The 57,671-nt window shown below is 57.7% G+C and carries 51 protein-coding genes and 2 pseudogenes (1 of these 53 running past the window's edge); 39 read left to right on the top strand and 14 right to left on the bottom strand.

Annotated elements, in window-relative coordinates; translation table 11 throughout:
• Positions 1 to 285: 285 nt before the first annotated feature.
• On the top strand, positions 286 to 642 hold the full coding sequence (locus U5A67_RS29380; protein ID WP_321817057.1) for a hypothetical protein: 357 nt from the start codon (positions 286 to 288) through the stop codon (positions 640 to 642).
• 91 nt (positions 643 to 733) lie between these two features.
• Here U5A67_RS29380 and U5A67_RS29385 read toward each other — a convergent pair whose 3' ends face one another.
• The 3 genes from U5A67_RS29385 to U5A67_RS29395 all read right to left on the bottom strand — a co-directional run bounded on the left by U5A67_RS29385 (position 734) and on the right by U5A67_RS29395 (position 3,008).
• The gene (locus U5A67_RS29385; protein WP_321817058.1) at positions 734 to 1,171 is read right to left on the bottom strand and encodes an SET domain-containing protein; all 438 of its coding nucleotides are present in this window, start codon (positions 1,169 to 1,171) and stop codon (positions 734 to 736) included.
• Positions 1,172 to 1,407: 236 nt separating this feature from the next.
• On the bottom strand, positions 1,408 to 1,560 hold the full coding sequence (locus U5A67_RS29390) for a hypothetical protein (RefSeq protein ID WP_321817059.1): 153 nt from the start codon (positions 1,558 to 1,560) through the stop codon (positions 1,408 to 1,410).
• Positions 1,561 to 1,982: 422 nt separating this feature from the next.
• Positions 1,983 to 3,008: an NAD(P)-dependent alcohol dehydrogenase gene (locus tag U5A67_RS29395; protein ID WP_321817060.1), complete on the bottom strand. Its 1,026-nt coding sequence runs from the start codon at positions 3,006 to 3,008 to the stop codon at positions 1,983 to 1,985.
• Between the two features lie 121 nt (positions 3,009 to 3,129).
• Between U5A67_RS29395 and U5A67_RS29400 the strand changes: the two genes are divergently transcribed.
• The 3 genes from U5A67_RS29400 (at position 3,130) to U5A67_RS29410 (ending at position 6,561) form a co-directional block, all read left to right on the top strand.
• Positions 3,130 to 4,047: a LysR substrate-binding domain-containing protein gene (locus tag U5A67_RS29400; RefSeq protein ID WP_321817061.1), complete on the top strand. Its 918-nt coding sequence runs from the start codon at positions 3,130 to 3,132 to the stop codon at positions 4,045 to 4,047.
• 674 nt (positions 4,048 to 4,721) lie between these two features.
• Positions 4,722 to 5,921: a DUF6136 family protein gene (locus U5A67_RS29405; RefSeq protein WP_321959770.1), complete on the top strand. Its 1,200-nt coding sequence runs from the start codon at positions 4,722 to 4,724 to the stop codon at positions 5,919 to 5,921.
• Positions 5,922 to 5,931: 10 nt separating this feature from the next.
• Positions 5,932 to 6,561, top strand: a complete 630-nt coding sequence (locus U5A67_RS29410) for an ABC transporter ATP-binding protein (RefSeq protein WP_321817063.1) — start codon at positions 5,932 to 5,934, stop codon at positions 6,559 to 6,561.
• Between the two features lie 404 nt (positions 6,562 to 6,965).
• Here the strand turns inward: U5A67_RS29410 and U5A67_RS29415 are convergent, their stop codons facing one another.
• Both U5A67_RS29415 and U5A67_RS29420 read right to left on the bottom strand, forming a co-directional pair.
• A complete protein-coding gene (locus tag U5A67_RS29415) occupies positions 6,966 to 7,454 on the bottom strand; it encodes a hypothetical protein (protein WP_321817064.1) in 489 nt (162 codons plus the stop codon).
• Positions 7,455 to 8,108: 654 nt separating this feature from the next.
• Positions 8,109 to 9,014 carry a LysR substrate-binding domain-containing protein gene (locus U5A67_RS29420; protein WP_321817065.1) on the bottom strand — a complete coding sequence of 302 codons (906 nt, stop codon included), beginning with the start codon at positions 9,012 to 9,014 and terminating at the stop codon, positions 8,109 to 8,111.
• A gap of 162 nt (positions 9,015 to 9,176) precedes the next feature.
• Between U5A67_RS29420 and U5A67_RS29425 the strand changes: the two genes are divergently transcribed.
• From U5A67_RS29425 to U5A67_RS29435, 3 genes are read left to right on the top strand one after another with little or no spacing between them, the layout of a single operon-like run.
• Positions 9,177 to 9,719: a sugar ABC transporter gene (locus U5A67_RS29425; RefSeq protein ID WP_321817066.1), complete on the top strand. Its 543-nt coding sequence runs from the start codon at positions 9,177 to 9,179 to the stop codon at positions 9,717 to 9,719.
• A 6-nt stretch (positions 9,720 to 9,725) separates the two neighbouring features.
• On the top strand, positions 9,726 to 10,052 hold the full coding sequence (locus U5A67_RS29430; protein ID WP_321817067.1) for a hypothetical protein: 327 nt from the start codon (positions 9,726 to 9,728) through the stop codon (positions 10,050 to 10,052).
• An 18-nt stretch (positions 10,053 to 10,070) separates the two neighbouring features.
• The gene (locus tag U5A67_RS29435; RefSeq protein WP_321817116.1) at positions 10,071 to 10,916 is read left to right on the top strand and encodes an MBL fold metallo-hydrolase; all 846 of its coding nucleotides are present in this window, start codon (positions 10,071 to 10,073) and stop codon (positions 10,914 to 10,916) included.
• Positions 10,917 to 11,327: 411 nt separating this feature from the next.
• On the opposite strand, the gene U5A67_RS29440 is transcribed toward U5A67_RS29435, so the two are convergent.
• Entirely contained in the window at positions 11,328 to 11,705 is a 378-nt protein-coding gene (locus tag U5A67_RS29440; protein WP_321817068.1) for a heavy metal-responsive transcriptional regulator, read from the bottom strand.
• Positions 11,706 to 11,804: 99 nt separating this feature from the next.
• On the opposite strand from U5A67_RS29440, the gene U5A67_RS29445 reads away from it, so the two are divergent.
• From U5A67_RS29445 to U5A67_RS29480, 8 genes are all read left to right on the top strand, one after another.
• Positions 11,805 to 12,647 (top strand): SDR family oxidoreductase, encoded by an 843-nt coding sequence (locus U5A67_RS29445; RefSeq protein WP_321817069.1) that lies wholly within the window; start codon positions 11,805 to 11,807, stop codon positions 12,645 to 12,647.
• 432 nt (positions 12,648 to 13,079) lie between these two features.
• Positions 13,080 to 13,526 (top strand): GNAT family N-acetyltransferase, encoded by a 447-nt coding sequence (locus U5A67_RS29450; RefSeq protein ID WP_321817117.1) that lies wholly within the window; start codon positions 13,080 to 13,082, stop codon positions 13,524 to 13,526.
• A gap of 649 nt (positions 13,527 to 14,175) precedes the next feature.
• The gene (locus U5A67_RS29455) at positions 14,176 to 14,508 is read left to right on the top strand and encodes an antibiotic biosynthesis monooxygenase family protein (RefSeq protein ID WP_321817070.1); all 333 of its coding nucleotides are present in this window, start codon (positions 14,176 to 14,178) and stop codon (positions 14,506 to 14,508) included.
• 1,384 nt (positions 14,509 to 15,892) lie between these two features.
• Positions 15,893 to 16,699 (top strand): CsgG/HfaB family protein, encoded by an 807-nt coding sequence (locus U5A67_RS29460; protein ID WP_321817071.1) that lies wholly within the window; start codon positions 15,893 to 15,895, stop codon positions 16,697 to 16,699.
• A 127-nt stretch (positions 16,700 to 16,826) separates the two neighbouring features.
• Positions 16,827 to 17,453 (top strand): hypothetical protein, encoded by a 627-nt coding sequence (locus U5A67_RS29465; protein ID WP_321817072.1) that lies wholly within the window; start codon positions 16,827 to 16,829, stop codon positions 17,451 to 17,453.
• 533 nt (positions 17,454 to 17,986) lie between these two features.
• Entirely contained in the window at positions 17,987 to 18,430 is a 444-nt protein-coding gene (locus U5A67_RS29470) for a hypothetical protein (protein ID WP_321817073.1), read from the top strand.
• Positions 18,431 to 18,981: 551 nt separating this feature from the next.
• Complete coding sequence (locus U5A67_RS29475) at positions 18,982 to 19,377, top strand: hypothetical protein (protein ID WP_321817074.1); 396 nt, start codon at positions 18,982 to 18,984, stop codon at positions 19,375 to 19,377.
• An 800-nt stretch (positions 19,378 to 20,177) separates the two neighbouring features.
• A complete protein-coding gene (locus U5A67_RS29480) occupies positions 20,178 to 21,380 on the top strand; it encodes a restriction endonuclease (protein WP_321817075.1) in 1,203 nt (400 codons plus the stop codon).
• Between the two features lie 85 nt (positions 21,381 to 21,465).
• Here the strand turns inward: U5A67_RS29480 and U5A67_RS29485 are convergent.
• The 3 genes and pseudogenes from U5A67_RS29485 to U5A67_RS29495 all read right to left on the bottom strand — a co-directional run.
• Positions 21,466 to 22,054: pseudogene (locus U5A67_RS29485) on the bottom strand (GSU2403 family nucleotidyltransferase fold protein); the annotation flags it as partial.
• Entirely contained in the window at positions 22,051 to 23,181 is a 1,131-nt protein-coding gene (locus U5A67_RS29490) for an RpiR family transcriptional regulator (protein ID WP_321817076.1), read from the bottom strand. The pseudogene U5A67_RS29485 and the gene U5A67_RS29490, both read right to left, overlap by 4 nt.
• Before the next feature lie 188 nt (positions 23,182 to 23,369).
• Positions 23,370 to 23,855 (bottom strand): annotated as a pseudogene (locus U5A67_RS29495) (SOS response-associated peptidase); the annotation flags it as partial.
• 144 nt (positions 23,856 to 23,999) lie between these two features.
• Here U5A67_RS29495 and U5A67_RS29500 point away from each other — a divergent pair.
• The 3 genes from U5A67_RS29500 to U5A67_RS29510 all read left to right on the top strand — a co-directional run bounded on the left by U5A67_RS29500 (position 24,000) and on the right by U5A67_RS29510 (position 25,881).
• Positions 24,000 to 24,770, top strand: a complete 771-nt coding sequence (locus tag U5A67_RS29500) for a hypothetical protein (protein ID WP_321817077.1) — start codon at positions 24,000 to 24,002, stop codon at positions 24,768 to 24,770.
• Positions 24,771 to 24,848: 78 nt separating this feature from the next.
• Positions 24,849 to 25,556 carry a hypothetical protein gene (locus U5A67_RS29505; RefSeq protein ID WP_321817078.1) on the top strand — a complete coding sequence of 236 codons (708 nt, stop codon included), beginning with the start codon at positions 24,849 to 24,851 and terminating at the stop codon, positions 25,554 to 25,556.
• A gap of 82 nt (positions 25,557 to 25,638) precedes the next feature.
• Positions 25,639 to 25,881: a hypothetical protein gene (locus U5A67_RS29510; RefSeq protein ID WP_321817079.1), complete on the top strand. Its 243-nt coding sequence runs from the start codon at positions 25,639 to 25,641 to the stop codon at positions 25,879 to 25,881.
• A gap of 500 nt (positions 25,882 to 26,381) precedes the next feature.
• On the opposite strand, the gene U5A67_RS40785 is transcribed toward U5A67_RS29510, so the two are convergent.
• Positions 26,382 to 26,522, bottom strand: coding sequence for a Tar ligand binding domain-containing protein (locus U5A67_RS40785; protein WP_415767961.1), 141 nt, complete (start codon positions 26,520 to 26,522; stop codon positions 26,382 to 26,384).
• A gap of 587 nt (positions 26,523 to 27,109) precedes the next feature.
• Here U5A67_RS40785 and U5A67_RS29515 point away from each other — a divergent pair.
• The 5 genes from U5A67_RS29515 (at position 27,110) to U5A67_RS29535 (ending at position 32,372) form a co-directional block, all read left to right on the top strand.
• Complete coding sequence (locus tag U5A67_RS29515; RefSeq protein WP_321817080.1) at positions 27,110 to 27,529, top strand: cupin domain-containing protein; 420 nt, start codon at positions 27,110 to 27,112, stop codon at positions 27,527 to 27,529.
• A gap of 134 nt (positions 27,530 to 27,663) precedes the next feature.
• Positions 27,664 to 28,719, top strand: coding sequence for an Ldh family oxidoreductase (locus U5A67_RS29520; protein WP_321817081.1), 1,056 nt, complete (start codon positions 27,664 to 27,666; stop codon positions 28,717 to 28,719).
• A gap of 16 nt (positions 28,720 to 28,735) precedes the next feature.
• Positions 28,736 to 29,038: a putative quinol monooxygenase gene (locus U5A67_RS29525; RefSeq protein ID WP_321817082.1), complete on the top strand. Its 303-nt coding sequence runs from the start codon at positions 28,736 to 28,738 to the stop codon at positions 29,036 to 29,038.
• Between the two features lie 59 nt (positions 29,039 to 29,097).
• A complete protein-coding gene (locus U5A67_RS29530) occupies positions 29,098 to 30,489 on the top strand; it encodes an NAD-dependent succinate-semialdehyde dehydrogenase (protein ID WP_321817083.1) in 1,392 nt (463 codons plus the stop codon).
• Between the two features lie 452 nt (positions 30,490 to 30,941).
• Positions 30,942 to 32,372, top strand: coding sequence for a hypothetical protein (locus tag U5A67_RS29535; protein WP_321817084.1), 1,431 nt, complete (start codon positions 30,942 to 30,944; stop codon positions 32,370 to 32,372).
• Between the two features lie 384 nt (positions 32,373 to 32,756).
• Here the strand turns inward: U5A67_RS29535 and U5A67_RS29540 are convergent, their stop codons facing one another.
• Together U5A67_RS29540 and U5A67_RS29545 are read right to left on the bottom strand one after the other, a co-directional pair.
• The gene (locus U5A67_RS29540; protein ID WP_321817085.1) at positions 32,757 to 34,055 is read right to left on the bottom strand and encodes an MFS transporter; all 1,299 of its coding nucleotides are present in this window, start codon (positions 34,053 to 34,055) and stop codon (positions 32,757 to 32,759) included.
• 128 nt (positions 34,056 to 34,183) lie between these two features.
• Positions 34,184 to 35,182, bottom strand: coding sequence for a GntR family transcriptional regulator (locus tag U5A67_RS29545; RefSeq protein ID WP_321817086.1), 999 nt, complete (start codon positions 35,180 to 35,182; stop codon positions 34,184 to 34,186).
• A gap of 233 nt (positions 35,183 to 35,415) precedes the next feature.
• Between U5A67_RS29545 and U5A67_RS29550 the strand changes: the two genes are divergently transcribed.
• Complete coding sequence (locus U5A67_RS29550; RefSeq protein ID WP_321817087.1) at positions 35,416 to 36,489, top strand: lactonase family protein; 1,074 nt, start codon at positions 35,416 to 35,418, stop codon at positions 36,487 to 36,489.
• 267 nt (positions 36,490 to 36,756) lie between these two features.
• Here the strand turns inward: U5A67_RS29550 and U5A67_RS29555 are convergent, their stop codons facing one another.
• Positions 36,757 to 38,121, bottom strand: coding sequence for a HAMP domain-containing sensor histidine kinase (locus tag U5A67_RS29555; RefSeq protein WP_321817118.1), 1,365 nt, complete (start codon positions 38,119 to 38,121; stop codon positions 36,757 to 36,759).
• Between the two features lie 628 nt (positions 38,122 to 38,749).
• On the opposite strand from U5A67_RS29555, the gene U5A67_RS29560 reads away from it, so the two are divergent.
• From U5A67_RS29560 to U5A67_RS29610, 11 genes are all read left to right on the top strand, one after another.
• A complete protein-coding gene (locus U5A67_RS29560; RefSeq protein WP_321817088.1) occupies positions 38,750 to 39,130 on the top strand; it encodes a hypothetical protein in 381 nt (126 codons plus the stop codon).
• A gap of 27 nt (positions 39,131 to 39,157) precedes the next feature.
• On the top strand, positions 39,158 to 40,087 hold the full coding sequence (locus U5A67_RS29565; RefSeq protein WP_321817089.1) for a LysR family transcriptional regulator: 930 nt from the start codon (positions 39,158 to 39,160) through the stop codon (positions 40,085 to 40,087).
• 38 nt (positions 40,088 to 40,125) lie between these two features.
• A complete protein-coding gene (locus U5A67_RS29570; protein WP_321817090.1) occupies positions 40,126 to 40,803 on the top strand; it encodes a response regulator transcription factor in 678 nt (225 codons plus the stop codon).
• A 213-nt stretch (positions 40,804 to 41,016) separates the two neighbouring features.
• Positions 41,017 to 44,175, top strand: coding sequence for an efflux RND transporter permease subunit (locus U5A67_RS29575; RefSeq protein WP_321817091.1), 3,159 nt, complete (start codon positions 41,017 to 41,019; stop codon positions 44,173 to 44,175).
• Positions 44,175 to 45,443, top strand: a complete 1,269-nt coding sequence (locus U5A67_RS29580; protein ID WP_321817092.1) for an efflux RND transporter periplasmic adaptor subunit — start codon at positions 44,175 to 44,177, stop codon at positions 45,441 to 45,443. The genes U5A67_RS29575 and U5A67_RS29580 overlap by 1 nt, the downstream gene beginning before the upstream one ends.
• Positions 45,440 to 46,948, top strand: a complete 1,509-nt coding sequence (locus tag U5A67_RS29585) for an efflux transporter outer membrane subunit (RefSeq protein WP_321817093.1) — start codon at positions 45,440 to 45,442, stop codon at positions 46,946 to 46,948. Before U5A67_RS29580 ends, U5A67_RS29585 begins: the two co-directional genes overlap by 4 nt.
• 713 nt (positions 46,949 to 47,661) lie before the next feature.
• Positions 47,662 to 48,438: a transporter substrate-binding domain-containing protein gene (locus tag U5A67_RS29590; protein ID WP_321817094.1), complete on the top strand. Its 777-nt coding sequence runs from the start codon at positions 47,662 to 47,664 to the stop codon at positions 48,436 to 48,438.
• A 214-nt stretch (positions 48,439 to 48,652) separates the two neighbouring features.
• Positions 48,653 to 48,934 carry a DUF4148 domain-containing protein gene (locus tag U5A67_RS29595; RefSeq protein ID WP_321817095.1) on the top strand — a complete coding sequence of 94 codons (282 nt, stop codon included), beginning with the start codon at positions 48,653 to 48,655 and terminating at the stop codon, positions 48,932 to 48,934.
• Between the two features lie 183 nt (positions 48,935 to 49,117).
• Positions 49,118 to 49,405, top strand: a complete 288-nt coding sequence (locus U5A67_RS29600) for a DUF4148 domain-containing protein (protein WP_321817096.1) — start codon at positions 49,118 to 49,120, stop codon at positions 49,403 to 49,405.
• Between the two features lie 1,094 nt (positions 49,406 to 50,499).
• Positions 50,500 to 51,855, top strand: coding sequence for a 2-hydroxycarboxylate transporter family protein (locus U5A67_RS29605; RefSeq protein WP_321817097.1), 1,356 nt, complete (start codon positions 50,500 to 50,502; stop codon positions 51,853 to 51,855).
• A gap of 125 nt (positions 51,856 to 51,980) precedes the next feature.
• Positions 51,981 to 53,201 carry a porin gene (locus tag U5A67_RS29610; protein ID WP_321817098.1) on the top strand — a complete coding sequence of 407 codons (1,221 nt, stop codon included), beginning with the start codon at positions 51,981 to 51,983 and terminating at the stop codon, positions 53,199 to 53,201.
• Positions 53,202 to 53,373: 172 nt separating this feature from the next.
• Here the strand turns inward: U5A67_RS29610 and U5A67_RS29615 are convergent, their stop codons facing one another.
• Positions 53,374 to 54,252 (bottom strand): GntR family transcriptional regulator, encoded by an 879-nt coding sequence (locus U5A67_RS29615; RefSeq protein WP_321817099.1) that lies wholly within the window; start codon positions 54,250 to 54,252, stop codon positions 53,374 to 53,376.
• Between the two features lie 292 nt (positions 54,253 to 54,544).
• Here U5A67_RS29615 and U5A67_RS29620 point away from each other — a divergent pair, with 292 nt between their 5' ends.
• The 4 genes in view from U5A67_RS29620 to U5A67_RS29635 are tightly spaced (at most 35 nt apart) and all read left to right on the top strand, a layout consistent with a single transcriptional unit that may run on beyond the window.
• Entirely contained in the window at positions 54,545 to 55,591 is a 1,047-nt protein-coding gene (locus U5A67_RS29620) for an amidohydrolase family protein (protein WP_321817100.1), read from the top strand.
• Between the two features lie 33 nt (positions 55,592 to 55,624).
• Positions 55,625 to 56,995, top strand: coding sequence for an NAD-dependent succinate-semialdehyde dehydrogenase (locus U5A67_RS29625; RefSeq protein WP_321817101.1), 1,371 nt, complete (start codon positions 55,625 to 55,627; stop codon positions 56,993 to 56,995).
• A gap of 35 nt (positions 56,996 to 57,030) precedes the next feature.
• Positions 57,031 to 57,456, top strand: coding sequence for a cupin domain-containing protein (locus U5A67_RS29630; protein WP_321817102.1), 426 nt, complete (start codon positions 57,031 to 57,033; stop codon positions 57,454 to 57,456).
• A 15-nt stretch (positions 57,457 to 57,471) separates the two neighbouring features.
• On the top strand, positions 57,472 to 57,671 hold the 5' portion of the coding sequence (locus tag U5A67_RS29635; RefSeq protein ID WP_321817103.1) for an isocitrate/isopropylmalate dehydrogenase family protein. The gene runs 874 nt beyond the window's last position; only the first 200 of its 1,074 coding nucleotides appear in the window; the start codon lies at positions 57,472 to 57,474; its stop codon lies beyond the right edge, outside the window.

Below are 57,671 nucleotides of genomic sequence, written 5' to 3' on the forward strand. Positions count from 1 at the left end.
TGGGGACGGCGCAGTCGTTCTCGTTTTCGCGCCACAGCACGACACTGCCGATCGGATCCGTCGCATCACGCCCGTTCATTCGAGCGCCGGAATGCAATCGCGGGTGAACAACGTGGACTGCTCAACGGATGACTTCTAAGCCTCACCCAAACCCGCCGGAGCTTTCGTTTCGTGCGTGCATTCTGTCTTCTGTCCTTCGGTCCTTCGGTCCTTCGGTCCTTCGGTCCTTCGGTCCTTCGGTCCTTCGGTCCTATCGCATCGCTGGTCGCTCAGACGGCCCCACCTATGTTGAATCAACTTGACGTCGTCCCGGACGACATGCCAGAACCTGACGCACGCAGCATCCTGGGCGGCAACTTCGCGTACGCGATCTCGCTTGGTGCCGAGTATTGCAGTCGCTGCGCGCGGGAGGCAAGGGCCGCGAACAATGATGAGCACCACGCAGCCTACAGAACAGCGGTGCGTGTCGCACGCCTCATTCAATGGATAGACGACCATGACCGCCCGGAGCGAACCCTATACAACGGGGACGGCACCCTGACCGTCTCATCGGTGTCGGTCGACGAGATCGGCCGCACGTCGATAGAGCGTAGCGTCATTAGCGCAACGATGAGCGCCGCCCGTGACCTGCTGGGTTACTGACCTCCTTCGGTCGACGGCTGGCTGCCTCATGTCCTCTACCTCGCCTGCGGGGTCCCCAAATTGCTGCCCAAGCCGTGGGCGTTGCGCCCGTTCAAGATTCGGAGATCATCGTGCCGCGGCACGTTCGAGCGCCGCAACGACAGGCGTATTCGCCGCGTGCGGTTTCGTAGTCGCCGGCATCCACCACAAGCCCGTAGTCGAGGAATAGCTCTTCACCACGCATCACGTCGCGAGCGGCCTCGATATACACCCGTCCGTCCATCTCGAAGGCCCTGCAATTCGGCTCGCAAGCGTGGTTCAACCAGCGCGCGCTATTGCCGCCCTGGGCACCGTCGATAACCCGGCCATCCGCCAGCCCAAAAAAGAACGTATGGCCGGACAATCCGGTCGTGCCGTGGGCCGCGACCGCGTTTCGCCAGCCCATCCGCTTTCCTTTGTACTCGACGAGAAGCTCGCCCTCACGTAGCGTACGCAACGCAAACACCCCGCGGCCGTGCACCGGCGACCTTCGTACCGCAAATCGCTTCATGCTGATCCCTCTCTGTTCGGTCGCGCGCGAGCGATGCGCAACGATCACAATAGCGCGTTGCGATCGCGCGCGGCAAGATCGGCGAACGCCTCGTCGAGCAGCTCGTGTTACTGGTCCCAAGGCTCATTTTCGAGTCAAGGTTTCTCGGCAATCCACCTGCATCAACGGGTTTTTCAGCACGTTCAGTGCGCGCCGGGAAAACGCCACCAGTTCAGCCTCTGACCACGCCGAATCATTCAGGAAAACGAGTAGCCAGCCTTGGAGATCGCGGCAAACGTAGTGAACCACGCCGGCGTCTCGGAGGCGTGGGCGATGTCGCGCACAAGGCTGGTATCGAGTACGACAATGCACTGCTCGTCAGGAATGATCTTTCGCATCAGATGGTTCATCGGCATCTCTCAGAGTGATAACTTGTGGTTCATGGATTTGCGCAGCCCAGACGTCCGCTTCGCTTAGAGCGTAATAAAAGTGACACCGTTACGACGATAATGGTGTCATCACGCATGGGCCAATCGACATGGTGCCAACCTAATGGCGCAGAGGAGCGGCCGCGGCAAACACCGCCACCTGCTGCGAACTTCCGGTCTCGACCCGAAAGGGACGCTCAGTGCGTCACCGGGCCACGGCCGCTTAGTGTTCAAATACAGACGTCGGTGAAACGCCGCACGCGGCGGCTGGGGGATGTCTTCGACAGGAGCGGTCGCGAAGTCCTGGGAGATGGTCCTTCCGTTGATCCAGCGACGACGGACACGATGACTCTTACGGGCTCGAACCCGCAGCGGCCATTGACCGCGCCGCCGCCCCGCGTTTGTCAGTTGTCTGCGATGCTGATCACGACTTTCCCGAACGGGCCACGCGCAAGATGTTCAAATGCCTGTATGGCCTCATCGAAGCGATAGACGCGATCGATGACAGGCTTGATTTTGTGCGTATTGAGAAACACGTTCATGCGCTCAAACGAAGTGCGCGGCGCGACCGCGATCCCACGAATTGTTGTTTGCCGGAAGATCAGAGGCATCAGATCGAGAGCGGTCGTCTGTCCAGTCAGGAAACCAACCTGCGCTATCACGCCTTGCACCTTGGTGGCCGCAACGGACTGGTTGATTCCTTCGCCACCCGCGACGTCAATCGTCACGTCGGCCCCCAAGCCGCCGGTTAGTTCGAGTACCTTCGCCGACCAGTCCGGATGCGTCCGGTAGTTGATCCCATCGACCTTGTCGCTATTGAGTAGCGCCTTCACCTTCGCCAGATTTTCGTCCTTGCTCGACGTGACGATCACGCGTGCGCCATGTGCAATGGCGATCTGCGCGGCGAAAATCGAGACGCCTCCGGTGCCCTGAACGAGTACAGTTTGTCCTGATTCGAGGTGACCAACTTCGGTTAGTGCATACCAGGCGGTCAACGCGGCGATCGGCAGGGTGGATGCTTCCACGTCGCTCATCGATGCGGGCGCGGGCACCGCGCTGTCTTCGTGGATGATCATGAATTCGGCGAGTCCACCGGGCAACGGCATCCCGAGACAATACGCCGGTTCGTCGGGGCCGGGCGCACCATCGATCCAGTGCGAGTAAAGCGTCGAGTTCACGCGGTCGCCGATTTTGAAGCGAGTTGCACCGTCGCCGATGGCGACTACCATACCGGCCGCGTCCGACACGGGAATCAGCGGCTTGGGTACGCTCGTGGGCTCATAGATACCATCAACGATGGCCTTGTCACGGAAGTTCAGTGATACCGCGCCGACTTTCACGAGAAGTTCGCCCGGCTGTGGAGTGGGCGTTTCCACTTCGCCAACGCGTAGGTTAAGGAGACCAAAATCGTTCAGAAGCCATGCTTTCATTTCACACCTCATGTTCGCAGCAACGGCGGATGCCATCGTGCTGATCAGTGTAATTTCGGCGGTGTGGGTTAGTTAGAGGGTAAAATTCCACACATTCCATCCGCTGATTCCAGAATTAATCATGGACGATCGTTTTGCTGGCATCCGCGAGTTTGTTGCAGCTCTCGATCACGGTAGCTTTACCGCTGCTGGCGAGACGCTAGGCCTTACCGGGTCTGCGATCGGCAAAAGCATCTCTCGGCTGGAATCGCGTCTGGGCGTGCAACTGCTGCATCGGACGACGCGCCGCATCGACCTCACGACCGCGGGCGAGACGTTCTTGCTCACGTGCCGACGCATTCTCGAGGATCTGGACCAGACAGAAGCCCTTCTGTCGACGGGCCACGAGCAACCGATCGGCCGCCTACGCGTCGATCTTCCGACGACCTTTGGCCGCCGCCACATCGTGCCTGCACTGCTGGATTTGACGCGGCGATTTCCGCGTCTTGATCTTGCCGTTACCTTGCAGGATCGGGCGGTGGACCTTGTGGGCGAGGGAGTTGATCTGGCGGTGCGTATCGGTACGCTCGATGAATTTCCGGATCTCATTGCCCGTAAGCTGGGCGAGCAGAAGCTCGTTATTTGCGGCGCGCCCGATTACCTAGCACGACGCGGCGAACCGGTGCGGCGCGACGATCTGTTCGCACACGATTGCTTGATCGGATGGCGCAGAAGCGCACGGTTCGGCTGGTTGTTGCCCGATGTGGGGAGCAACGGTGGAGTTGCTTACGTTGATGTGCGAGCGCGCCACGAACTAACGGATGGCGACGCCTTACTGAACGCCTGTTTATCGGGTTGCGGCCTTGCCCAGCTTCCCGGATGGTTGGCGCGAGATGCCCTGCGCTCGGGCGCGCTGCGAGAGGTGCTACCGAGCCTGTCGACGACGATATCGATTCATGCGATCTGGCAAAAGACGCGACACGTTCAGCCGAAAGTCAAAGTGGCTGTTGATGAATTGACGCGACTCGCAGCGTTCGAAACGTCGGTGTTCCAACCGTGATAGCGAGAGCACTATCGCTTGGGGCATCGGCCAGCTAGATTGCCGTGTCAAAGGCGAATGTCCGTTCGTGGACTTATGTTGCCCTCTGGATGTCTGACGAGAGCGCACCGCTAATGTAGCATGGTGGCCGAGTGCAGAACAGGGAGGTCGCCTACCGGGGTCTCGGTGGCGAGTCGGCCGTGAGCTTCCGTAGACGACCCGAAGCGGCCCTTTGGCAACGCGAACTCCGAACGACTGCTTCTGGCTTTCATCGCTCGCTCAAATTTGGCGGCCGACACAACCTGCGTACCCTTGTGATGGGCTGGGACGGCTAGCTACCTCATCGAGCACGGATTGATCCGACGTGATGGCAAAGTCACGCTGGCGTTGTTGTGCGATCCCTGAAACGCTGCGCCGGCGCGGTACCGACTGCGCGATTGCTGAATCTGGCTGCAGTAAATCAGGCGTCGCCGGCGCAGCCGAAAATGACGATGAACGGTAGCGACGCTAAAGGAAGGGTGACGCCCGGCTCGCAAATCTGGGCAGCGACGAACGCCGCGCGGCAGGTACTAACGTCGATACCATGGGCAGTGAGGTCGTCTGTGCGGTGGGTCCAGATGGCAGCATGCGGTTGTCGCACGCCGTTCTCCGTGGCACGATGCTATCCAGTTCACCGCAAAGGGACACTGGAAAGCATGCTGTCTTGCCGATTGAAGTGGTACGCCGTCGCGACGTCGCGCATTCTACGCAAGCATTGGCAGGCGCTGGTTTTGTCGATCCTTCTGTTATTGCCGGCTATCCCGGTGTTCGCGCAGTCGCAGATTCTGGGTGCGCCGGTACTAGCGGTGCTGGCGCCTGAGCATCGCATGGAATGGCGCTTCGCCTGGGTGCATCTGCTCGAAGCCGTGGGCGTGTTGTGGGTCTGGGCGCAGCGCGGCGCCATAGCCGGCGGACCGTTCGCGGGCTTCCTGAAATCGTTGCCAGTGTCCAACGGCCGGCGCCGTTTCGCGGATGCCGTCGTCATACTCGTCGCGAGCACGCCTTTGCTGCTGCCCATGTTGGCTGCCACCGTCGCGCTAGCGTTTCTACCGCACAAGGCTGCCAACTATCTGTTCGTCCTTGATCTCTTCCTCATCACGCTCGGCTGGCAGTTGACGGCGTTCTCGCGCGACGTGCCGAACGCCGTGGCGTTGATTGTTGCCAATGGATTTCTTGTCGGCGGTTTGGGAGCCGAGACCGTTTTGCGTTCCTGGTTGCTGTTTGCGCCGTTGCTGCTAGCGTTCTTCGCCATCACCTACACCGGGCCCTCGTCGGTGATAAAGATCCAAACTTCGGGCTGCTTTCCGCGTCGTCTGGTTACGTCCGTCCGCTACAGCGCGGGGCGGGTGCTTTCGCCCACAGTGAGTCTGCAAATCGGTATCCTGCGCGATCGGAAAACGAGCACGGCGGGGCGTTGCGCGATGATGTGCGCCGTCGTCGGTTGTTCGGGCGCACTGCTCGAAATCTGGGATTTCGACACGCGCGCTGTGCCTCTTGCACTGATTGCGCAAGCCGCGATTGCCTTCATCGCTTCGACCGCTTACCACGATTTGCGCGCCGCGCATCGCCGTGCGTCGCCTTTCATGCAGTCGCTGCCGATCTCGGCGTTCGCCAAAATGCGCGTGGACTGCCTGACCATCGCGGCGCTCGCGCTCCCGTTTGCGTCAATCGTGCCACTGATGCTGGCGATTCGCGGAGCGTTGCCGTGGCGCACAGCCCCGGCACTCCTAGGCTCTGGAGTACCGCTCTTGGCATTGCTGTATCTGCCGCAGCGCTACGCGCCCGGCCAATCCCCGTTGTTCGGCACGATCGTGTCCGTGCTATGGGTCGGCGCCGCGTGGCAATACTTTGTTTGATTGCCTCCTCATGCTCCGATTCGAAAACCTCAGCAAGTGCTACGACGGCCGCATCATCTTCGAAGCACTGCATTACACGTCAGGTGCCGGTTGCGTCGCTCTATGCGATGAAAACGGCCGTGGCAAATCAACCTTGCTCGGCATGCTCGCGGGTGCCATCGACTCAGACTCGGGCCAGATTTGGATAGACGGCCATTCGTTGCGGTCCGCGCCACTCAAGGCGAAGTCCGCGCTTGCTTACGTCCCCGACGACTGCATGGCGTACCCGTTTCAGTCCGGGCGCGCCTTCCTTGAACTCGTGGCGTCGGTGAAGAAAGCCCGAGTCGATCACCGGACGCTCGATCTCGCGGACCGGTTCGGTTTGATTTCGCATCTAGAGAAGCGCTTCGATGAAATGTCGCTTGGTACGCGCAAAAAGTTCTTCCTGACGGCAATTATGCTCGGCGAGCCTGCGGTCGTTATTGCTGATGAACCAGGTAACGGACTCGATGCCGCCGGACGCGAAGTGCTCATTGATCTGTTCAAAATGCTGGCCATGAAGCGCACGGTGTTCTTCTCGAGTCACGATGCCGCACTCGTGCGCGCTTGTGAGGCGGAAACGGTTTGCTTTGCCGATTTGGGTGGAGTGGACGCTCATTGACGGCTCGCCTTCGCAAGCGTGATGCTTCGGGAGCCGCATTAAATTTTCAGCGGAAGAGTGACTGCCAGCGTTGCAACGAGTGGGCGCCGATCTTCACCGAATTTCAGTAGCCGGCCGATCACAGCCGTTCAATGCTGCACGCGAGCAATGGCCGTTAGCAGAGTAGTGCAGCCGTTACAACGGCAGTTTCGTTTGCTCGCTGAACGTCCGGTTGTGGCCGAACTGCGTCCCATGACCGAACGCGCCGCTCGTCACCGACCCGCGCTCGCATGCAACTGACATAACCCGACCCAAAAGGGACATTCGCACTTTCCGAAAGCAGCCATCGGAACAGGGCCAATACAGCGTTAAAACGGTTTCATCAATTCGCCAAAGCAAACCAATATGAGTGGTTTCAGTCACCCTTAAGGTCGCTCTTCCACGGGGCTAGTGCCTCTTTCCCGTAATGTTCCAGTTTCACGAGCGCAGGTCTGCATGGGCGTGATTTCCCTTTCAACCGCGTGCAGGTCAAATAACTGAACAATCTGCCTGTCTGAACTTCCATGTTCCGGGCCCATACGAAGCAGGCGTCCCTCCTCTCGAGAAACAAACAATGCGTCGCCCGACGGAACTGGCATTACAGAGCTCAATGGCGCGGGAAAATCGGGAATCTGCCTTAGTGTGCCACGTGGCAACAGCTTCTTCACATCATATTCTGACATCGTAGAACCCAGTACGTAGACAAGCCCGACAACGGTACCGGATCCTTCAAAACCAAAAATGATGATCTTTTCGGGTGACCATCGTCCCGCGATTTTGCAGTTTGCGTGCAGCCCATTCGACATCAGGTTGATATAGCCGTCCCCGCACCCCACGAGGTTTGGTGACCAGTTCTCACCAAGGGTCTTCGACATGACATGTTTCGCCTCCTCGAGCGGCCGTCCGAGCACGTCATCTGGCATCGGACAACTCTGCGCAGAAGCGTATTGCATGCCGCACGCGAGCAAAATAGGAACAAGCAGAAAACGCATCTTCATACAGGATAGATTTTTGTTGGATGAAAGTGCCGGTCAGACGGCCAATGCACGCAGCACCTGAGCGACTCCGACATGTACTGCTCACGCAGCAAGACCGTTTTGGGGTTCCGAGCTCCCGGGCGAAATCGTTAATTGACGTTTCGCACCATCTTCGTGCTGTGTAACGACAATTGGACTGAAGGCTTTAGGCATACATTACCTACAGTAATACACGCGATTGTTGACGATCTTGCGCTCGCTGACGAACGTCCCAAACTGCCGTGCTCTACGGCCGCTCCAAAGGCCCGTTTTCACCGCTCGGCGAACGTTGTGGCCGCACTGTGTCCCACGGTCGAGCGCGCCGATCGCCTCGGCGGCGCAATTCATGCAATCGGCATAACCCGACCCGAATCAGCCCTAGGCCTCAACCCGACCTGTTTGGCCGCTTTCAAGATACAACGGCCGTTCGAGTCGCGGTGAACGGAGGCAAGTTCGAAGAGAGGCGACCACCTGGCGAACAGACCCTGGCGAGTTCGCGGTTTGCGATTCGCTTCAGGTGCTGCCCTGGGGCGCTAAGCCTCGGACTTCGTCGAGAATCCATGTCGCAAATGCCTGCAGTGGCCCCGCACTTAATTCGATTGGCTCGGGAAGAACGAGGCTGAAGTTTTTGGCGACCCCTTTACCTACAGGCCAGGGCGCAACCAAACGACCTTGTTCAAGCTCTGTCCCGATGTAAAGGCGCGGCACCAATGCCACGCCCAAGCCGGCTAGCGCCGCTTCAATCAGCATGGAATGTAGATCATAACGAGCACCGATCGCAGAGTTGGTCAGCACGATGCCGGCCTCCTGGGCATAAAGCTGCCAGGCGTCCGGATTCTGCCGCCTGTGAAGGCGTGGCAGTTCGTCCAGCGGCGTGTTCGCGCCGGCGTCCTCGAGGAGTGCCGGACTGCAGACGGGCACCAACACCTCCTCGAGCAGGTGATGCAAATGCATACCCGCCCATGCGGGATGCTCGAAGTGAACGGCTGCGTCGAAACCGCTACCAGCAAGAAGGAAGGGGTCCATCCGCTCTGCGATATGCACCGTGATGTTCGGGTGCTTGTCCTGAAAGCGCTTCAGCCGGGGGATAAGCCACCGTGTTGCGAAGGTCGGAATGGCCGCGATATCGATGCTCGCGCCCTCGGTGGGCTGCCCCATCAGATACAGGCTGTCGCGTTCCAGCCGATCGAGACTCTCCCGAACCTGCACTGCGTATCGCGTGCCGTTCGGTGCAAGCCGCACGCGATTTCCGACTCGCTCGAATAGAGCAACACCCAAAAAGGACTCCAGCCGAGCAATCTGACGACTGATGGCGCCCTCAGTGAGCGCCAATTCCTCAGCGGCGCGGGCGAAGCTTCCGTGTCGCGCCGCTGCCTCGAAGGCCAGGAGCGCTGAGTTGCTTGGGATCTTGCGTCGCAATGGTATCTGGCCGAGGTATTGGATGGACGTCAGCTTGAGTAAAAGTCACTAAAGGCTGACTTTATTTCGATTTTCACGGGGGAAGCATCGGGCTAGCATTACTTTACCGCAATGAAGGTGGTGCTTGCAGCGAGATGCGCACCCGCCACCAAGGACAATCCGATGATCTACACCGTGGAATGCAGCTTCGCCGATCCCACCAGCGAGGCCGAATGGAACAACTTCTATAGTCTCGAAAAGCTGCCTGCTCTCATCTCGGTGGCCGGCTTTCACACGTCGCAGCGCTTCAAGGCGATAAGCGATGGTTGCCCTGTCTACCTGGCCGTCCACACGATCGACAGTCTCGACGTTCTGACGGGAGACGAATATTGCCGCAAGGGCGGCGGTAATTTCGCAAGGTGGCAGCAACACATCACCGACTGGCATCGAAATCTCTACCGCGATATTGGTGTGGCGCCCGCGGTCAACGCCGACGAACTGCTCGCGCTGTGCGCAAGCGGCCCTGATTCGCTGATCCGAATGGGCCTCGAGCCGTTGGCCATGCAAGCAGTTGCGCTGGAGAAGTTTCCGGAACTACGTTGGCTCGCAAAACTGCGTCTGAGCGACGCCCAACTTTTCGAGGGTCTTGAGGGCGTTCACATTTATGCGCCGATGACGGAACAACTGACCAGCGTTCGAGCGGCTTCGACCGCGCAGGAAAGATAGTCCGCGATGCCAAACGTCACGTTCTACATTCACGCGGGGAAAATGCCGTCAGACGAACAGCTTGCCGACCTGTCCGACGACTGTGTCCGACTCTGCACCGACGTACTCGAAGCAGAACTCAAAAACGTTCACGTCGTCTACGTGGACGTTCGGCATGGGCACGGACATCCCGTTTTCGTGGAAGTCCAATATCGCCTTGAGATGTTTCGCACACCGGCAGTAATGAACCGGTTCATGGAAGCACTCGAGAGCGCCATCGCTTGCCGCACAGGTTTAGCGGCTCGCATCCGTTGTTTCGGCTACGCCGCGTCGAACATTCACGCCCGAAATTAATTGGTCTGGAGAAGCATGGTGCCCACCTTTACGTTTCCGAGTCAGCAAGTCGGCGACTTCACGATTACCGCCATCAGCGATGGCTATCTCACGGCCAGCCTCGACTACCTTTCGAATATTGACGTTGCGGAAGCCGCCAGAATGCAGGGCGACGCGGGGGAGACGGAGCTCGCTGCCGTACATATCAACTGCTACGTCGTGCGAGGAGCGGGCCGTACCGTGCTTATCGACAGTGGCGCTGGTGGGATCAAGCAATGGGGCGGTCGCCTGAAGCCCAGTTTATTGCTTGCCGGAATCGAACCGTCCACGATCGACACCGTGTTGCTCACACACGCCCATCCAGACCACGTCGGGGGGCTGCTGGATGCCGCAGGAGAGACGGCCTTTCCGGACGCACAGCTTGTCGTTCACGAGCGAGAGGTGAAGTTCTGGCAGGACGATGGCAATCTGGCGCAAGCCAGCGAGCGGGCGCGCGGAAACTTCCTTATCGCGCGCCGAGTGTTCGACTGCTACAGCGACACGCTCCGTACTTTCGAAGATGGGGATGTGCTTCCCGGTATCCGGGCGATGTCACTTCCAGGACACACCGACGGGCACACCGGTTATCTCCTCGAATCCGGCGATGCGGGTCTGCTGGTTTGGGGAGATGTGGTTCACTTTCCTCACATTCAAATTGAGCGGCCGGATGTATCGATTGCGTTCGATCAGGACGCATCTCTGGCCGCGACCACACGATCCCGGCTTTTGGACCAGGTCAGTTCCGAGCGTCTTCTGATCGCCGGCATGCATTTGGGCCAAGCCGGTTTCGCGCGTGTAACGCGAACGAAGGGTAAATACGGTCTGCTCTATGAGGCCGAAGCCTGAGCCATGGCGTGTCGCTGACTGTGAGGCGCTTGCTGTAGACGTTCTGCCGTCGCTTGACGCGAAGCGCCCTGGGTCACGTCCACCAGGCTGACTTGTCCGACCGTGACGTATGACTGTTGCCGAGGCTGAAGCTGCCGTTCGACGGGCAAACCGCTGAGATGGGCGACCGTCGCGTCCTGGCCGACTACCGACTAACGCGGTCGGCCGTAGCCGACCCACAACGGACAAGCGAGTCCGACGGAAGCGGACGTTGAATCCTTCGGTTGCTACTGTCGAGAACCATAAGCGGTCGCCACCAGCACTCGGTTATTGCTGGCGGAACTCCCCGCTGGAGGCTGACTGATGCCATTGTGGCCAGCACGATATGGAAACGAAAGTGCTTTAGGTGAGCCGGGTTGCGCCCGCCGATCCTCACCCCGCCATTTCAACTTCATTGCACTCACCGCCCACTTTATCCAGGGCGTTAAGCAGCCCTGTGCGTAGTGCGTGCAATGCGGCACTCTTTTCGTCAAGTTCTTTCAGCTTGGTCTGAAGACAGGCAACTTTTTGCGCGGTATCAAAACTCGGACTATCCCAAACACCGATGACATCGCGAATTTCCGCCAGAGTGAACCCCAGCGCCTTGGCGTGAACGATCAAGCGAATTCGCTGCAACGAAAGTGCGGAATAGCGTCTGTAAGTATTCGTCGCATGAGGTTGCGTTGGTTTGTCCAGTAGCCCCATTCTTTCGTAGTAGCGAACCGTGTCGCGAGAAACGCCTGCGTGCTTGCATAGTTCGCCAATGAGCATGCTGCCCCCATCCGAAGTCGTGAACCGCTATTAGGACTTGACCGTGGCCTATAGTCAACGGTTTACATTCCAACTCTTCTTCCACTTCCCCGGCACGCTATGATTAGCCGCTATGATTTTCGAGGAAAGACCGTACTCATCACCGGCGCCTCGTCCGGCATCGGACGGGCGTTTGCATTCGCCTTCGCAAGAGAGGGCGCGAAACTTCTGCTGGTAGCACGCTCCCACGACGCACTGCGCGATCTCGCCGAGGAATTACGACGCGATTATGCGTGCGATGCAGATTTCTTGACCGCCGATTTGAGCACTACCGCTGCCTTAGACGCAATTGCTGCTCACCTCAGTGCGTCAGGGAAGATCGTCGACGTATTGGTCAATAATGCGGGTTTTGCGGCGTATGGGCGCTTTGAAGAAGTCCCGCTGCCACGTCAACGCGATGAAGTGCTGGTGAACTGCATGGCCGCGGTCGCGCTGACGCACCTCGTATTGCCAGGGATGCTGATCAAATCCGATGGCGTCGTCATCAACGTTGCATCGACGGCAGCGCTTCAGCCCGATCCGTACATGGCCGTCTACGGTGCCACGAAGGCATTTCTGCTTTCATTTTCAGAGGCCGTTTGGGCGGAGAACCGGCATCGAGGAGTCAGGGTAGTCGCATTGTGTCCGGGTGCGACGCAAACCGGCTTTTTTGACGTAGTTGGCGCTCAAGAAGCCGCTGTCGGGACGCCGATGCCAGTTGCGACCGTCATCCGGGATGCATTTTGGGCCGTGGATCGCAATAGAAGTCACCGTGTTGTGGGGGTGAAAAACCGGCTCCTGGCCAATTTGCCGAGGCTATTGAGCCGTCAAGGCGCTGCTCAACTCGTTGAAAAAATCCTCAGACCTCGGCGAGACAAGGAGCTTGTAACAGGACGACCAACCGGCCAGATCCCCTTGCCATAAGCGATCGATAAAGGCATGTTTTCGGAATATTGTTTTACCGAAGATTGATACCGATTTCGACGTCCGCCCCGAATGTCCCAAAGTGGCCGATCACCGACGCATGCGTTTTGCATGACCGAGCCGATGGGTAAGAACAGGCGACCGACTCTGCCCGACCCGGAGCCGCCGTTCGGCCACCCCACATCCGCAATGACCGCTTCCGAGTGTGAAGCGATCGTACGAAAATCGACAGGAAGACGCGTGCGAAAGGCGGTAGAGGTTGTGGGCCTCGGTCACTTGAGTCAGCGGGCGTGGACGGAACGTGCCACTGCGTCACGCGTTAGATATGGCTTCAGAATTGCAGCACGCGGTGGCTATTTCCTGAGAGTAAAACGTTCTGTATATTCCGTCGATTCCGAACTTATCGATCCTACAATCTTCGACGGTTTAGACATGGAAATCAGAAGATACGAGCAACGCGACCTTGCGTCGGTGGCACAGCTTTTCAACGACTATCGGTCGTTCTATGACCAGCTCCCCGATCAGGCGCTGGCGATTCGTTTCATTGCGGAGCGCGCACAAGCGGGCGACTCGGTGATTCTGGTCGCCGACTCTGGTGCCGGACATCTCGTTGGATTCTGTCAGCTGTACCCTTCGTTTTGCTCCGTGGCTGCAGCACCGATCTATGTTTTATACGACCTGTTCGTCGCGCCAGCTGAGCGGCGCTCGGGAGTCGCGAGACGTTTATTGAAGGCTGCTGCAGCTCGCGCGAAGGCTGATGGAAAAGTTCGTATGGATTTGACCACGGCGAAGACCAACGTGAAGGCGCAGGCACTATATGAATCGCTTGGATGGTCGCGAGACGAGATTTTTCTCACCTATAACCTGAATCTGGACTGATCGCTTGGCGAGGCGGCCCTATCCTCGGGCGGAATATTCATCGTCGATGCAATTTACATCGGTCGGCGTTTGGCCAACCGAAACACTTGGTTCACGCACGCACCTCAGTTTCAGCTATCCGACCAGTGAACTTACGACCGTTCCCGAGTTCGAACCTGCGTTCGATCCGCAAACCGACGAGATGGACGAATGACGCTTCGTGGCCGGCTATTCCCCGATGCATTTCGCGTGAGACATGATGCATTGGTATAGGGTGCCCGATTGCATCCACAACCCGTTACGGTCGTTCGGCCGAAGGTCGATCGAGTGGCCGATCACATGACGGGAACACCTCTTCTGTGAGCCTTTATGTATCGGCAAGTCTTCTACTCCGCTGAACCTCAGCGGCCGTCATGCCACCGAATCTGAGCATCGAGTCCAGCAGAGTTGACGAATCGCGAACGTGTGCGGTACCTTAAGGGCATGCAACGCAAATTAATCCTTTTCGTGACCATCATCACAACGACGACCATCGGCGACGGTGGGACGTCTTGGATACGCACGTAGTATTTGTGATTGCATATCTCAAAGGCCCCGCCGGCAAACGACGGGGCCTTTCGCGTTTACGGCTCTTCGTCTTCCGTCGGCATTACTTCAGCATGGAGTCGTTATGAGCAACGTAGACGTTCGCAATCGAAAAAATGAACTAGAGGTGATGCTTGTTATCTCGATTCAAACCCGGCCAGGAATGCGCCACGAGCAGATCGCGGCTTTCGAAAAGCTAGCTCCGGTTGTGCGTTGCGAGCCAGGATGTATTCAGTATGATCTGCATGCTGTCGTCGATGATGACGACCTTTTCGTGTTGATCGAGCGCTGGGCATCGGCCGAAGCGTTGGCTGCACACGAAGTAACGCCTCACATGATTGCCGCGGATGCTCATAGCCCGCGCTTCAGAGCAGCTCCCGCCCGAGTCGTATGCCTCTCGGCAGATAGCATTGCGTAGGTGCATTAGGCGTCGCTATAGAGCGCGGGATAGAGTTTCTTGCCTACACATAAAACCCGACCAGGCAGCTAGCTGAGTTATGGTCCATCGTTGAGCAGAATTGCGACCGCTTCTGGGTGCGAAGCGGTCGCTCCATGATATGGGCGACCCGGTTGCGCGAGTGGCGCATCTTGGCCGGCTAGCGCCTGACGTAGCGTCCGAGAACGGCCACTCACGGCGGCGTGCACTCGACGACATTGCCGCAAAAGTGCGGCAATGCCGCTAACGGATTAGCGATATAGCTACGTTTTTCAACCAAACTGCACTCAAGTTGATCAAGCCACTGAATTGCCGGCCTGCCCAGTTGCGATGCAAAGTGTCAGATTTATTGCGGACTGACGCGGAGTGACGATTTTATTACACTCGGAGTGGAAACAAAACCGTCACTTCGGCGTTGAGAGGCCCCCCGTCGGGACCCGCCGCAGTGACAAACATAATGCGGCCTACGCCAAGCCTGTGACGTCGCGAGCTAGCTTTGTTTGCGATAACGCCTAGCTGCTGTGGCAAGTCACCTCGACTTGCATTCTCCTTTTTCCATCGGGAATGGCAGTGCAAGCGCGAAGGCCAAGCCACGCGACCCGTTTTCATCCTTGACGGGAACAGCGATCAGGGATGGCGCGAGCGCATAGGAAAAGCCGTTCCACCTCGATCTGGGTCCGCCCGCTCGCGCTGGCATTGACGATGCCAGCGCAAACGCCCCTGTGACCGAACCTTAGTCCAGCTTCTGGGCGTGATGGTCTCCCGCACGCCTGCCTGTCCACCGCGTGTGGGGGATTTTCAACTTGCGGCACCCAGAGGCGCCGTGGTATTTTTCCGCCAGCCGTTAAATCGGCAATACCTGCATAACAAACTGACTACCGCGTGGCTTCGTTCGTATCGATGCCATCGCTCGCGCGTTCTCGCGTCCTCGCGGCCTCTTTAGTCAGCTCCGTCTCCACACCCATCAATTCCATCTCCGGGCCTCCCAGCCTGTAGGCGCGTGCTCGTCTGCCCATTCGATTTGCGATCGCCATTTCGCTGGTTCAGTTCCCAAGGTCGCGAGCGGGAAATCAGCAGCGGCGCGCAGCAAGCTGCATACAGCACCAGCCCAGCCACACACAGAAGCACCGGTCGACACTCCTGAAACGGTGGAGTAATCACGGTTGCGAATGCACTTCGCGCGCGCCCGTCGTCTCGCCCACAGGCTGGCAGCCGCGTGCGCCAAGCCCGACTTGCAATCCGGGTTGCCCGAGAGACACTGATTTTGCTGGCCCGACAAAGCCGCCCCATCGATTTTGCTGGAAGCCAGCTCATTCCTTTTCGACGCGTTCGCGTTTGTATCACCTCATTCTTTATAGGATTACTAATGATGCAAAAGATGCTCATTTCGCTGGCAGCTGCAGCCCTCACCCTCTCTCTCGGCGCGTGCTCGGAGATGCAACTCGCTGGCGGCGGCAAGAGCCCGGACAGCACCGCCGTAGCAGGCTCGAATGCTCCAACCGCCGACAACATGCACCGCTGCGCGGCGCCGCTTGGCACCATCTCAATTGAGGAAGACACGACCGCACCGTGGTACGCACTTCTCACGGGCCAGTACAAGCTCGGCAGCACCATCCCTGTGTTGAAGTTGCTCGCGCAACAAAGCGGTTGCTTTGTCGTCGTCGATCGGGGCCGAGGCCTGCGCCAGGCACTCGCTGAGCGTGAGCTTGGTAACACTGGCGAGATCCGCAAGTCGAACCGGATCCGTAAGGGCAAGATGGTTGGCGCCGATTACACGATCACGCCTAGCATTACTTTCTCCAACGAGAACGCTGCCAGCCTCTCTGGTGTGCTCTCGGCTATTCCGGTCGTCGGCGGTTTCGCGGCACAGGCGGCTGGCCAGATCAACACGAAGAGCGCGTCAACCACGCTCATTCTGGACGACAACCGGTCGACGGTTCAGATCGCGGCTGCGACCGGTTCAGCTCGCAATATGGACATCGGTGTGATCGGCAGCCTGATGAGCACGCACTCGGGTGGAGCCTTCGGCGGTTACTCCGACACCCCCGAAGGCAAGGTGATCGTCGCCGCCTTCACTGACTCGCTTAACAACCTCGTTGACTCGCTCAAGCAGTACAAGGCGCAGCACGTGAAAGGCGGCCTCGGAAATGGCGGTCAGTTGAAGGTCGACTAACCACTGCTGCCGAACGACTCGTCCGCTTTCGCCCAGCAAGAGCGGACGGGAGAAGCCGTCTCAACTGAATCTGTTCGCCACCGCGTCGCACTAGCGAACAGATCGAACTACCGTACATACGTTCAGGATGATCGAGACTTTCGCGGTTCACGCTGGATGGAGCGCCCCTGTCACCAACGCCGAGTTCACGGTCAAGGACATCTGCGGATGCCGGGTGGCCTTTGGGCAGGTACCGACGCACTCGCTACCACTCATCACCGACGGGATGAGCGAAGATGCCCTATTCGCGTTCGATATCGCTGATCTCATCGGCGCATCGCTCGTCGTCGGAGAGCGTGGCGCGCTTGAGGCGCTGCGAGGCGCTGGCCTCGCTGTGTCTGACAAACGCTACAAAGAATCTGTTGGCGCATCCTCGCGCGGGCTTCTCGCTGTCGCAATGTGGCTGCGCAACGGAGAGCGCGGTTTGTCGTCGAACGCGATGTGCAAAGCGATTTTCGGCCTTCCAGACTCGGCTGGCATCCATCATCCCCGCTTTCCTGGCGACCTGCGCCGCTGCATCCAATTTCTGGAGGCGACCGGCGCCGGCGATCGCCTCGATAAGGTCGCAGCCATGTCATCGCAATGGTCGGCACTCGTCGGCCGCTGGGGCGATCTTACGGCGTGCCTGACAACTGAGTCGAACACCAGCACGCTCGCGCCGAAGACCTACGCCTTCATGCAATCGTTGCTCTGCACGCAGGCCGAAATGATCTGATGCGCATTAAGCGGTTGGCATTCCGAAGCCCTTCCACTGCGCAGAATTTTCGCGATCTAGACCGAAGATAGCACACGCGAGAGCCTAAAGCCTTGTTTCCAAAGATCATCTAGATTCGCAATTGTCCCAAATGAGCCGTTTTCGGACAATCGTGAATCCTACGCCGCCCGCCTCAGCGCCTCTTCTCATCCTTTTCGATGGTAACCGCCTCCCATAGACGGTGACCGATCGCGACTCCGCTTTGCTGCGTCGGCCCTAAAGGTTTGAGCTTGTAGCCAAACAAGCATTCGTCGCGAAAGAAGGCGGCACCGCTCCTGTAATCGATGCCGTCAACGCGTCAATCCCGGCTTAAATAGTGAGTCGCTAATTGGCTGATCGGAAGAGCATGAGCACGTATTCGTGTTGGCAATCTGAAAGACTGGCCGACATTCAAGGTGCGAGAGCCGACACCAGGAGAATTCGTAAGCGCGCGCGTAGCTCAATCGCCAGGTCTCGACACTGAGCCGTACGCGCCTCCCACAGGAAATATTCGGATGAAACGTATTTTTGACTGCGGCCATAAAGGCCTTGGGAAATTCTGTCACCGCTGTTGCCAGGCCGCTACGCTCTCTGGCGGCGCCACCGCGCAACAATCGCCCTTGCCAATCAATCGTGGAAAGGCTCCTCCACGCGCGACACGTCAGATGCGGCGGCCCGACGAAATCGAGCGCCTGCATGTGCTCAAGGCAGCCGCCGCAAACGCCTCGATCGACCTAAGCGCAGCCCGCTCGCAACCAGCCGTCCTTGAGCGGGCGGTAGACATTCTGACCAGGTTAGCTGCGGGCACTCATCCCTTGTCGCTCGGCGGCAAAAAGCTCAACGCGATGCGTGGCAATTTTTCCATACCTGTTGGCCGGCGCCACCGCATCGTCATCGACGGTAACTCCCTTGAACCCACCGTGTTCATGACGCACGAGGCGTACAACGGTGTTGTTTAAACTCGAAGTTTAAGGGGCCAGCGTTTAATCCAAACCGATCAGCGTAACCCGGCCTCTACGCGCCAGTCAGCGAGTTTCGGCTAGCGGCTCTCCAGTTCCTGCCTCAGATGCGGGTAGATATCGACGTATCGCTGAAGGCATTGAGCGGCCTCTCAGGATGATTCGAGGCGACGTACCGCACGACGCTCAGCACATGGCCTGCTCGTGGCACACCTCATCATCGTTCGGCTCCGGCAAGTTGAGCTCGGGCGAACCATAGCACGCTGCGAGATGCCCCTCGATCCGCGCTATTCACCCACCCACGCTTACGCACGACGGTTGTGATAACCTCTTCCCAGCCGTTAAATCGGAAACATTCTTCATCATCTTCAGCAGTCCAACTACGTTCGGCACGCGTTGGCCGCCCGACATCGGCATTTGCCGGGCGTGATGCGCTGTCCTGATCAAGATCCTCGTAGTTGGTAGCCCATATCCAGTCTCGCCGTGCTTCGCACAGCAAGGCTACGGCCTCCTTTTTCTCACCCAGCCCTAGAGGCGAAAAAGGAGTCAAAATGAAATTCGTAACGTATCTCGCAAACCCGGAAGTACGAGAAGCCGCCCTCGCTGTACTGTGCAGTCTCATCAGCGCCATATGCGGGGTCATCGCTCAGTACCATCGTGGCAAGCGAAGAAACACTGAGCGAAAGTTGGAGCTCGCACTGTCAGACATCGCCTTTCTGTACGCGGTCGTCGAGCGATACGGCGAGTTCCTTGCGCTACACGATCTCCCAAAATCGAAGAACGCGATGTATGCCCAAGCTCGCGATGACGGCTTTGTATGGTCGGAGCGCTTCACTCCCGGGCGGATGGCTTCGCGAGCTGGCCGGCGTGGCAATCTCGGTATAGAAATTCGGCGGATGATCGCGCTCTACAAGGCCGGCGCGGCAAGCAACGGAGATGCGGCGTGAATCGAGCACGGATTGGCCGCCTTAGGGCGTTCAAGTTCGGCACGCCACCATTAACTTGAAGGTGTTACGGAACGGAGCCGTCAGCGCATCATGCGCTGTGGCCCGTCCCAGCGGGAAACTCGGTATGTGCGTTGCCCTTTCAAGGGCGGCGCACATCCATCTTCTTAGAGCCGGCGTACTCTAGGGCCGCGCCGCGCTTGAATGCCAGCCTTCTGCATGCGTGCGCGAACGGCGCTCGCATTGACCATGGGGCGAGACATCTCCAGTCCCGACTGCATCTCATGCGTGAACCATCGACGTTCGGCTTGGACCTTCCGCTCTTGCCGGGTTTTGAGTTCAAGCCAATCTAGTGCAGTTTTGTGGACGCCTTGCACGAACTCTACGTCGTCACGCACACGCTTCTCGACCCGCGCGCTTTCCAGCGCCTCGATTAGAGCAGCGCCCTGAAAGACGCTACGATGGCGATCCAGTCAAACCCTGCCCCACTTGCTGGGAGCCCATTCTTTTTTCATTGCTCCCCTACGTCAGTCTATCCCGTGCAGTAGCCGGACAATATTTATGCGCAATCGACTTGTTAATCCATTCCGCATAAATGTGACATTCTCAAATGTCATTGCGTCGCAATCCCACGGAGACTCGCTGGCCCTGTTATTCACCGGCCGAACGAACTGTGATCATTCGGAATACGACGACAGCTTGTCAACTATAAATGGCATTCAACGGGTCGTTGCCGCGGTGACGTGTATTCGCGATAATGCGACCATCTTGCATTGCCAATCGAAGACCAACGGGGAGCGGTCATGATTTTTCAGTGTAGCGCTTGCAATAGAACCTCTTTCGAGACCAAGTGTCCGTGGTGCAAATATGCACCGACACAGGAAGGCGGCCAACAAACAGCCGGGGCACAGCAGGTGCCTCTTGACCCTTCCTTCTACCCGGAATTTCAGTATCAAACGAAAGGCTTTCTGAAAGACCTGCTTGGCAAGAAAAAAGAGCAAGCGCAGCTCAACGACCTGCTGCGAGCAGTTCTGAGAAAGTACTCAGAGCTCAAGAAGCCCTACTTTGCCAACTTCTTCCATACAGTCAGACACCACGGGGTTGAGTCCGACGAAGCCACGACACCCGGTGCACGTCCAAACGGCTCCTACTCGAATCGCGAGCTTTTCCGAGAGGTTCTGATTCGCAAAGGGTTCACCGAACTGGAAGAGTTACCCCATCTTCTCGATAAACTCCTCTTTACAACTGGATTCAATGCAGTTTACCTAGGATTCTCCAACGAAATTTCGCGGCATACCAACGGATCTTTGAAAAATACTCTGCGATCATGGATCGCAGAAACAGGAACTCGATTCAGGGAAGACCTTAGCCTCTTTTTCTATTTCTTGTGGGACAACGACATCCGACATCCTGAGCTCGAATATGTAGAGCAAGCGTCGTCGAATTTCGGAACGCCCCTTCTGCCATGGTCTACCATTGATGCCTGGCTACAGAAGTGCGAGGAGATTAACTTCGATATTCTGGTCGAGCGCTTGGCGACAAAGTTGGAGCACTTCGACCCCAACCGATTCGTGACGATGTATCACGTCGATGCGATGTCTGGTTACGATTTCGAGACATTCCTTGCGGACATCTTCCGTACGGCAGGCTACGATGTCGAGGGGACCAAGTTGAGCGGTGATCAAGGAGCCGACCTATTTGTGAGCAGGTTCGGAAAGAAGACTGTCATTCAAGCGAAGAACTATTCTGGAAGCGTTGGCAATTCAGCGGTTCAGGAAGCGATATCCGCCAAAAGCTTCTACAACTGTGATGAGGCCATGGTCGTTACGAACTCCTATTTCACAAGATCCGCGATCGAACTTGCGACTGCCGCCTCAGTTCGTCTGGTAGGTCGCAACGATCTGCAGGGCTATCTTGATGACCATAACCAACGAATAATTGAGCAATTCCGCTCAGAGGAAACCGAGAATTCCCAGTCAAGTTTCACTGAAGTTTCTACGGGATGATCCGCGTCAACGCAGTATAGTGGCCCGTAGCGAGCGAAGGGCGGCAGTCGGAGAAATCGAGCTTGTATACGGTGCTCGGATTGGCAAGGACGTCCTGAGCGCGCTTATGACGTGCTCTCTTGTCCCGAATCAAGAGCTTCTGGATCATGAAACTCACCGGGTTCGGCAGGCGAAGATCTCCCACTGCAACTTCCAGCCCAGACTCATCCTTTGGGATCGTCACTATCGAAGGCCGGTAAAGAAGTACCTCTAGATGGCGAAGCTTTTGCGCGACGACACCAGCATGAACTTCGGTGGCGCCCTCTCGCCACCCACCTTTCCCATCACGGATTTTTCCGCTGCCCGTGAGTGGCGTCAGGAACTCGGCGTAAAACCCGTTTGATTCGCCGCCGAGGTTGTAACGCATTGCTGGCTGTCGGTCTGAAATCGCCAGCAAGATTTGGCTCTTCGATAAATCCGGCGCCTGCCAGGCCTGCTTTATTTCGCCTTCAAGAGGGCTCTCTCTTGTCGTATGCGACATCTGCGTCCTGGATGAAGATCGGATTGTGGTCTGCAGTGTATGCCCGCGGCTCATAGCGCTAGAGCCTGAATGCCCAGCCGCCAACGAAGACGATCTGTTTGCGCCAGGGCGAAAGGGTGATCGCAATTCTGCTGAATGCTGTTAGTTCGCTCAAACGCTCTCTCCAACAATATTTGCCAGTACACCGTGCTCGAGCTCAGCGGCCTGTTCCGCACCCCGTGTTGCATCGGCGGAAACGTCAAGCCACGTCTGGATGACGTCGGATACCCAGACCCCCTCACGCAGCACGCGCCCGCGAAGCAGCGATTGAGGATACGGGTGCTGCTTCAGCATCAAGTCCGGCCGTTCGCCTTCGAGCCCACGACGCAAACCCCGCCAGCCTTCAGCCCCGCCGAGATTCGGTATCCATACGGTCGCTCCCGTACCATGTACGTGTCCGACGCCAAGTGCATGCGCCGCTGCAAACTGGCCCAGCGTCGCCCCCATCTCGCGCTTAAGCGTCTTCCGTAGCTGCTGCTCTGCTGGTACGCCAGGAGCGATAAATTTCATCGGCACGCCGACGGTGGGTTTTACATACGATGCCTTCCATCGCTGCGCGAGCTTGCGTCGCTGGACGATTCGCAGGTGTGGCACGAACTCGACAAAGCCCTCTTCTTTCAGGGCGTTGATGAGCCGTGTTGCGGTCATCACCGAAACGTCCGCTTCGCGCGCTAACTCCGTCGCTGTCTGGTACGTCTTCGCGGGGGCAGCGATAAGCTCTTCTTTCTTTATTTCGGGCGCAAGCAATAGCTTGAGCATCCACTGTGCAAGATCAGAGAAAACAAGCGCTGGCGGACCAGAATGTCTGGTCCGCCGCACGCCCACGGGCCGTTCGACAGGCTTCAATCCCGGAAAGTCTACGTAGAGCGGTTCATCCGAAAGGATGGCGATCGGTTCGTCGTCACCGTACGCGCAATGGAAATCCCGAAGCTTGTCGATGAGCACCTTCGATGCGCTACCCACCCAGAGGATGACAGCCGGACGGGCTTTCTCCCATTCATTGGCGTGCACACGCGATTCCAGTAGTGCCTGCGAGAAGAGCGGAATGACTCGATCGGCTCGCCCTTCTGAGATTGCCTTCAACTGCACGAAGTACGTCTGTCCGTGGGGGCTGGTCAGGACCAAATCTTCGCCCTCGCCAACGTCCTTCTCGACTTCCCAGCCTTTGCCGCGGAAGAGTGAATGGACTGCGCTCAGTGCCATCTGGCCGGCTGCGCGGTGGGAGTGATGCGGGTCAATCATGGATTCACTTGGCCAAGTTATTTCAGATGGCCATGTGAAATCACACGGCCACGTTAAATCACATGGCCATGTTACTCGCGTGCGCGCACAAGTCAAGCAGAGGAAATTCGTCTAGCTCGCAGTATTTGGGGGCGGATAAAAATATTGGCGCGTGTGCGATCCTATACGCCACAGCGCGTGCGTCACGCCTAACCGGCCAGCGCCTTCCCCTTACGCGGCGGCGCCGGGCACTCCTCGGCCTGCATGGCGTCTGCGGGGTACAGGTTCAGGAACGATCTTGCCTCGTCCGTTGAACGACACGCGAGCCAGTTCTCATATTCGGTTGGCGGCACGACCACGACCGAGCGCTTTTCGTCGCCGGGTTTGTGAAAACGACGCATTAGCGGATGCGAATCAGCGTTCAACGTCAGCATAGTGAAGGAGACTGCGGTACCCTCAGGTTCGGCCCACTCGCGCCATAAGCCGGCAATTGCAAACGGTTCACCGTCGGCCATGCCGATCCGCCAGCGCACCGCTTTGCCGCTCTCATAGTTTGGCTCGTAGAACGCTTCGCACGCTATCAGGCAAAGCTGTTGCCGCCTCCACGCGCCACTGAAGCTCTGCCGCTCGCCTACTGTCTCAACGCGAGCATTCATGGTGTCAAAAACCTTCACGCCCTGGGGTGCGCGTTTTCTCCATGACGGCCGTGCCTGTTCCCAGCCATATTAGTGTGTCGGGCAGTTGGTGGTGTTGCCGTAGCTTGTGCAGTTCGTGTAAGCCGGGCGATTTAAGGTGGTGGCTTCTTGGTTTTGTCAGCCGCGAGGAGGTACGAGAACCGCGTGATCTACGTGCAGAATTTGCCGACCACGCGAAGCGAATGGCCAATCGCTACGAATCGTGACAGCTTCGCAATGCGACAACAAAAACAGACTATGGAAAACGATATGGCCGCAACCTATTCACCAGAGGTGTGGTATCACCCGTGGGTCGGAGAGCAATACCAGCAGCAAAAATTCCGCTGGCTCATTCTCGGCGAATCGTCATATGGGCTCCGCGACGACGAACAGCGCGCAACAGAATCGATGATCCGCGCGCATAACGGCGACGACCAACGTGGCTGGGCTGCGAGCCGTTACCGCATCTGCACCGCCGTCGAAAGTTTGATGACCGGGCGAGCGCGACTCGATGACGACGAGAAGCGGAAGTTCTGGGACACGGTGGTGTTCTACAATTTTGTCCGCGAAAGCATGTCTAGCGCGGAGATTCGTCCAACGTCGAAGCAATTCTTTGAGTCGCGCAACGCCTTCAGTGAAGTTGTCCGCGTACACATGCCTCACGCGGTCTTGGTAATGGGGCTTGGCCTTTGGCGATATTTGCCCGGAACAAAAGACGGATGGGTCGAGGGCGAGGAACGCATCGACATTTCAATGCCGCTCCCTTACGAGAACCGATCGCTCAACGTGTGGACAGGTTATTCCGACGGTAAAACCAAGGAACGTCCCTTCGCCTGTTTTCAGGTCGCGCATCCTGCAAGTAGAGGGTTCAAAGCTGAAAAATGGTCAAGATGGATGGCGGCCGCCACTGAAATGATCGAAAAACGGAGCGTCTAAGCGCGTAAATGGTCGACAAGGGTCGTCGGGGCGCCGATGGCGCGAACCCTCTTTCGACGTATCGAATTTGGTTAAGTCATGCTCAAGCACAACATTCAAGCTGCACTGGACTCGTACTATGCCGAAGCGCTCGCCGCGGCGGAGCCTGCCTTCGCTCCACATCTGAGAGAGTTGTCCGCACCGTTTCTCCTGAGCGTTTCTCAAACCTACCTCGACGCAACCGTCCGGGTCATGTTCATCGGCAAGGAAACCAACGGTTGGCTTGGCAAACTGGAAGCGTTCTATGAACGTCGGGACGGCATTGAAGCCGCTAAAGCGCGCTATGAGGATCAGCACGTGCGCAGCACCGGCAACAGCGGCTTCCTACAGCAGATGAAGCGGTTTGCAGACGCGTTCGTTGGAGGCGATCGAACAGCTATCTGCTGGAACAACCTTATGAAGATGGACTGGCCGCGTCAGGGGCGCGGCTACTCACGGACGTCGATCGATCACTCGGCGCACCTGCGGTCATTCTCAGTGGCAGCCGTCAAATTCGAAATCGAACTACTGAAGCCAGATCTGATCATCTTCGGTTGCGGCCATGGTTACGATCGCGCCTTGAAAGCTGTGTTGCCAGATCGCCAGCGTGTAAAGGTTGAGCCAAAGGCACTTTGGCACTTCCGGTCGAATGGCATCGAGTGCTTTCGAACATTCCATCCGGATGCGCGGGATCGCCGGGTCAAGCATTGCTATCAGGAGATCATCGACACCGCATCGAAGTTGTTTGCCGCGCGTCGCCTGACGTAGAAACCGTCGGTGGCAGCCGCTTTCGATTCGGCCTGACTAACCTGAAAATAGAGATTGCAGGCATGGGATCGACAAACCCGAAGTGCCCGCCGCGCTTACCTGCTCACGCGTTCGCCAGTCGATCGAACAACTTCTTGTGCTGATGGTAGATAGCGTCAAGTCGGGCTTCATAACCGTCATCAAGACGTCCCTTTGGCGCGGCGGCAAGTTTGACGAGCCCACGCCACTGTGCGTGTCGCCTTTGAGCCCGCTTCGCCCGTACACGCTGTTTCATGGCCTCAACCTGGTGGTAAACAATGAGTTTGACGTCACGCCGCCTAGTTGACAGCTTGTGAACAGTGTCGATCATTTTCGGCGCCTCAACAAGCAGGTTTAGAGACGGACTGGCGATGCGAGATCTTGACGGCGAGGTTGACGTACAGCGCTCACGGCGAGTAGTGGAGACAGGTCGGGGGCATCGCGTCGCAGCGCCCGACTCCCGGTTTTGCCGTTTGAGGTTGGGATAATAAATCTGGCGGGTGCGATCGACAGGGCGAGCTACCCGGGCACCCTCTTGCCCAGCGTACCCGACCGCGAACAGTTCGTGAACGAGCCGCCTCTTCATAAGTCGCCCTCGCCAGCCGCCGGGGACGTTGTGCCCGACGGCTTTCCAGATCCCCGTTTCCGGGCAAACGTGACCCGTTCGTGGCGTTGAGCCTTGGGCGGCGGCAGAGCCCTTCTCCTCGGGTTCGACGATCGGCGCCGTGCAAGCTAACACACGCCGCGCACCTGCTGTCGTAAGTCCTTTCGCTGTCCTCCAGCTCGATCAACTGCGTCGTCAGGGTCTTACGCGCCAGAAAGAGACCGGTTTGCGTCATTGCTCACCCTCATGCCTATCATCCCGAAAGCACCGATTCCGACAAGGAGAAGTCCAAGAAGTGCCATGGCAAATCGGATTCGCGCACTGATGGTAAAACGCGAAAACATATATTGCAGTCCTTATCAATTATTTTGTAACGACCAACCGAATATTGGTCTCATCCGGGCTTACGGCTGACCGATCGCTAACTTGAGTGTCGTTCGCTTGAGTTCTGACTGCCCCCTTCATGTGCGGGCACCGCCAGAAGGCCGACTGATAATTAGATCGGCAACAGATCCTGTCAGCCTCTCGAAACCAGCGCTATCCCGGCATCCTCGGCAGTCCGCCTCGGCAAGCCTCTCATTGGTGAGATGAGAGCATCCCCATAAATAGCGCCACACTAAACAATAGCGCGACGCGGAAGACCTGCATTATGCAAAATCGCATCCTGTAGCAGAATAATGCAATCTCGCCAGTCGTCGCTAGGCAAGATTCAGGCCTGTAATGTATAGGCTTGCCAAAGCAGTGTAAACACTGACATCGCGTGTTTTGAATTGCGTTTTATGATCATGAAACGCTATACTGCGATCTAGAGGCAGTCTTCATGCTAGACCCATACCCCGCGGTGGCGCCATGCGAGCCACCAAGCGGTGGCCTGCCTCGCCCAGATCAGCCAGCGCCTCGGCGCCCCCCACACTCTGACCGGAGACGTAGCATGACCACGAAGACCCCGTCGGGCGCAAGCCTGTTGAAGCCCGAAACGCTCCCCACGCACGAACGCGGCGGCGGCGCACGCACCACGCCTCTCGTAACGCGTGACGTCGGCACGACCAGCTTTATCACTGGCTACACGTCGTTCGATCCGGGTGTGGAAATCCCGTTTCACAGCCACAACGTCCAGGAAAGCGTGGTGCTGATTGAGGGAGAAGCAATCATGGATATCGACGGCCTTGAGTACCAGCTCAAGCCGCAAGATGTCACGTTCATCCCGCCGAACGTGAATCACCGCTTTCGCAATCTCTCGAAAACGAACCCGATGAAGATCCTCTGGATCTACGCAACGCCCGAGGCGACGCGCACCCTGACGGAATCGGGCCAGACCAACCCGGTCTCCTCTGAGCACGGCAAGCGTTAATCACAATCGTTTTACGGTACTGCCTACCGAATGCAAGTTCGACGTTTGGTTGCTACTGCGTTCCATTGCAATGCAACCCAGGCGCCCGGCAGTCACCGTGTCGCAAGATATTTCGGCATCACCAGGAGATACACATGCCTATCACCGTTCAAGCGGAAGGGCTCACCCAGTTCGGTACAGCCGCTCTTGAATCCTTGAGCGTCCCCCGCGACGATGCACACCTTTTGGCTGACAGTCTCGTCACAGCAGAGCTCTGGGGCCACTCGTCGCACGGCATGCTGCGTCTGCCGTGGTATGTCGAACGCCTGCGCACCGGCGTAATGAAGTCGGTCACACAAGCAGAACGCGTCATTGATAGCGGTGCGCTGGCCGTGCTCGATGGCCACCATGGTATTGGTCAGGTCCTCACAACGAGAGCCATTGAGCTTGGCATCGAACGCGCACGCGAGTTTGGCGTTAGCGCAGTTGGTGTACGCAATTCAAATCACTTCGGCACAGCCGCGTATTTCACGCGCATGGCGGCCGAAGCTGGTTGCGTCGCGCTCCTCGCAACAAACGCAAGCCCGGCGATGGCACCCTGGGGTGGCAAGCAAAAGGCTGTGGGCACCAACCCCTGGTCGATTGCAGCCCCGGGAGGCAAGCGCGGTGTCGCCGTGATGGATATCGCAAATACTGCAGTAGCGCGCGGCAAGATCTACCTCGCTGCAGAGCGCGGCGTAGCGATCCCCGACAACTGGGCGGCCGACGAAAATGGTGTTCCGACCACCGACGCCAGCAAGGCTGTCCATGGTCTGATCCTGCCTATGGCCGGCCACAAGGGCTACATCATCTCCTTCATGATGGATGTGCTCGCAGGCGTGCTGACCGGAAGCCACTTCGGCTCCGATGTCGTTGGCCCGTACGACGCAACGAAGCCTAGTGGCTGCGGGCATCTTCTGCTGACGATCGACATCAAGTCCATGATGCCAATCGCTGAATTCGAGCAGCGCATGGAAACGCTGATCGACGAAGTCAAGAACACACCCAAGGCTCACGGCATCGACGAAATCTTCTTCCCGGGTGAGATCGAAGATCGCACTACCGAAAAGCTTCGCAGGGAAGGCATTACGATCGCCGACCATACCTGGAAGAGCCTCGAAACGCTTAGCAACGAGACCGGCGCCGCTTTGCCGGTTCCGGCCCACGCCTGATCTAAAGGAACTGAAAATGCTCGCTCTTATCGTCTCGGTGAACGTCTATCCCGAGCGCCTGGAAGAATTTCTCGCCGCTATCAAGGAAAACGCCGCTAGCACGTTCAATGACGAATCTGGCTGCAAGTACTTCGACGTAACCCAGGACACGAAGGATCCGCACCACTTCTTCTTCTACGAGCTCTACGAGAACGAAGCCGCGATCGACGCTCACCGTGCCGCGCCTCACTTTGCAAAGTGGCGCGAAGCTGCAGACCGATGTGTAGTCAAGGGCAGTCAGGTCAACACTATTTGCACGCAACTTTTTCACCACGCCTGATGGCCTACCAACCGCAACTCTAGTGCGGCCGGTTTCCATAGACGACAGGATCCAATGTCATGACGCAATCCATCACCACCGTCAACCCGCTCAACGGCGAGACCATCGCAACGTATGAGAGCTGGTCGTCACAGCAAGTTGAAGAAGCCGTCGAGCGCGGCCACGCCGCTGCACTCGCATGGGGCAAGACGCCCCTGAATGAGCGCGTGACCGCAGTTCGCCGTCTCGCTGAAGTGCTTCGTCGAGAAAGCAAGGCGCTGAGCCAACTCACGACGATGGAGATGGGCAAGGTCATCGCGGAAGCTGCTGGTGAAGTCGAAAAGTCGGCAGTCACGGCGCTCTACTACGCTGACAATGCTGAACGCTACCTCGGTGATGAGAAGGTAGACATCGACGGCGTCGACACCTGGATCAGCTACGAGCCGATCGGACTTGTGCTCGCGGTCATGCCGTGGAATTTCCCGGTATGGCAAGTTATGCGCTTTGCCATACCGTCTGTCACCGCAGGCAATGGCGTGATTCTCAAGCATTCCCCGAACGTGACGGGTTCCGCGCTAGCCCTCGAAAAGATCTTCGTAGAAGCAGGCTTCCCGCAGCACCTCGTCACGACGCTCGTTGTGGCGGAACCGGAAGTTCCCCAGCTTATCGAGAAGCTGATCAGCGACGATCGTATTGCTGCGGTCACGCTCACCGGCTCGAATCGCGCTGGCGCGGCTGTTGGCAGTGCCGCCGGCCGTAACTCGAAAAAGTCGGTGCTCGAGCTCGGTGGCTCGGATGCTTTCGTGGTTCTCGACGACGCAGACCTTCCCCGTGCTGTTGAGGCCGCAGTCAAAGCGCGCTTCAACAACGCTGGCCAGAGCTGCGTATGCGCGAAACGCTTCATCGTCTCAGAATCGATCGCCGACGCATTCACCGAGCAATTCGTCGCAAAGGTCGAGGCACTCAAGGTCGGCGATCCGACGGCAGCGGGAACGCAAATGGGTCCGCTCGCGCGCGGCGATCTGCGCGATATGCTGGACAGTCAGGTGCAGCGCTCCGTCGCCGCGGGCGCTTCGCTGTTGACGGGCGGCACCTCGATCGACGGCCCCGGATGCTTCTACGTGCCCACGGTTTTGGCGGTTTCTGGTCCTGGCATCGCAGCGTTTGACGAAGAAACGTTCGGCCCCGTGGCAGTCGTGGCACGGGCGAAAGACGACGCCGACGCAATCCGTCTTGCATCCGCAACGCAATTCGGTCTTTCGATCAGCGTCTGGTCGGCTTCCAGACAACGTGCTCTCGCGATCACCAAGGGTGTGACGACCGGCGCTGCGTTCATCAACTCGATGACGGCTTCCGACGCACGCGTACCATTCGGCGGCACCAAGAAGTCAGGATACGGACGGGAACTCGCATCGGCAGGTATTCGCGAATTCACAAATACACGGACCTTCTGGGCAGTTGAGCCGAAATAATCGACGTAGCAAGAGGGGCAGCAAATCGTGTGCTGCCCCTTTTCTTCGAGTGGGTGCTGGAAACCCCATCCTCCTCCGCGCCAACTGTTCAACTAGCCCCGATCGCACTTCCCACCTGCGCCGTCCGCGGCGGGCGGTCAACGGCCAATATGAGTCTTTTTCGCGATTCCACTGACCGCTTCACCGGCAAGACCTGCCCGCCATGCTGTCCCGTGAACGTATTCACGCCTTCATTCAATACGTGTGCGCCGCAATCACCTTTGCCACGATCCCCAGCGATCGCTTGCGCTCCACCGCGCCGCACGGAGTGAAATTGCGTCGTTCGCTGCTATCATCGACGCGAAAGATGAGGGCACTCGTCGCTTTTATGAGCGGGAGAGTCTCCTCGCATTGCCCGATCAGCCCATAAAGCTATTTCGGCCGATAACTGACATCCGGCGGCTCTTCTTGTGATGCGCGACCTGACCGAGGAATGCCTTCGAATCCTGAACAAGGGCTTTTTCGAGATCACCGATCCCGGCCCACTCCATCAGCCAATTCGTAGCTTTTCGATCCGCCGGGACGAAAAGCTGAACCTTATCTTGGAGACTGAGGCCGCCCCCAATGCGACGTCGGCGGCGATCAATCTGCCGCCAGGCACGGTTCGTTTGACGAACGAGCGGGCGCTCCTCCGGAGCGTGGGTGGTCTCGAAGGGGAATTCTTTGGGCTGATGCCCTACAGTCAGAATCGCCAGACCCTCGGTGTGACCGAGCAGCCTCTCAAGGAGCTGGCTCGGGTCCATGTCGCCAAGACAAATAACCCGTCCGGGGCGCCCGCGGCATACGTCATCGACTGGCTCGAAAATCTGCCCACGAGCCCATACGTTTGGCCAGCGGCTTCCGACGTGGTTACCAGAACCATCACCACTCGAAGAATTTCTCTGAACGACGGCATCACTATCGCGAGCGATACCGAACATTCCAGCACCTCGTGGAACTCCGCCAAGGTGACGGTGGATGGCGCGACCTTCTACGTTTGCGCGCTCGACAGAGAAGACCGCCCCGGCGCCATCAAGCCGGGGTGCATCGTCTACGATGGCGCCCCAGACGACCAGTTTCGAAAGAAGGTCCGAACAGGCCTTTCTTTCGCGATGGGCGTGTACTTGGTCGATCTCGGCACAACCCACTACGATGCCGAATGGAACATCGTGTCCACGCTCGCACGGAGCGCCTACAGCCTGCGCCGCCATGCCTTCGACATTGAAACTCTCCAGCTCGCGCCGCTCGGCGACCGCTTCCTGAATGAGCTTGGTGCCCCACAACTGTCAAAGGCGATCCAGGCATTTGTGACGGCGTTCGACTCCCTAGATCTTGCGAACCTGCACTGGGCCTTCTGGCATGCCTGCGCCGCCACTCCGCACATCGCGCCCGCTCACTTCGGCGCGGCGATCGAGGGTTTGCAGAGTGCCTACACCAAAGCCAACCCCGGAAAGGTGCAAGAGGGCTGGGCCACCCGAGACGAATGGAAGATCCTCAAGACTGCACTCAGCGCCGTCATCGACGGCGGCAATATCTCCCCTGAGGCGAAGACGGCCTTGAAGAATAAGCTGCCTACCTTCAATGGCATCGATCAGCGTCAGCGGCTGAAAGACGTGATGGCTGCCTTGAACCTTGAGCTGGGCGATGATGAGGACGCCGCGTGGCGCCGACGGAACAAAGCCGCCCATGGCACGCCGATCCCACAGGGTCAGGAGGTGGCTGCGATCCGGGACATGAAGCTGCTGAGGGGGCTGTTCCAGCGCCTACTGCTACGGATGACCAACGCGGCTGATCAGTACATCGACTACGCCTCGCCCAACCACGAATACCGGCCTTTGCGTCAAGCGCCGCCGACCATCGGTTAAGCGTCGGTGAATTCGCTGTCGAAACCGATGTCCGCCACGGGCTGGGTCAGAGCGTGGTCTTCGAGCGCACTGTGGAAGTAAGTGGTCGGCGAGGCGCGGATGCGGCGGCAGCACTCCAGAAACGGCCGTTGCAGTCGGACAAGTGCGAGCGGCGGCTAAGGGTCGCACTGCGACTCTCGCCTCAGCTCGGCATGCGCTCACGCTAAGTCAATTCACATGAGACACCCCACAGCCACTAACGGACCCTCCACTTCGGCTACAAGATCGCTAACAATGGGCGCCGGGAGTAATTAGAAGTCGTCTAGGGCGCTACTACACATGCAACTTCAATCAAGCGTCCCTCTCCTACTATACAAATGAAGAGGGAGCTTCGATAAATCGCGATCAGACTTGCGCGCGCGCTGGCGCGGCAGCTTGCGATACACCCGTTTGCACAGGGGAGCGGGTCATGGTGAGGACAATGACTGCACCAGTGATGAGCAGGAGACCGGCAATACCGAATGCCCAGTCGTAGCTGCCCGTCGCCTGGATAACGTAACCCGTGGCGATCGGCGCAATCATGCCGAAGATGTTGCCGCCTACGACAACGAATGCCATTGCCTTGGCGACGTCTTTTGCGTTCGGCAGCATATCGTTAAGGAGCGCAAAATTGAGAGACGTCGTAGAGGCGATGCCAGTGAGCGTGATGGAGAAGACAACGAGCAGCATCGGAAGACTCGTCGTAAATGGCACAGCGAGAATTGCCGATCCTGTCAGCATGGCAATCGCGACAGCGTTACGTCTCGCACCGGTACCGACACCCGTTTTCTTCAGATGCTGATCACTCATCCGGCCAACGAAAATACACAGAATGACAGCTGCCGCGTAAGGCACCGCAGAAAACAGGCCCGTATGCGTCAGGCTGAGATGACGTGTCGATTGAAGGTAGCTCGGCAGCCAGGTCAGGAAGAGATACTGCGTGTACACGTTGCAACCTTGCGTAAGGGCAAGTCCCCAGATCGTCTTCGACTTGATGAGGTTACGCAGGCCCGTCGTTGTGCTCTTATCCGTCGTGTCGTCCACCGGCTTCGACCCACGCTCACGCACGATCTTTTCCCGCTCTGCATTGCCAAGCCAACGTGCCTTTTCAGGCGAGTCGAAGAATATCAGCCATGCTGCAAGCCAGACAAAGCCGATTCCGCCGGCTATGACGAAGGACACGCGCCAGCCAAACGCGGCGATGAGCGACCCAAGCAACACGGAGCAGATTGCAGGGCCAGCGTACGAACCGCTGTTGGACATCGAAGTCACCATGCCGCGCTCACCAGCAGGTATCCATTGACGAATGACCTTCGCGGTAACAGGATTGCTGGAGGACTCCCCAGCACCCATGACAAGGCGAGCAGCAATGAGCGAGATAAAACTATTCGCCGCTCCCGTCAGGGCCGTCGCAGCGGACCAGACAAAGATACCGACACCGGCCATCTTCTTTGTCCCCAGCCGATCAATCAGAATACCCATCGGAAGGAGAAAAAGCGCATAGCTCCAGATAAACGACGAGAACAAATAGCCCATGCCGACTGCCGACAGTTTGAACTCGTGTTCGATGGGTTTAGCTGCGATGGAGAGCGCGATGCGATCCATGTAGTTGATCATGGAAAGCGAAAAGAGAAAAACGGCTATCCAGCCTCGGCGATATGACATGGTTGTCTCCGCGATACCTCCGACCTCAAGGTTTCCCCGGACCGGATTAAGTGTTTTGTTATCACAAAACGCAATTCAGACTTTAAAAAAACGCCGCGGAATCCGCGACGTCGTCCTGCCTTACTTCCTTACTTTTTTCCTACAAATACTTCACGAGCATGAACTTTCGCTTTTCTGGCACCCTCGATGTGATCTCTGAGCAAGCTTGCTGCCTTCAGAAGATCCTGCCGTGCAATCGCGTCAAGAATTGCGAGATGCTCCAGGGATTGCTCCTGTCGGGGCTTTCGGGCTCGAGCCTGCCGATACTCGACTAAGCGGCGCAGGCGATCCATCCGACGCACCGATTGGGCAATAAAGCGATTGCCAGACCACTTGGCGATCGTTTCATGGAATTCGCTGTTCGCCTCGAACAGCTCCACAGAGTTCATGGTCAGGTAGCCAGAATCAACGATGAACTGCTGACGGCGACGCAGGGCGGCAAGCTCAGCAGCATCGGCCTTAAAGGTCGGAGAGAGCACGCCTGTCGGCTCGATCGACGCCCGAAAGAGATAGCTCTCTTCGTATGCTTCAACCGAATCGATCATCGGCATAAATTGCCAGCCGTGCCCAACCTGACGCTCCAGCCATCCCTCCTCCTGCATTCTGGACAGCACCCGACGAAGTTCACTGCGCGAAACGTCGTACTGTCGCATCAGGTCGGCTTCGGTCACGACATCATCAAGACGTTTCGCCAGCCGGTCTTCCGCAATCTTCAGATACAGCGGGTTGTCCGGCTCATTGAAAAACTGGGCCGCGATGTCCGTCACATCCCGCGCGGCCTTTTCCATGAAGAAACCGCGGTTCGCGTCGTAATAGACGACCCCCAACGACACGAGGTGATGGAGTGCCACGTTGACCGGAGTCCGCGACGTTCCAATCTTCTCGGCAAGAAGCGACTCGGCCAATCTGTCCCCAACGGCCAGGTCTTCACGCCTCGCAATTGCCAGAATTTCCCTGACAACCCGCGTCTGCAGCGGGGTAAGGCTTTCGGTAGAGGCAGCATCCATGTTTTCGGCACACGACAAGGGATTGGTCAACGCCATCACAACGGATGACGAAATTTCATAATCAACCAATGATTTTGCCATTTGCATGCTGCCGGTGGGTTGCCCCGCCGCACCTAGGGTAGATCCAGCAACGACATGATTGCGTTTGCTTATTGCGTTTCATGATCATAGAATGCACAGACAGGGAACGCAACATATAGTCGCAGGCATTCAGGAAAACCCTGGTTCATCGATGCGCCGGCCGTTCATGGCGTCCGTACGTCGTTTTGAGCCAACTCCCTTGCCAGCCCGAGCAATCTTAGTGAAACACCATCATGCAACGCACATTCGCTTATGTAGGCTGCCGCACCACGCGGGATCGCAATGCCCAGGGCACTGGAATCTCAGTGTTCGAAGTCCACTCCACCGGAGTCTGGAGTCATGTTCAAACGCTGGCGCCGCTCGTGAACCCAAGTTTTCTGGCGATCCACCCTGATCAGAAGACCTTGTACACGGTCCACGGCGACAACGAGTCAGTTAGTGCATTCTGTATCGACCAGTTGTCCGGTCAGATCAGTCCCTTGAACAGTCAATCAGGCATCGGGCGCAACCCCGTACACCTGTCATTTAGCCGGGAGGCCGCTGCATTGGTTATCGCGGGATATGCAACTGGCGATGCGACCAGGATACCGCTCTCCGATGATGGTTCTTTGCAGGCGCCCCAAACGCCCCCGATTCGTTTCGAAGGCTCCCCCGGCCCCCACCGAGTCGAACAGAAGTCCTCCCATCCGCATCACATTCCCCGCTATACGACACGAGAGCGCGATTCGGACTGGCACATCGTGCCTGACAAAGGCCTTGACACTGTATCTGCGGTTCGTTGGCTCGACGACGGTACAGGCGTCGTCCGTAGCAGACATACGCGTGAAGGCGCGGGACCACGCCACGTCGCGTTCCATCCACGCCTGCCTTTGCTCTACGTGGTCAACGAACTGCACTCCACACTTACGACGTGGTCGTTCAATCCGGTCAGCGGTGACCTGGAACCGCTACACACGAGTTCCGTCATTCCGCCAAATCATCACGAGCTGACACGCGCTGCAGCAATTGCAATCGCCGCCGATGGAAGCAAGCTATACGTGACCAATCGGGGTCACGACTCCATCTCGACAATTTTCCTCGATGGAAAAAGCGGCTATCCCATTTCAGTTGAGTGGACATCAGCTCAAGGGAAATGCCCTCGATTTCTTTGCCTCGGACCGGACAACAAATCACTCTATGTCGCCAACGAGAACTCGCATCTGATCGCCCAGTTCCAGATTGACGAGTCGGGTGTACCCAAGCCAACTGGGCGAATAGTTTCTACCGGCAGTCCGGTATGCATCGTATTCAACACCGTCGACGTATAGGGCCACTGCGTAGCATTTAGATTACTCGCCGCATGCCGCTTCCAGTTCAGCGGCATGCGGCTACTCCAGCTTCGCCGGATGTGTGCTCGTGGTCTTCGTTAGTTTCCTCTGGGATAAACGTCGCATCTGGGCACGCGAGCGGAGCCGATGAAGGAGATGATGATTGGCTGAGACACAGGGCCAGTAGACACCCGACTCGTTTTGACGCGCCATCACTGAGCGAGCCCTGCAGCGCGTCACCCCATTCATCGCCCCACTGCTTCGCTCTCAATGAAGCCAGCACTCGATGGAAATACGAGTTCCCGGTTGGGCGTCGTCAATACGCAAGGAATACCCATGCAGGTTCACGACTGCGGCGACAATGCTGAGTCCGAGGCCGGACCCAGGCAGATGTTGTGTGCGCTCCGAGCGAAAGAAGCGCTGGAGCACTGCGCTACGCTCGCCGGGTGGAATACCAACGCCTGTATCAGAGACCTCAATGCGAGGGCCCTCTGGACAACTGATCAGGGAAATCTGGACCGCCCCGCCCGCCGGTGTGAACTTCACTGCGTTATCGACAAGGTTGCTCAGTGCCTCAAAAAGCAACGCCCTATCTCCGCGCACGATATCGTTCGCATCAGAGCGTAAAGACAATGTCAGGGCGCAGCTCTCAGCCAGGGGTTCAAACAACTCGTCTATGTCGCCAAGGAGCTCGCCGAGCTTGATATCTTCAAATCCGCCCCGGCGACTTAGCGTACCGATCTCCGAGATCCGCATCATCGCCCGAAACCTGTCCAACAGGTGATCAGTCTCGCGTCGAACATCCAGAATGCGTTGATTGAGGTCTTCGTCCGCGTAGCGTGCAGCCTTATCGGAAATGTGCGCGAGCTTGGCACGAACGTGTGCAAGTGGAGTACGTAGATCGTGTGCGATGCCATCGCAAGCCCCCTTTACCTCTCCCATCAGCCGCTCAACTTCACCCAGCATATGGTTCACAAGGTGCGCAAGCATATCGATTTCATCCGCCCCTTTGACCGGCAGACGCTCCGCAAGATCACCTGCTGCGATACGCCGAGTCACCGTCTGGATTTCGCTGATCCTGGCGCGCTGCCGACGGTTCAAAAGCCATGCGAAAAGGACGCCAGCCAAGAGGCAGAGGCTACCGACCACAATCAAGGCGTTAATCGTGCGCCGCTGAATACTCAGGATATGTGTCAAATCATGCGCGACGATCAGAATCTGACCGTTGGGACGCCGCAGTACCATGGCTCGGACAACAGGTGAAGTCTGCAGGGCGTCGATTGAAAGCGTGTGCTCAAAGGTTGCGCCTGTGCGATCACTCGGCATAAGCTTTGGCAACATGGCGACATTGCCCGCAACGGCCTTGCCATCCTGATCGAACAAGCCATAAAACGCTGTGTGCTGATGCTCATGTGCAAGCCGGTCGCGTATCGCGCCCTCTATCTCACCCGGCGGAAACGCATCGAAGTAGTTCAGTTGCCATTCAATAATCAAATCTGTACTACGCTCCATGGTCTGGGTGGTTGATACACCGATAAAAGCGAGCAGGAGCATCACTGCGACCGAAAACAGGGTTGCGTAAGCGGCAATAAAGCGCGAACTTGAAGATCTCCATTGGTGCCGTACAGGCATGGCAGCGCCGTCGCTGCTATCTTTTTCTGAAGATGAGGAAGCCTCACCTCGTTTTACAAAAGCATTCATCGGTGACCTTTTCTGTTGCGATGGCTGTCGCGTGTGACGCCGAATTCCTGTTGAGCGAACCGCGATGCCTGATTGCCATCTGATCTGACAAAAACGCATCTACCCACGACGCTCACCTATGACAAGCAGCGTAGGAGCGCACAGTTCACCTTCATAAATCTTACGTCTGGATGAGAGGAACCTGACGATAGATATCGAAACCCTTTTCACGCCACTCGACGAGGTTGCCCCGCTTGCAAATTGCATTTTATATACGTAGAATGCACAAGTCGATCAGCATTCGATACTACTGCCAAGCCTGCACCACCGTTGCTCGAAGCCTTCAGCTCGAGCACGTCGAATAGCATCACGCCCGCTGGTTTCGCGTTAGCATTTCAAAATTCTCACACACAGAACTCTTAAGGCCACATATAAAACTGGCCTTAAATTCCTGTTTCTTTTTCATTGATAATTCGTTGTCCTATTAAACAATCTTTAACTTAAGGACTTCTCGAATTTCAGCCATCTTCGCGCCTCTCTATCCGAGAATTCATGCCTGTTACGAGTGATGAGGTGAAGCATGAAAAAGGCAATGGCCGTTCGCATGATCAACGAATACGGTGCACCGTCAGTATGTTTTGAGATGGACGGAAACGCTGCACTCTTCGATGCTGAAGAGCTCGACGGGCTCATCGAAGAACTCTGCAGGATGCGATCGACCATGCGCCCCGGTGTCCCGCACACCCCCTCTCGAACACACCAGTACGTAATGGAGATGAATCCGTCCTGGTACACCGAACGCACTCCGCTCTTTGATGGCGCTGCCCTATTTCTACGTCACAGCGGACTTGGCTGGGCATGCTTCGCGCTGCCTGTAGAGAGCTTGCAGAAGCTCGCGGATGCGCTCTACATGCACATTCGCGAAAACCGCGCAATGCAGCCCCACCTCACGCTCAATTAAGCCACGGCCAAACGCGAGGTAGACACGATGAACCAGCTCCAGGCAATGCGAGTTTTCACGCGCGTCGTAGACGTCGGCAGCTTTTCTCTCGCAGGTAAGCAGCTAGGCATATCGCCAGCAGCGGTGACCCGAAGCATCAACATGCTTGAAGCGCATCTGAACATGCGGCTCCTCAACCGCTCAACGCGTAGCAATTCGCTCACGGAAGCAGGAAAGATTTATCTCGATGGTTGCAGAACGGTCATCGAAAAGCTCGATGAGCTCGACTCGGAATTGTTCCGCGCAACGCGAGATCCAGGTGGACAACTCCGCATCGCTGCGCCTGCCGCATTCGCCAACACCGAGCTTACTTCGGCACTAGCCGAATATCGCCTTTTGAATCCTCGTGTCGAGTTCGAAGTCGTGACTTATGACACAGCGATCGACCTGATCGAAGGCGGGTTCGACGTCAGCTTCACGACCGATCGACACCAGATTGGCGCGAACCTCATCAGCAGACCACTCACGTCCTTACAACACAGCCTGGTAGCGGCGCCCAGCTGGATCCGTCATAACGGCGCTCCCAGAGCTCCGAATGAATTGCCAGAACATCACCTCCTTTCCACCGCTGATCATCCGAAGGCGCTTGAGATGGTAATGGCGGGGGCTTCGTATCGCATCCACTTCCGCGGTCCGTTGTCTGCCTCCCACTATTCCGTCGTGCGATCCGCTGCGATCGACGGTATGGGAATCGCGCTACTGCCAGAGCTGTCCATTTCAACGGACATAGCGAGCGGAAGGCTGGTCCGTGTCCTGGAAATCTGCTCGTTCAATTGTCCTGGCGCCGAGCTTCGCCTCGTCTATTCCGGTCGCAAGTATCTGTCAGTAAAGGTCAGGAATTTCATCGACTTTGTAGTCGAACGCTACAGGACGAACTGCGACGCGCAATCCGGACAATTGATCGCTGCGGCGGCTTGAAGGAAGTCAGTATGCTCCAACCCAGTTCCCCACGACCCATGCCGAAAATTCTTGCCATCGAAGCGGAGACGCCCGATGACCGAAGCTTCACTGCTGCCCTCACTTCAACAGGCCTTAGCGTAGACGTTGCAACCTCCGGGCGCGAAGGCATCGCGAAGGTCATGGCGGGTGAATACGATGCCATCGCGCTAGATCGCTGGCTCCCCGACCTTGACGGTGTGAAGGTTCTTACAACCCTGCGCGGCATTGGCATCGAAACACCCGTCGTGATCATCAGTGCGACCACCGCGGTCGAAGAAAGAATCGAAGGCTTGCGATCCGGTTGCGATGACTATCTGGCACGCCCATTTTCGAATGACGAAATGATCGCCCGGATCGAGGTCGTTATGCGGCGCAGGAATGGACCGACTCAGGCGCCTCACGTTCTCAAAGTGGGCCACCTTTCGCTTGATCTTCTCAAGCAGAGACTTTCCTGCGGAAAGAACGCTGTGCGTCTGCGCCCGACCGAAAAGCGACTGCTGGAATTCATGATGCGTAATGCCGGCCGAGTGCTGACGCGCACAGCAATACTGGAAGGCGTCTGGGGCAGCTCTTTTGACCCCGGAACAAACCTCGTGGACGTGCACATTGGACGCTTGAGAAACGCCATCGAGATTCCGGGTGAGCAACCACAGATCCGGACCGTGCGAGGTGTTGGTTACATCCTTCAGGAGTAACCACTCTTTAGTCGCATCGCCCCCAGATTACCCCAGTGACGCCGCAGCCATCCGCGTCATCGCAAGAACCTGCTGCAAACCGAGACATGAACTTGCAGTTTCGCCGCCTAATAAAGGGCGGTCCGCCTGAACCGAGAGGTATTTCAACGTGAACCTTCACCGAAATGCTTCGCCTTTTACCGACATGCGAACTCGTATCTCCAGAACAGTCAAATGAACGCCATAGTTGAGGTTGCCCTTCGCCGGCCACTAACCTTCGTCGTGATGAGCATACTCATCGTGCTGACAGGTGTGGTTTCGATCGTGAAGACGCCAACGGACATCTTCCCGTCAATCAAGATCCCCGTTGTTGCCGTCGTCTGGACATACACCGGTCTTTCCCCGCAGGATATGTCCGGTCGTGTCGTTTACTACTACGAGCGCACGCTCACCACTACTGTTTCGAACATCGAGCATATCGAGAGCCAGTCGGAATACGGTCGTGGCGTCGTCAAGATCTTCTTCCAGCCGGGCACCAACATTGCCGCTGCTCAGGCGCAGGTCGCGTCTGTTTCCCAGACCGTCCTGAAGCAGATGCCCGCGGGCATCACTCCGCCACTGATCATCTCGTATAACGCCTCGTCAGTTCCTGTTCTGATGCTTCAGGTCGCGGCGAAGAATATGACGTCGGCCCAAGTCTACGACATGGCATCGAACCTGATCCGGCCGGCGCTCGTTTCCATCCCGGGCGCGGCTATCCCCACGCCTTTCGGTGGCACGACACTCAACGTCGAAATCGATCTGGACCAGACCAAGCTGCTATCCCATGGAATTTCAGCAGTCGACGTAGCCGCAGCGCTAAAGCGCCAGAACGTCGTTTTGCCCGCTGGCGACCAGAAAATTGGTGCACTGGATTTCATGGTGCAGACAAATTCGACGCCCGCGGAAATATCGACGTTTAACAACATGCCGATCAAGACCGTCAATGGTGCCACTGTGTACCTTCGCGACGTCGCGCACGTCTATCGCGGCCCCCAACCGCAAATCAATGCGGTGCTCGTGAAAGGCAAGCAGTCAGTGCTCATCGAAGTGCTAAAGAGTGGCGATGCTTCGACGCTGAGCGTCGTCGCGGGCATCAAGAAGGCGCTGCCGGGCATCATCCGCACGCTGCCTGCGGGTGTCTCGATTACACCGCTGAACGACGCATCCGGCTTCGTTAAGGACTCGGTTCGAGAAGTGATCCAGGAAATGGCAACGGCAGCCATCCTCACGGGCCTGACCGTCCTTCTGTTCCTGGGGAACTGGCGCTCGACCATCATCGTCGCGACGAGTATCCCCCTGGCCATTCTTTGCTCGATCATCATGCTGCACCTTACGGGTCAGTCTATCAACGTGATGACGTTAGGCGGACTTGCATTGGCGGTCGGGATCCTGGTGGACGATGCCACAGTGATGATCGAGAACATCGACGCTCACCTTGAATCCGGCGCCGAGCTGGAGCCAGGCATCATCGCGGCAGCCAACCAGATCGTCATTCCGACTTTTGTGGCAACGCTCTGTATCTGTATCGTCTGGCTTCCGCTTTTCCAGCTTGACGGCATTTCGGGCTATCTGTTCAGGCCGCTTGCAGAAGCTATCGTGTACGCGATGATCGCGTCGTTCATTCTTTCCCGGACCCTCGTACCGACGATGGCTGCGTGGCTCCTGCGTGGCCATGTTCACGGTCATCATGGCGCACCTGAAGAAAATCCGGGATTTTTCAAACGGTTCCAGCGTGGATTCGAACAGCGCTTTACAGCGTTTCGCGAGAGCTATAACGGTGTTCTCTCTCGCGCCGTCGAAAACCGGAAGAGATTCGTTACGGTTTTCATGGTGTGCACCGTCGCATCCATGGGTCTCGTGGCGTTTCTGGGACAAGACTTCTTCCCCAGCATCAAATCGGGCGAGATTGACATGCACATGCGCGCGCCGATCGGCACGCGGCTGGAGGAAGCAAGCAAGATTTCTGTACTCGTGAACCAGCAGATCCGCAAGCTCCTTCCGGGGCAGGTGACTAACCTGGTCGACAACTGCGGCCTGCCGGTGAGTGGCATCAATCAGGCATACAACGCAGATGGCACGATCGGACCTCAGGACTGCGACATCACCATCGGCCTGAAGAACGATGCCTCGCCGGTGGATGACTACCGGTTCAAACTGCGTCAGGAGTTGCCGAAACTGTTCCCCGGCACGGAGTTCTCTTTCCTCCCGGGCGACATTACGTCGAAGGTACTTAACTTCGGCTTGCCTGCTCCAATCGACATCCAGATCTCCGGGCGCGGTCAGGCTGCGAATCTCGCCTTCGCACAACAGGTCGCGGCGCGTATCAGAAAGATCCCCGGTGCCGCGGATGTGCACATCCAGCAGGCATTCAACGAGCCCACTCTCGAGTTCAAGGCAGACCGCTCGTTTGCGTCCGGCATGAATCTGACCGAAGAAAACATTGCGAACAATGCACTCACAACACTTTCGGGTAGCGGACAAACTGCGCCGACCTATTGGCTAGATACGGCAAACGGTGTCTCGCACATCGTGAACATGCAAACGCCACAAAACCAGCTCAGCTCGCTGAATGACCTTGAGACTGTTCCAATTGATTCTGGGGGCGGTGCTCTTGACGGTCAGAAAACGCAGATTCTCGGTGCCCTTGGCACGATTTCTCAGACTGGTTCGCCGCTGCTGGTGTCGCACTACAACATCCTTCCTGTCGTCGATATCTACGTAACGAATCAGCGTCGAGATCTTGGTGCCGTCTCGAACGCGGTCGCCAAAGTTGTAGATGAAATGCAGAGCCAGGTGCCTCGCGGAGCGAGTATCCATATTCGTGGGCAGGCAACGACGATGCACTCCGCCTATGCGCAATTGCTCGGCGGACTGGTGGTGTCGGTTGCGCTCGTATATCTCGTGATCGTTGTGAACTTCCAGTCGTGGCTCGACCCGTTCATCATCATTACAGCGCTTCCCGGAGCGTTGGCCGGTATCGTCTGGAGCCTGTTCCTCACACATACGGCCCTATCCGTCCCGGCGCTCACTGGCGCGATCATGTGTATGGGCACCGCGACCGCGAACTCGATTCTCGTTGTCTCGTTTGCACGTGAAAGGCTCGCTGAACACGGCGATGCGGTACGCGCGGCAATTGAGGCCGGTTACGCCCGTATCCGCCCGGTGCTGATGACGGCACTCGCGATGATTATCGGCATGCTGCCGATGTCCCTTAGTAACTCGCAAAACGCACCGCTTGGCCGCGCCGTGATTGGCGGCCTCCTTGTGGCGACGTTTGCCACGCTGCTGTTTGTCCCCTGCGTTTTCGCGATCATGCATCGCAAGAAAGAAGATACTCTGGAGTCCATCTGATGAACGTTCGTGAAGAAATTAATACGCAGACGAGTTCGCGACCGAAGTTGCTTGCACTCGTTGCCGCCATCGTGCTCGCAGGCCTTGTTGTATATGGCGTAGTCGAGCGCCATGAAAATGTGTCGAGCCTTCAGACTGTCGCGGATGATGAGGCAGTGCCGAAGGTGCAGATTGTCACGCCTTCGCAGGGGCCCGCGACGCACGCCGTGTCGCTACCTGGAGACATCAAGGCGTGGTACACCGCGCCGATTTACGCGCAGGTCTCCGGCTATGTGAAGAAGTGGTACGTCGACTACGGAACTTTCGTCAAAACAGGAACGCTTCTGGCGACGATCGACGCCCCGGCAGTGGATCAGCAATACCAGGCAGCAACTGCGAACCTCGCGGTTGCTGAAACCAGCAGCAAGCTGGCCGAGGTTACGGCCAAGCGATGGAAGTCGCTTGAGGGTACAGAAGCAGTTGCCCAGGAGGATGTCGACATCAAGGTTGCCAGCGCCGAGGAAAAGAAAGCGCGCGTAGAAGCGGCCAAGGACGAAGTCGCCCGATACAAGGCGTTTGAACAGTTCAAGAGCATCGTCGCTCCGTTTGATGGCATCGTCACCGCCCGTGACACCGACGTTGGCAATTACGTCAACGCAACTGGTGGCGATGTGAGCTCGCACGGCTCCGCGGACGAACTGTTTTCCGTCGCAGACGTGCACGCCATGCGCATCTTCGTCTCGGTACCGCAGGACTACTCAGACATGCTCAAGCCTGGCCTGACGGCAACTTTCACGGTTCCCCAGTACCCAGGCCGGGAATTCTCCGCAAAGTTGCTGACGTCAGCCAATGCCTTCGATCCTCGCACGCGCACAGTCGTGACGGAGCTCGTCGCCGATAACGCGGACCATCAGCTATGGCCGGGTACGTACGCAACTGTTCACTTCAATGTTCCTACTGACAAGAACGTGGTCGTCATCCCCGAGCAGGCGCTGCTGTTCCGCGAAGAAGGCATGCAGGTGGCCGTCGTTCGCGACGACGGTCGGGTACATCTTCAGAACGTCAAGCTGGGGCTGAATCTTGGGCAGACGGTTCAAGTCACATCCGGGCTTAACACAACCGACCGCGTGATCATCAGCCCGTCGGCCGGCATCCTGGAAGGCCAGAAGGTCGATGTGGTCGCTGGTGCTTCAGGAACTACTCCGAAATCGAGTGTGGCCGCTCTACCGCGTACAGCCAACCCCGAATCTGGAAATGTCGAGAATCCCCAAAGCGACCAGAAATCATGAGTCTCCTCAAGTCACTTTTTCTCCGCGCGGGGCTGCTTATTGGAGCGGTCGTACCGCTCGCAGCGTGTAGCCTTGCACCGACCTACAAGCCGCCGCATGTCGCCATTCCGGCTGCCTACAAAACCGTGCAGGCACCATTTGAGCCAGCGAACCCGAGCGCCCAGCTTTCACAAGGGCCGTGGTGGACTATTTTCAACGACGCTGAGCTAAGCGGTCTCGAAAAGCAGCTGGATGCGGCAAATCCAAGTCTTTTGGCCGCGCAGGAAACGTACACCCAAGCTCGATCCGTCGTGGCAGAAACACGATCACAACTGTTCCCTCAACTGAGCGCACAGGCGTTTGGCTCGTTGAACGGGCAGTCGAAACATGCACTTTTCCATAATCCGTCATCGTTGCCAGTCGAAGAGTCCTCGCTAGGCTACGGCGCAGCCGCGTCCTGGGAGCCCGACCTCTGGGGAGAAATACGGAACAGGACACAATATGCGAAGGACAACGCGCAGGCAACCGCAGCCCTGGTAGCATCCGCCAAACTGGGGCTTGAACTTGAACTCGCAGAGGACTACATCGAGCTGCGTGGCCTGGACACCGAGCAAGCGCTCTACAAAGGTACGCTCGACTATTACGGTGAGGCAGTCAAGATCACGCAGCTGCGCTACGACAGCAAGATCGCGGCAGGCCTCGACCTGGAAAGAGCGAAGGATCAACTCGCAAGTGCACAGGCGGCTGATACCGACGTCCAGGCAAAGCGCGAGGTGCTCTCGAATGCGATCGCCGTACTGACGGGGAACAATCCCTCCTCCTTTGAGATCCCTGTTGACGCACTGTCAAATCTGTCGGTGCCAGCAGTTCCTGCAGGTGTACCGTCAACGTTGCTTCAGCGGCGTCCCGATATCGCTGCGGCAGAGCGTCAGGTCGCAGCGGCTAATGCCGCTGTCGGCGTGGCTCGCGCAGCTTTCTATCCAAATATCAAACTTGGTGCTGATTTCGGGTTTGTCGATGATGGCCTCGCACTTGCCGCCCTGCCTGAAAGTGTATGGTCCATCGGATCCTCTGCCGTAATGCCTCTGTTCGAAGGGGGGCTCCGGCGAGCCGAGGAACAACAGAGCTGGTCAGCTCTTCGACAAGCAACTGACAGTTATCGTGCAACGGTATTGCAGGCGTTTCAAGAAGTCGAAGACCAGCTATCGTCGACAAATAAGCTCGATACAGAATCAACGCAGCGCAAGGATGCCGTCACTGCGGCCTTGAAAGTGCAGACGACCGCGATGCAGCTGTATACGAGTGGGCTCGATAATTACCTGAATGTCGCTGTTGCACAGAAAAGTGCGCTGAGCGCGGAACTGTCTGCGGTGGAGCTGCAGACACGCCGATTGCAGACAGCAGTGAAGCTTGTCGGTGCATTAGGCGGAGGCTGGACAGTCGCAAACATGCCTACCCCTGACCAAACCGTTCCATTTTCACCTTTTGGCATTGGCAACTCCGCCGGAAAAGCGAAGCAACAATAGCCCCGATGGGACACTATCGCCGGGTTTGAAGGTAAAGCACCCTGTCAATTGCGCGCGGGTTCATGTCTGAATGGCACGGTACACAAAAATTGTTGCAACGGTCGTGGCACCGTGATTTCTCTCAGCCCCGACATCATGAGTAGATCGTGTCAGGCGGCTTCGTCTTCCTGATGCGAACACGTTGCTGTTCCCCCGAGGCTCACTGCCTCGTTCGCGGCTCTGGCGGCTGGAACCCGGCCAGAGCCGCATTTTTTCTCCTCCGACAGGCAGCCACAATTAAAAGAGGGCCGCACCGATTGAAATTAATTGCGTTTTATGAGCACATAGTACATTATTCCCACCAGACGGATCGGGCACTGGCTGGTGCTTACTGGACTCCTCCTCCAGCGATTCGTCTGCTCATGCAGTGTCGTGTCTATGCATCTTTGAAGCTTTCAGCGTTCCCAGCTCCCATAGATTTACATAGGACTACAGTTAAAGAACGCATGATGGCCGCGGAGGTTATTGTTTTGACACTCATCGCCTGAATCTACATTCGGCTGACCGACATATCCACACGGCAAAACTACTGAGAGGCGACCAGCGCAAGCCGCTGTGTAGCGCTCATTGGGGATGTTACTGACTGCGCCCCATCAATAACGCTCCTGAGTCCGCCCCCGCCGCCAGACTTCATTGCCTTGATGAGACACAACAGCTCCGCGTTGAATTCCGCAATGACACGCACGGCAATCACTGAGCTCACAGGAGCGGGTGCATTGCGGGTTGCGCTAAACCTGAGCAACGATCTGCTCGTTCGGAAAGCAGATCTACCCGGCTCGTTTGCGGGACTTGGTGTTGAAATCGCACGACATCTCGCCACGCTGCTGCACACGCCGCCAGAGTTTGTCGTGTATGAATCAGCAGGTGCTGCCTACGCGGGCGCTGAGCGCGACGAATGGGACATTGCGCTGATCGCGAGAGACCACGCGCGGGCTCAGCGCGTGACCTTGACTCGCCCGTATCTTCTGCTCCCGGCTGCCTACGCAGTACCAGCCTGTTCTGGGATCTACCGCAATGATCAGGTCGATCAACAATCGACTCGCATTGTCGTCGAACGAAACAGCGTACATGACCTCTATCTCAGCCATTCGCTGGAGTTTGCAACGATCCGACGCGTTCCTACGTTTGCTGATCTGTTAGACATGGCAAGATCATCAGCGTATGTTATCGCGGCTGACCGACACCGGCTCGAGCGTGCAAATGCACCTGCAATGCATTTGCGCCTGCTCAAGGAACCCACCATGTTCGTTGAACATGCGATCGGAACGCCTCGCGGCCGGCACGCCGCCGCTGCTCTCCTCGATGCGTTCGTGCACAATCTTTTAAGCACCAAATTTATCGAATTCCTGCTCGATCTACATGGCATCGGATGCGAGTTGACCGTCCCAGACGCACATTTCGACAGTCATTCCTTGATTCAATCCAAAGCCCAGCAGCCTGCTGACGCATAACGCACCATAACAGCCCCAACCAAGCTATCCACAACGCTGGCAATGAGTTCTGCTAGCAACAGTCTGCCTTCTGAGCATTCGCTCTAAACGAAGTTAAATTTTCTTCATAGTGCTGCTTCCTTTCTGATAGTGCACCTGGAATATCCTGTTCACAACGGTTAGCCAATACATGACGAACTGCTTGTTAGAAACCTGACTCCCAAGGACACAAATCATGAAAGCAATGATGATCGCAGCTGCCGCTCTTGCTGGCCTCGCAACCGCCACCTCTGCCTTTGCGCAGACCCCTGCTTCGTCCCCGAACTATGCTGCACATCCTCCTGTTATCACGCAGGTCAAGCTCGTTGGAAATGCTGCTCAGGCCGGCCACTGGATCCCCCCTTACGGTACCGCGGTACCGCAGGCTACCCGTGCTCAGGTGTATCACGACCTCGTGCACGCCGAGCAGGACGGACAACTCGCCTACCTGAACTCGACCGTGTACGCTCATTCGTAATGGCGCGCACGAGCTTGCAAGCGTTCTATCGCCGCGCTTTTGCCCTCATCGGCAGGCGACGGAACCTTGCGTAGCGGAAACACTCTCGGTTTCACAACGCCCTAGACACGTCGCATAAACGGCGACAGGTGATTCATATCAAAATTGAATTTCCAGCCAATCAAACTATTTTGGAGTACGAAAATGAACAAGATCACGAAATTTGCAATCCTTCTATGCGGCGTGGCGGTCACTGCCCCAGCGTTCGCGGGCACAACACTATCCCCTCAGGAATGCACGTCCTACCCCTTCGTCAAGACCACGCATAACGTGACACACAGCCAGCTTAATACCGAACTTAAGGAGCTCGAATCGGTTGGCTATCAACCCGGCCTTTCCGACAACAACTACCCGCATCTGCTTAACAAGGCTGAAGCAAAACTTCAGGCCGCGTACAACAAAGACTGCATGCACGGCGCTTCCTCTACGTGATGCGAGAACGAGAAGCTTCGACGATAGGGCAGGAGTATCGGTACGCATATGCCTCATCACGCGGTACGCTCCTGCCCTGCTCGAGAGGCCAATCTTTTTCCTTGCCCCCTCGAATTTTTAATCTGAAGGCTGCGTTAAAACAGGCGTGGCAGGGTCTCCAACAAGCTTGAACGGATTTTCCCTCACAACGCCCAGTAGAATTCTGCACGAAGATATTTTTTCGGCGATTCAACTCAGCTCGCAACTGGCAGCCAACGTGGCGGCGATCTCGACTATTTCGACAGCCCCTCGTCGAGGAGGCGCACATCACTGCGGACCCTGCGCTTCGTCGTAAAATCCGGCCCAGAGATGAGCAAATAGGACGCGTCGTGCTCTGGCACAGTGGTGAGGAGACGACCGATCCTGGCTGCGCAAGGCATAACGCTATTAACCAAATCGAATCACAGTCCTAGCACACTGCACGATCGCTGCAGCCCCGCCCCAGAGAGCGACGCATATTCGGAGATGAACGGCAAGGACTCGCGCCGCCTTCCTTTGTATCCACGAGTCCACTGCACCAGCCCCGCGTTCTCTGCGCTCTCAGAGATTGAATTTTCCTCAGCGCGACGTCCCGGTTGTGCACTATTTCCCGCTTCGCGCCCAATTGTCCTCGGCTCTGTCGGGCTCCCAGTCCGCGCCAACAGATTTCCATCGCAACGCCGTCGCGCGCGCAATGCCAGCGGACGCCCCCAACCCGGTCAGATCAGGCAAGCGGACGCAGGCCGCTAAATTCGCGGGCCATCGATCGGAAGTCCAAGTGATTCGCGGCAACCAACGCACAAAATTACAATTAGCATACATATCACATAAAAATGCTTTTAGTTATCAATTAATGCAAATTGTTTGTGCTCGCAAATCGATCTCTAAGGCTCTCAGCGTCGAAAAATAGGCGTAAACACTGATCCGACATTTCGTTCAATGCGTTTTATGATCACAAAACGCCAAACGAAACAATCTGATGACGTCACCGTGCTCTCGCCTGCCGCGTGTCATCCAGAAAGATCTGCCACCTGGCGACCTGTTGTTCGCGATCAAGTGAGTCAAGGAGACGACGAATGCAACAAACGCGAGACCTGGCATCGAACCAGGCTGAAACGGAGCGCACGCCATTCTGGCCATTCGGATGGTGGGCGATCGTCGAGATCAGGGTTGGAATCATCCCCTTCCCAATCTATCTGTTGCTGCTCGCGTTGGTCGCAGGCTTCGTTGCCACGGGCAAGGTGCCAGGTGAAATATCCATGGCCATCGCCGTGCTGGTGCTCTGTGGATTCACATGCGCTGAGATCGGCAAACGTCTTCCGATATTTAACAAGATCGGATCTGCTGCAATCGTCGCAACGTTCCTTCCTTCATTCCTCGCATTTCATCAATTGCTCCCGGCAAAACTTCTGGGAATAGTGACCAATTTCACCAACGTCAGCAATTTCATGTACCTGTTCATTGCCTCGATTATCGTCGGGAGCATCTTCAGCATGGATCGACAGGTCTTGATACGTGGCTTCGCGAAGATATTCTTCCCGCTCGCAACGGGATCCATCGTTGCTGGCATTGTCGGAACCACCGTGGGCACGCTGTTAGGCTTGGGTACAAAGCACACGCTGCTATATATCGTCATCCCGATCATGGCGGGCGGTGTCGGCGAAGGCGCAATTCCTTTGTCGGTTGGCTACTCCGAAATCATGAAGCTTCCCCAGGGGCCCATCTTTGCAGAAGTCCTGCCGGCGGTAATGATTGGCAGCCTTTGCGCCATCATCTTCTCGGGTCTACTCAGTTGGATTGGGGAAAAACGGCCGCACCTGACGGGCCGCGGCACGCTCCAGCCCGCTCAGGAGATTCCCAAAACGCCACTGTTCGAATCCGCGCCGACGACACCGGACGTCAGTACGGTAGCGGCAGCGGCGATCACCGCGATCAGCCTTTACCTCGTAGGTTTACTTGGTCACCGACTGCTCGGCCTGCCCGCTCCTGTCGCAATGCTCTTCGTTGCCGTGTTCATCAAGGTCACACGACTGGTCTCACCAAATCTCGAAGGCGGCGCGAAGATCGTTTATCAGTTCTTTTCGACGGCCGTGACGTATCCACTGCTATTCGCGATCGGTACCGCCATGACGCCATGGGACAAACTGATGGCGGCAATCAACGTCGCCAACGTGATCACAATTGCGTGTACCGTCGCGGCACTGATGAGTACCGGATATGTGGTCGGTAGATGGCTGAAGATGTACCCCATTGACACAGCCATCGTCAACGCGTGCCACAGTGGTCAAGGAGGAACCGGCGACGTTGCGATCCTTACCGCCTGCAATCGAATGAGCCTGATGCCCTTCGCGCAAATAGCAACGCGGATAGGAGGAGCAATCACGGTGACGATCACGTTGTTGATCCTGTCTCGGCTCTCGTCAATATCGTGAAGGCCGGCGATCAGTTGGCCGTCACCGCTTCAGTCCAATCAGCCCGCCATCCCCGGATGTTGCATACGAACACAGGATGCGCCACTGCGCGCATCCTGCTTTCGCTTTGACCTGGAGTCAGTCTTTTGAAGTGGTTTGCACCATTTGCATTGATGATCCCAAGTGCATGTGCGCTTGCTCAATCAAGCATCGAAATCTATGGCATCACTGACGCTGGCGTTAACTTTCTCAGTAATGCGCAGACCGGCAAGGTTGGGGGAAGACCAACTGGCATCGCTCGTTGGGCATTCTACGATGGCAGCGTGGGCGGACAGCAGGGCAGTCGCCTGGGCGTGCGTGGATTCGAAGATCTCGGCGGCGGATACAAAGCGTTGATCCGACTGGAAAATGGATTCAGTCTTCAGAACGGCGCAGCTGGCCAAGGTGGCGCGATCTTCGGTCGAGAGGCCTGGACCGGAATCCAGGCGCCATATGGTCAGATAACACTCGGCAGGCAATACAGCGCCATAGTGCAGTTCTACGCGCCTACCCTCGCCGCGCAGCAATGGGCAGGATATATGAGTGCCCATCCTGGTGATCTGGATGATGCGTCGAAGACATGGAGAATTAACAACTCCCTGAAGTACACGTCGCCCGTTATTTCCGGATGGCAATTTGGCGGCGTAATCGGTCGCGAAGGCAATTCCGGTGAGCCCGGGTCTGTTACCGTCTGGTCGATCGGCGCGGCCTTTCAGGACGGGGGCTTTCGACTCGGTGCGGGCTTCCTTGACGCCGACAAGCCTAATACCTCGTTCTTCGGCTCAAACGTAAACAGCGCCGGAGCGCTTTCCAACAATATGGGATCGACCGGCTCACTCACCAGCGCAGAGAGCAATCCGGTCTTCGGTGGCTATGCCTCAGCACGGTCGCTACGCATCCTCGCCCTTGCAGCAAGCTACGCCCATAACCCTGCAACCGTCACGCTCGCCTACTCGCGCACCAGTTTCGTCGGACTCGGATCCAACGCTGGACCCAATCCGTTCAGATACACCGGCACGGCCACATTCGACGATGTAGAACTGAGCGGTCTCTATCAGATGACGTCGAGTTTTGCCGTTGGCACTGAAGTGAACTATCTGCGCGGTGGCTCGGTCGACGGGAAAAATGACGCGAGATATGCAACGGCGAGCGTTGGCGTGATGTACTTTCTCTCGAAAAGCACGGATCTCTACTCCCTGGTCGTCGGGGAAAAGGCAACTGGTACGGACTCGTTCGATCAGCCCAGTGTTGCTGCGATTACAGGAATGACACCCTCGTCGTCAAGCTTCCAGCTTGCCGTTCGCATCGGTATGAAATACACATTCTAGGCCAAGCAAAAGAAGCCAAAGAGTTAAGCGACATCTCGATGACGCACATCAGGTCCGGCTCAGATCTTGTTGACGATGTCGCACGCACGATGAGAGAAAACATTACGTTCGTTCACCTGTGTGACCGAGTCGACTAGAAGAATCTCCATGCTACTTCTGCATTCTTTCTACCCTAGTCGGATGTTTTCTCCCGAACAGCATTGTGCAAGTGAAGCTTCATGAAGTCAGCGGCTGCCTCCCGCTGGTCAGATAGCAACAAGTCAATCAGCGTGAGGTGTTCGCGGCATCGCCGCTCGGCCTGATCGCGGTCCACCGCCTTGCGGTACTCCATCAATCGGCGCAGGCGATCGAGCCGTCGCAGACCATCCAGAATAAACACATTGCCCGAGCACGCCGCAATCGTCTCGTGCAGGCGACTGTTGGCGTCAAATAACGCAGCCGGCGACGCCGTTCTTGCGCCCCCGTTGGCGAGCAGTTCCTGCTCGCCCCGGCAGCGCAGCAGCGCCTCGCGCTGGAGCTGGAACGTCGGCTCCAGAATCCCCGCGGCTTCGATCAGCAGTCGATACCGGTAGCCCTGTCGATAGGTCTCCGACGAGGTGAGCACCGACTGGAACTGCCAGCCATGCCCAGGCCGGCGCTCGATCCACCCCTCCTGCACCATCCGTCGCAGCACCGCGTTGAGCTGAGCACGCGTGATCCCATAGCGACGCATCAATTCGTTTTCGGTGATGCGATCTTCCAGCCTGCCTGCGAGCCGGTCTTCGGCGATTGCCAGATAGGTCTGCTCGCCGGCGTCGGCGCTTTCTACTTCGCTGACTTCCGCTTCTGAAACAGGTTCGACGCCTTCGGCTACCGCGTAACCGCCGTCCGGATGCGGGGCGACCACCGCCTGCCCGGCCAGGCGCTTGAGCGCTTCACGTACGGGCGAACGCGAAACATTGAAACGCTCGGCGAGCAGACGCTCCGGCAAACGCGTGCCGGGCGGCATGCCGGACTGCGTGATGTGCTGATGAATATTGGTCGCGAGCACGTCGGCTAAGGCGCGGGGCATGGCAGTCGGAATAAGGGGAATTTGCCGCAATCGTACCACATGCACCTGAATGGATTTTTACAGCACTATAAGACCATTCGACAGTCACGATTCGTATGATCCAAACATCTGCCAAAGCTACGCAATAATCCATCTATAACGCGACCGATTCGGACTTCGGCGCGTAGTCGAGCCCGTTTTTCATCACTTGTCGTTTACCCTGGATGGCCTTTTAAAACCACAAAAAACCCTTTACATGGTTTCGTGCGCGCATAAAATACCAACCAACGCACCATAAAGCATTGGGAGACACATGTATCGCAGGAACCTTCTTGGCGCGAGCCTTGCCGCAGTCGGCGGCCTCGCGTTGTCGGGCGCATGCTCCGGCACCAGCGCATCTGGCGCGCTCTCGGCGTCGACGTCGGCGCCTGCCGTCAACGCCACGGCTACGCCGCTCGACAATCCCAGCGCACTCGCCGCCACGCTTGCGCCCGGTAGCTGCGACTGCCACGTCCACATCTTCGACGCCGCGCGCTATCCGTTTGCCGCGAATCGCTCTTACACGCCGGGTCGCGCGCTCGTCTCCGACCTGCTCGGCTTCGAAGCGCGCCTGGGCATCGAGCGTGTGGTGGTCGTGCAACCCAGCGTCTACGGCACCGATAACGCCGCCATGCTGGCCGCGCTGCGCGATCTCGGCACCTTGCGTGCGCGCGGCGTCGCCGTCATCGATCCTCAAACGGTCACACCCGCCGAACTCCGTGCGATGCATGAGCAAGGCGTACGCGGCGTGCGACTCAATCTCGAAGTGAAGGGTCAGCGCGATCAGAGCGTGGCGCTCGCGCAGCTACAACGCGCTGCGGAAACGGTCGCGCCGCTTGGCTGGGCGATCCAGATTTACGCCGATGTCGATGTCGTCGCTGCGCTCGCACCCACGATCGGCGCTTTGCCGGTGCATGTCGTGCTCGACCATTTCGCGGGCGTACGCGTGCCGAAGCAGCCGGAACAAAAAGACGCCTTCGATACCGTGCTGGCGCTCGTGAAGGGCGGCAACGTCTACGTGAAGCTTTCCGCGCCCTATCGCGCTTCGCGCCAGGCGCCCGACTACGCCGACATCGCGCCCTTCGCGCAAGCGCTCATTCAGGCGCGTGCCGACCGCATGCTGTGGGCGTCCGACTGGCCGCATACGGGCAGCGCCAGCCATCGCGATGGCGATCTCTCGCGCGTCGAACCGTTCCGCAACGAAGACGCAGGCCGCGCGCTCAACCACGTACTCGCATGGGCCGACACGGCCGCCGTGCGTCAACAGATTCTGGTCGAGAACCCTGCTCGACTGTATGGCTTCGCCGCCCAGGCGAGCTAATCCCGATCCTGATCACTTACCTAGGATAACTTCATGTTTCGCACCCTGAACCCCACCACAGAAGAGGTCGTGGCCAGCTTCGATGCGGCCACGCCCGCGCAGATCGAGCAAGCGCTCGCCAACGCACAGATTGCGCAGCGCGTCTGGGCAAAGCAGCCGCTGAGCGTGCGTACCGCTGCCGTCGCGCGCCTCGGTGAAGTCCTGCTGCGCCGCAAGGCCGAAATCGCTGCGCTCATCACGCTGGAAATGGGCAAACCCATCGCCGAAGCCGAAGCGGAAGTTGAAAAGTCCGCATGGACTTGCCGCTTCTACGCGGAGCATGCAGGCAACTATCTTGGCGACGAAGCTGTCGCCAGCAATGCAAGCGAAAGCTACATCGCCTACGACCCGCTCGGCGTGGTGCTGGCGATCATGCCGTGGAACTACCCGCTGTGGCAGTTCATCCGCTTCGCCGCGCCCGCGCTGTGCGCCGGCAACGGTTCGATCCTCAAGCACGCGGGCAACGTGCCGCAATGCGCGCTCGTCATCAATTCCGTATTTGCCGAAGCCGAAGTACCCGATGGCCTGATGACCTCCCTGCTCATCGAGCCGGAAAACGTCGCCGCGCTCATCGACGATCCGCGCATCGCCGCCGTGACGCTGACGGGCTCGACGGCTGTGGGCAAGCTGGTCGCTTCGCAGGCCGGACGCGCGATGAAGAAGCAGGTGCTCGAACTCGGCGGCTCCGATCCGTTCATCGTGCTCGCCGATGCCGACGTCGAAGCCGCCGCGAAGGCCGCCGTCAAGGCGCGTTTCTCGAACACGGGCCAAAGCTGCATTTCGTCGAAACGCTTCATCGTCGACGAAAAAATCGCTGACCGTTTTGTCGAACTGTTCTGCGCAGGCGTCGCCCAGCTCAAGGTCGGCGACCCGATGCAGCGCGACACGACGATCGGCCCGATGGCGCGCGGCAATCTGCGCGACGAACTGCATCGTCAGGTCGAGCGCACGGTTGAAGCTGGCGCCGTGCTGAAGGCAGGCGGTCACGCCATCGACGGCGCAGGCTTCTTCTACGCGCCGACGGTGCTCGACCACGTCGCGCCACATATGGCCGCGGCGGTCGAAGAGACCTTCGGCCCGGTCGCAGCCGTTCTGCGCGTCGCCACTACGGATGAAGCCGTGGCGCTCGCCAACGCAACCGAATTCGGTCTGGGCGCGGCGCTGTGGAGCGCAGATCTGCAACGCGCAAAGGCCCTCGTGCGTCAGATCGAAGCGGGTGCGGTCTTCGTCAACGGCCTCGTCGCCTCGGACGCGCGCCTGCCGTTTGGCGGCATCAAGCAGTCGGGCTATGGCCGCGAACTGGGCGCCGCCGGCATCCGCGAATTCACCAACATCAAGACCGTCTGGATCGGCCCTGCCGCCTGAGCCGCCGCCCACGAATGTCCCCACAGGAATCCATCATGACCATCAAGACTCCCTCGGGCGCCGCCCTCCTGAAACCCGACCAGATGCCCGCGTACGACCGAGGCGGCGGCGCGAGCACCACGCCGCTTGTCGGCCCATCGCTCGGCTCGGACAGCTTCATCACCGGCTATACCTCGTTCGCGCCCGGCGTGAAGATCCCGTTCCACAGCCATAACTGCCAGGAAAGCGTGGTGCTGGTGGAAGGCCACGCGATTCTCGACATCGACGGCCTCGAATACGAGCTCAAGCCGCTCGATACGACTTTCATTCCGCCGAACGTGCCTCACCGCTTCCGCAATCTGTCCGACACCGAGCCGATGAAGATTCTCTGGATCTACGCGCGCCAGGACGCGACGCGCACGCTCTCGGACAGCGGCGAAACGCGCCCCGTGTCGGCCGAACACCAGACCCCTGCGAATTAACCCGAGTAAATCATCATGCGTATTCTTGTTTGCCCCGGCGACGGCATTGGCCCCGAAATCATCGCTGCATCCATCGACGTGCTCGGCCAGGCCGACCAGATCTTCGATCTCGGCCTTCAGTACGATTACGAAGACATCGGCTTCGCGAGCCTCGAAAAGTACGGTACGACGTTGCGCCCCGAAGTGCTCGAAAAGGCTCCGACGTACGACGGCCT

The sequence above is a fragment of the Paraburkholderia sp. J69-1 genome (genome assembly GCF_905220255.1).
In the GTDB taxonomy this organism is placed as follows: Bacteria; Pseudomonadota; Gammaproteobacteria; order Burkholderiales; family Burkholderiaceae; genus Paraburkholderia.

Coding starts and splice junctions, on each gene's coding strand:
- U5A67_RS29380 (WP_321817057.1), top strand. CDS start 286: ATGTTGAATCAACTTGACGTCGTCCCGGACGACATGCCAGAACCTGAC.
- U5A67_RS29385 (WP_321817058.1), bottom strand. CDS start 1,171: ATGAAGCGATTTGCGGTACGAAGGTCGCCGGTGCACGGCCGCGGGGTG.
- U5A67_RS29390 (WP_321817059.1), bottom strand. CDS start 1,560: ATGAACCATCTGATGCGAAAGATCATTCCTGACGAGCAGTGCATTGTC.
- U5A67_RS29395 (WP_321817060.1), bottom strand. CDS start 3,008: ATGAAAGCATGGCTTCTGAACGATTTTGGTCTCCTTAACCTACGCGTT.
- U5A67_RS29400 (WP_321817061.1), top strand. CDS start 3,130: ATGGACGATCGTTTTGCTGGCATCCGCGAGTTTGTTGCAGCTCTCGAT.
- U5A67_RS29405 (WP_321959770.1), top strand. CDS start 4,722: ATGCTGTCTTGCCGATTGAAGTGGTACGCCGTCGCGACGTCGCGCATT.
- U5A67_RS29410 (WP_321817063.1), top strand. CDS start 5,932: ATGCTCCGATTCGAAAACCTCAGCAAGTGCTACGACGGCCGCATCATC.
- U5A67_RS29415 (WP_321817064.1), bottom strand. CDS start 7,454: ATGTCGAAGACCCTTGGTGAGAACTGGTCACCAAACCTCGTGGGGTGC.
- U5A67_RS29425 (WP_321817066.1), top strand. CDS start 9,177: ATGATCTACACCGTGGAATGCAGCTTCGCCGATCCCACCAGCGAGGCC.
- U5A67_RS29430 (WP_321817067.1), top strand. CDS start 9,726: ATGCCAAACGTCACGTTCTACATTCACGCGGGGAAAATGCCGTCAGAC.
- U5A67_RS29440 (WP_321817068.1), bottom strand. CDS start 11,705: ATGCTCATTGGCGAACTATGCAAGCACGCAGGCGTTTCTCGCGACACG.
- U5A67_RS29445 (WP_321817069.1), top strand. CDS start 11,805: ATGATTAGCCGCTATGATTTTCGAGGAAAGACCGTACTCATCACCGGC.
- U5A67_RS29450 (WP_321817117.1), top strand. CDS start 13,080: ATGGAAATCAGAAGATACGAGCAACGCGACCTTGCGTCGGTGGCACAG.
- U5A67_RS29455 (WP_321817070.1), top strand. CDS start 14,176: ATGAGCAACGTAGACGTTCGCAATCGAAAAAATGAACTAGAGGTGATG.
- U5A67_RS29460 (WP_321817071.1), top strand. CDS start 15,893: ATGATGCAAAAGATGCTCATTTCGCTGGCAGCTGCAGCCCTCACCCTC.
- U5A67_RS29465 (WP_321817072.1), top strand. CDS start 16,827: ATGATCGAGACTTTCGCGGTTCACGCTGGATGGAGCGCCCCTGTCACC.
- U5A67_RS29470 (WP_321817073.1), top strand. CDS start 17,987: ATGAAACGTATTTTTGACTGCGGCCATAAAGGCCTTGGGAAATTCTGT.
- U5A67_RS29475 (WP_321817074.1), top strand. CDS start 18,982: ATGAAATTCGTAACGTATCTCGCAAACCCGGAAGTACGAGAAGCCGCC.
- U5A67_RS29480 (WP_321817075.1), top strand. CDS start 20,178: ATGATTTTTCAGTGTAGCGCTTGCAATAGAACCTCTTTCGAGACCAAG.
- U5A67_RS29490 (WP_321817076.1), bottom strand. CDS start 23,181: ATGATTGACCCGCATCACTCCCACCGCGCAGCCGGCCAGATGGCACTG.
- U5A67_RS29505 (WP_321817078.1), top strand. CDS start 24,849: ATGCTCAAGCACAACATTCAAGCTGCACTGGACTCGTACTATGCCGAA.
- U5A67_RS40785 (WP_415767961.1), bottom strand. CDS start 26,522: ATGTTTTCGCGTTTTACCATCAGTGCGCGAATCCGATTTGCCATGGCA.
- U5A67_RS29515 (WP_321817080.1), top strand. CDS start 27,110: ATGACCACGAAGACCCCGTCGGGCGCAAGCCTGTTGAAGCCCGAAACG.
- U5A67_RS29520 (WP_321817081.1), top strand. CDS start 27,664: ATGCCTATCACCGTTCAAGCGGAAGGGCTCACCCAGTTCGGTACAGCC.
- U5A67_RS29525 (WP_321817082.1), top strand. CDS start 28,736: ATGCTCGCTCTTATCGTCTCGGTGAACGTCTATCCCGAGCGCCTGGAA.
- U5A67_RS29530 (WP_321817083.1), top strand. CDS start 29,098: ATGACGCAATCCATCACCACCGTCAACCCGCTCAACGGCGAGACCATC.
- U5A67_RS29535 (WP_321817084.1), top strand. CDS start 30,942: ATGCGCGACCTGACCGAGGAATGCCTTCGAATCCTGAACAAGGGCTTT.
- U5A67_RS29540 (WP_321817085.1), bottom strand. CDS start 34,055: ATGTCATATCGCCGAGGCTGGATAGCCGTTTTTCTCTTTTCGCTTTCC.
- U5A67_RS29545 (WP_321817086.1), bottom strand. CDS start 35,182: ATGGCAAAATCATTGGTTGATTATGAAATTTCGTCATCCGTTGTGATG.
- U5A67_RS29550 (WP_321817087.1), top strand. CDS start 35,416: ATGCAACGCACATTCGCTTATGTAGGCTGCCGCACCACGCGGGATCGC.
- U5A67_RS29555 (WP_321817118.1), bottom strand. CDS start 38,121: ATGCCTGTACGGCACCAATGGAGATCTTCAAGTTCGCGCTTTATTGCC.
- U5A67_RS29560 (WP_321817088.1), top strand. CDS start 38,750: ATGAAAAAGGCAATGGCCGTTCGCATGATCAACGAATACGGTGCACCG.
- U5A67_RS29565 (WP_321817089.1), top strand. CDS start 39,158: ATGAACCAGCTCCAGGCAATGCGAGTTTTCACGCGCGTCGTAGACGTC.
- U5A67_RS29570 (WP_321817090.1), top strand. CDS start 40,126: ATGCCGAAAATTCTTGCCATCGAAGCGGAGACGCCCGATGACCGAAGC.
- U5A67_RS29575 (WP_321817091.1), top strand. CDS start 41,017: ATGAACGCCATAGTTGAGGTTGCCCTTCGCCGGCCACTAACCTTCGTC.
- U5A67_RS29580 (WP_321817092.1), top strand. CDS start 44,175: ATGAACGTTCGTGAAGAAATTAATACGCAGACGAGTTCGCGACCGAAG.
- U5A67_RS29585 (WP_321817093.1), top strand. CDS start 45,440: ATGAGTCTCCTCAAGTCACTTTTTCTCCGCGCGGGGCTGCTTATTGGA.
- U5A67_RS29590 (WP_321817094.1), top strand. CDS start 47,662: ATGACACGCACGGCAATCACTGAGCTCACAGGAGCGGGTGCATTGCGG.
- U5A67_RS29595 (WP_321817095.1), top strand. CDS start 48,653: ATGAAAGCAATGATGATCGCAGCTGCCGCTCTTGCTGGCCTCGCAACC.
- U5A67_RS29600 (WP_321817096.1), top strand. CDS start 49,118: ATGAACAAGATCACGAAATTTGCAATCCTTCTATGCGGCGTGGCGGTC.
- U5A67_RS29605 (WP_321817097.1), top strand. CDS start 50,500: ATGCAACAAACGCGAGACCTGGCATCGAACCAGGCTGAAACGGAGCGC.
- U5A67_RS29615 (WP_321817099.1), bottom strand. CDS start 54,252: ATGCCCCGCGCCTTAGCCGACGTGCTCGCGACCAATATTCATCAGCAC.
- U5A67_RS29620 (WP_321817100.1), top strand. CDS start 54,545: ATGTATCGCAGGAACCTTCTTGGCGCGAGCCTTGCCGCAGTCGGCGGC.
- U5A67_RS29625 (WP_321817101.1), top strand. CDS start 55,625: ATGTTTCGCACCCTGAACCCCACCACAGAAGAGGTCGTGGCCAGCTTC.
- U5A67_RS29630 (WP_321817102.1), top strand. CDS start 57,031: ATGACCATCAAGACTCCCTCGGGCGCCGCCCTCCTGAAACCCGACCAG.